This is a genomic window from Maribacter sp., from assembly GCF_039968975.1.
GTDB lineage: Bacteria > Bacteroidota > Bacteroidia > Flavobacteriales > Flavobacteriaceae > Maribacter.
The window spans coordinates 1-47746 of sequence record NZ_JBDVOT010000263.1; the positions used below are offsets into that span (position 1 = coordinate 1).

The 47746-nt window shown below is 34.4% G+C and carries 29 protein-coding genes; 13 read left to right on the plus strand and 16 right to left on the minus strand.

What is annotated here, in order from left to right; all coding sequences use genetic code 11:
* The 6 genes from ABJI11_RS17920 to ABJI11_RS17945 all read left to right on the plus strand — a co-directional run.
* The coding region (locus ABJI11_RS17920; protein ID WP_348355431.1) for a LamG domain-containing protein at window positions 1-1540 on the plus strand (1540 nt) is incomplete at its 5' end.
* Between the two features lie 45 nt (window positions 1541-1585).
* Entirely contained in the window at window positions 1586-2944 is a 1359-nt protein-coding gene (locus ABJI11_RS17925) for a glucoamylase family protein (protein WP_348355434.1), read from the plus strand.
* 83 nt (window positions 2945-3027) lie between these two features.
* On the plus strand, window positions 3028-4377 hold the full coding sequence (locus tag ABJI11_RS17930) for a glucoamylase family protein (protein WP_348355437.1): 1350 nt from the start codon (window positions 3028-3030) through the stop codon (window positions 4375-4377).
* On the plus strand, window positions 4367-5161 hold the full coding sequence (locus ABJI11_RS17935) for a prolyl oligopeptidase family serine peptidase (protein WP_348355440.1): 795 nt from the start codon (window positions 4367-4369) through the stop codon (window positions 5159-5161). Before ABJI11_RS17930 ends, ABJI11_RS17935 begins: the two co-directional genes overlap by 11 nt.
* Before the next feature lie 21 nt (window positions 5162-5182).
* Complete coding sequence (bglX, locus tag ABJI11_RS17940) at window positions 5183-7453, plus strand: beta-glucosidase BglX (protein WP_348355443.1); 2271 nt, start codon at window positions 5183-5185, stop codon at window positions 7451-7453.
* A gap of 43 nt (window positions 7454-7496) precedes the next feature.
* Window positions 7497-9134, plus strand: coding sequence for a sulfatase (locus ABJI11_RS17945; protein WP_348355446.1), 1638 nt, complete (start codon window positions 7497-7499; stop codon window positions 9132-9134).
* Window positions 9135-9388: 254 nt separating this feature from the next.
* Here the strand turns inward: ABJI11_RS17945 and ABJI11_RS17950 are convergent, their stop codons facing one another.
* The 13 genes from ABJI11_RS17950 to ABJI11_RS18010 all read right to left on the minus strand — a co-directional run bounded on the left by ABJI11_RS17950 (window position 9389) and on the right by ABJI11_RS18010 (window position 27690).
* Window positions 9389-10183, minus strand: coding sequence for an aspartate dehydrogenase domain-containing protein (locus ABJI11_RS17950; RefSeq protein WP_348355449.1), 795 nt, complete (start codon window positions 10181-10183; stop codon window positions 9389-9391).
* A gap of 60 nt (window positions 10184-10243) precedes the next feature.
* Complete coding sequence (locus ABJI11_RS17955; RefSeq protein WP_348355452.1) at window positions 10244-11698, minus strand: SLC13 family permease; 1455 nt, start codon at window positions 11696-11698, stop codon at window positions 10244-10246.
* A gap of 1 nt (window position 11699) precedes the next feature.
* Window positions 11700-12407 carry an amino acid racemase gene (locus tag ABJI11_RS17960; protein ID WP_348355454.1) on the minus strand — a complete coding sequence of 236 codons (708 nt, stop codon included), beginning with the start codon at window positions 12405-12407 and terminating at the stop codon, window positions 11700-11702.
* Window positions 12408-12547: 140 nt separating this feature from the next.
* A complete protein-coding gene (locus ABJI11_RS17965) occupies window positions 12548-13438 on the minus strand; it encodes a hypothetical protein (protein ID WP_348355457.1) in 891 nt (296 codons plus the stop codon).
* Between the two features lie 22 nt (window positions 13439-13460).
* Window positions 13461-14321, minus strand: coding sequence for a creatininase family protein (locus ABJI11_RS17970; protein ID WP_348355460.1), 861 nt, complete (start codon window positions 14319-14321; stop codon window positions 13461-13463).
* 138 nt (window positions 14322-14459) lie between these two features.
* Entirely contained in the window at window positions 14460-16493 is a 2034-nt protein-coding gene (locus ABJI11_RS17975) for an amidohydrolase family protein (RefSeq protein ID WP_348355463.1), read from the minus strand.
* Between the two features lie 45 nt (window positions 16494-16538).
* On the minus strand, window positions 16539-17660 hold the full coding sequence (locus ABJI11_RS17980) for a VCBS repeat-containing protein (RefSeq protein WP_348355466.1): 1122 nt from the start codon (window positions 17658-17660) through the stop codon (window positions 16539-16541).
* A gap of 6 nt (window positions 17661-17666) precedes the next feature.
* Window positions 17667-19664, minus strand: a complete 1998-nt coding sequence (locus ABJI11_RS17985) for an amidohydrolase family protein (protein ID WP_348355469.1) — start codon at window positions 19662-19664, stop codon at window positions 17667-17669.
* A gap of 46 nt (window positions 19665-19710) precedes the next feature.
* Window positions 19711-20865, minus strand: coding sequence for a membrane dipeptidase (locus tag ABJI11_RS17990; RefSeq protein WP_348355472.1), 1155 nt, complete (start codon window positions 20863-20865; stop codon window positions 19711-19713).
* Between the two features lie 120 nt (window positions 20866-20985).
* Window positions 20986-22389 carry a RagB/SusD family nutrient uptake outer membrane protein gene (locus tag ABJI11_RS17995; RefSeq protein ID WP_348355475.1) on the minus strand — a complete coding sequence of 468 codons (1404 nt, stop codon included), beginning with the start codon at window positions 22387-22389 and terminating at the stop codon, window positions 20986-20988.
* Window positions 22390-22401: 12 nt separating this feature from the next.
* Window positions 22402-25740, minus strand: coding sequence for a TonB-dependent receptor (locus ABJI11_RS18000; RefSeq protein ID WP_348355478.1), 3339 nt, complete (start codon window positions 25738-25740; stop codon window positions 22402-22404).
* A 139-nt stretch (window positions 25741-25879) separates the two neighbouring features.
* Window positions 25880-26944 carry a FecR family protein gene (locus ABJI11_RS18005; RefSeq protein WP_348355481.1) on the minus strand — a complete coding sequence of 355 codons (1065 nt, stop codon included), beginning with the start codon at window positions 26942-26944 and terminating at the stop codon, window positions 25880-25882.
* Between the two features lie 104 nt (window positions 26945-27048).
* Window positions 27049-27690 carry a sigma-70 family RNA polymerase sigma factor gene (locus ABJI11_RS18010; RefSeq protein ID WP_348355484.1) on the minus strand — a complete coding sequence of 214 codons (642 nt, stop codon included), beginning with the start codon at window positions 27688-27690 and terminating at the stop codon, window positions 27049-27051.
* Window positions 27691-28335: 645 nt separating this feature from the next.
* Here ABJI11_RS18010 and ABJI11_RS18015 point away from each other — a divergent pair.
* The 5 genes from ABJI11_RS18015 (at window position 28336) to ABJI11_RS18035 (ending at window position 40705) form a co-directional block, all read left to right on the plus strand.
* Entirely contained in the window at window positions 28336-29373 is a 1038-nt protein-coding gene (locus tag ABJI11_RS18015) for a substrate-binding domain-containing protein (RefSeq protein ID WP_348355486.1), read from the plus strand.
* A 175-nt stretch (window positions 29374-29548) separates the two neighbouring features.
* Window positions 29549-32602: a SusC/RagA family TonB-linked outer membrane protein gene (locus tag ABJI11_RS18020; protein ID WP_348355489.1), complete on the plus strand. Its 3054-nt coding sequence runs from the start codon at window positions 29549-29551 to the stop codon at window positions 32600-32602.
* Between the two features lie 28 nt (window positions 32603-32630).
* Window positions 32631-34190, plus strand: coding sequence for a SusD/RagB family nutrient-binding outer membrane lipoprotein (locus ABJI11_RS18025; RefSeq protein WP_348355492.1), 1560 nt, complete (start codon window positions 32631-32633; stop codon window positions 34188-34190).
* A 105-nt stretch (window positions 34191-34295) separates the two neighbouring features.
* Entirely contained in the window at window positions 34296-37589 is a 3294-nt protein-coding gene (locus ABJI11_RS18030) for a VCBS repeat-containing protein (protein ID WP_348355495.1), read from the plus strand.
* Complete coding sequence (locus ABJI11_RS18035) at window positions 37589-40705, plus strand: DUF5107 domain-containing protein (protein WP_348355498.1); 3117 nt, start codon at window positions 37589-37591, stop codon at window positions 40703-40705. The genes ABJI11_RS18030 and ABJI11_RS18035 overlap by 1 nt, the downstream gene beginning before the upstream one ends.
* Before the next feature lie 407 nt (window positions 40706-41112).
* Here the strand turns inward: ABJI11_RS18035 and ABJI11_RS18040 are convergent, their stop codons facing one another.
* Together ABJI11_RS18040 and ABJI11_RS18045 are read right to left on the minus strand one after the other, a co-directional pair.
* A complete protein-coding gene (locus ABJI11_RS18040) occupies window positions 41113-41892 on the minus strand; it encodes a DUF481 domain-containing protein (RefSeq protein WP_348355501.1) in 780 nt (259 codons plus the stop codon).
* A gap of 140 nt (window positions 41893-42032) precedes the next feature.
* On the minus strand, window positions 42033-45626 hold the full coding sequence (locus ABJI11_RS18045; RefSeq protein WP_348355504.1) for a metallophosphatase: 3594 nt from the start codon (window positions 45624-45626) through the stop codon (window positions 42033-42035).
* Between the two features lie 163 nt (window positions 45627-45789).
* On the opposite strand from ABJI11_RS18045, the gene ABJI11_RS18050 reads away from it, so the two are divergent.
* Both ABJI11_RS18050 and ABJI11_RS18055 read left to right on the plus strand, forming a co-directional pair.
* Window positions 45790-46308, plus strand: a complete 519-nt coding sequence (locus ABJI11_RS18050) for an NUDIX hydrolase (protein WP_348355507.1) — start codon at window positions 45790-45792, stop codon at window positions 46306-46308.
* Between the two features lie 55 nt (window positions 46309-46363).
* Window positions 46364-46966, plus strand: coding sequence for a hypothetical protein (locus ABJI11_RS18055; protein ID WP_348355509.1), 603 nt, complete (start codon window positions 46364-46366; stop codon window positions 46964-46966).
* A gap of 71 nt (window positions 46967-47037) precedes the next feature.
* On the opposite strand, the gene ABJI11_RS18060 is transcribed toward ABJI11_RS18055, so the two are convergent.
* Window positions 47038-47746: TerB family tellurite resistance protein (locus tag ABJI11_RS18060; protein WP_348355511.1), on the minus strand; the 709-nt coding region annotated here is incomplete at its 5' end.

A 47746-nucleotide genomic window follows, 5' to 3' on the forward strand; every position in this document is an offset into this window, starting at 1 on the left:
CTATTCTGATTTTTTAGATTACAGAAGATTGGTTGTTGATGATTTGGTTTACGACCAACTTGCAGATGGTGAGCATGTACTTACCATTACCGCAACTGATCTAGATGGTAAAACAACGAACGGTATGGTCAACTTCACAAAAGAACCTGCCTATGTTTCTAAATATCCTGGTGAAATTTTATACATGCCTTTTGATGGTGCATATATTGATTTGATCAGTTTTGAAGAGGCGCAAGAATTTGGAAGTCCATCTATAAGTGAAGATAATATTGCAGGCGATGGTTCTTACCAAGGTGCTACCGATACGTATTTGACATTAGACTCTGAGCGTTTTAAAAATGCCGAATTCAGTGCTATTTTCTGGCTGAAAATAAACAAGACCCCCGATCGTGCCGGTGTATTGACTTTGAGTCCGCCATTAATTGACGGGATAGACAATGATCTTTCTAAAGGATTTAGATTTTTTCGCGAAAATGCCAATGGTATGCAGCGTTTTAAGTTGAATGCGGGTACTGGTGCTGATGGCACTTGGTTTGATGGTGGCGAGGCTGCAGATGTAGATCCAACTACTGACGAATGGGTAAACTTAGCATTTACTATTTCAGGTTCTGAAGCTGTAGTTTATATAGACGGCCAAATTGCAAATGAAGGCGCTTTCGCAGGTATTGATTGGACAGATGTTAATGTACTTTCCATCATGTCGGGAGCACCTAACTTTACGGCGTGGGATCACTTATCAGATGAAAGTTTAATGGACGAACTTCGTATTTTCAACAGAGCAATTTCACAAGAAGAAGTTCAACAGATAATGGCAGACGATTCTGGTGAATTCGTTTCTTCCTACCCTCCTACTTTTGATGGTGAAATGTTCTATATGCCTTTTGATGGTAGTTACAACGAACGTTTTAGAAACATTGACGCTACCGCAGTAGGTACACCAGGTTATGCCGGTGAAAGTGTAGAAGGTGATAATGCCTATGCCGGTGCTACAGATTCATATATCACATTTCCAACGAATGAATCAGGAGCACTTACTACAGAGGAATTTAGTGCCACTTTATGGTATAAATTAAATGCAGATCCTACAAGAGGCTCCATTTTAGTTATGGGACCTGAGGATGTTGATAATGCAGGATATCCTGATGTGCAGAACAAACGTACCAACGGATTCAGGTTTTTTAGAGAAGGTGATGCTACCAGACAAGTATTCAAATTGAATGTGGGTAATGGTGAAGGTGAATATTGGTTTGACGGTGGCGATGCAGCTGCGTTAGATACCACCGCTACAGAATGGGTACACCTTGCATTTACAATCTCTGGAACCGAATGTGTAGTTTATTTTGATGGTGAAGTTGTATCTCAAGGTGATTTCACAGGAGTAGATTGGACAGGGTGCGATATTTTATCCATTGGTTCAGGTGCACCAAGATTTACAGAGTGGGGCCACGGCTTTGACCTAAGCTTTATAGATGAGCTTAGATTATACAACAAAGCGTTGAGCCAACAAGAAATTCAAGATATAAGACAAGCAGGTCTTTAAGCAAGATAATAGTTTAGTTTAATTCAGTTAATGTAGTAGATTTTTATGAGGTTATTTTTAATTTCAATGACCATTGCAACTTTGTTAGTTGGTTGTAATGGTCAATCCTCTAAGTCCAAACTTAGAGACCAAAGCGAGAGTGTAGAAAGAATTAAAATTACGGATGAACAATTATTGGATTCCGTTCAAAAACAGACGTTCAATTATTTCTGGGAAGGTGCAGAACCTACTTCAGGATTGGCACGTGAAAGAATTCATTTAGATGATATTTACCCAACGCACCACAAGAATATTATTACCATTGGCGGATCAGGTTTTGGTGTTATGGCAATTTTAGTAGGTATTGAAAGAGAATTCATAACACGTGAAGCGGGGCTTGAACGACTTGAAAAAGCAGTAGATTTTCTTGACAAAGCCGATCGTTTTCATGGGGCTTGGCCACATTGGCTAACGCCTGATGGTAAAATGACGCCATTCAGCAAAAAAGATAATGGTGGTGATCTAGTCGAGACCGCATTTCTTATTGAAGGATTATTGACCGTCAAAGAATATTTCAAGGGCGGAAATGACCGAGAGCAAGCCCTAGCGCAACAAATACAAAAATTATGGGAAGAAGTAGAATGGGATTGGTACACCAAGGGCGAAAATGTACTGTATTGGCACTGGTCTCCAGAATATGAGTGGGATATGAACTTCCCAGTTGGTGGTTACAACGAAGCATTGATTATGTATATTCTGGCAGCGGCTTCTCCAACGCATCCTATTTCCAAAGAGGTTTATGATCAAGGTTGGGCCAGAGATGGAGCAATTACAAAAGACACTACTTTTTATGGGCTACCAACTGTTTTAGATCATTATGAAAGTGATGCATCACCTGTTGGTCCTATGTTTTGGGCACACTACTCATTTACCGGATTAAATCCTAAAGGATTAAAAGACCAATATGCAGACTATTGGGAGCTGAACCAAAACCATACTATGATTCAATACAAGTATGCTGTTGACAATCCTAAAAATTTCAAAGGATATGGTGAAGACCTTTGGGGGCTTACATCCAGTTATTCCATTAAAGGATATGATGGACACCGACCAGATAGGGACATTAGCGTTATTTCGCCTACGGCAGCACTTTCCTCTATGCCATATGCACCTAAAGAGAGTATGGCATTTTTGAGAAATCTGTATACAAATCACGATACACTTGTTGGTAAATATGGTCCATATGATGCTTTCAGCTTAGAAGAAAATTGGGTGTTACCAAGATATTTAGCTATTGACCAAGGTCCAATACCGGTAATGATTGAAAACCATAGAAGCGGACTATTCTGGATGCTTTTTATGACCAATAAAGATGTAGTTAAAGGATTGGATAAATTAGGGTTTACCGTAGCATCACCAAAATGAAGGGCAAAAACCGATATAAGCACAAAAAGCAAATACTCCAAAAGACGCTCCTTGTTTTCTTGGGAATCTTAACGGTATCCCTAATGTCATGTTCATCATCTGAACCAGATGCACCAACAGGCGAATCTGAACTTCCGGAAACTCCGACTGAACCAAAAACGGAACCTGAAGTACCAGAAATATCTGATGAAGAACTTTTAGACCTTACCCAACAAGAAACCTTTAAATACTTTTGGGATTATTCAGAAGCTAATTCGGGTGCAGCTCGTGAACGTTTTCATCCTAACGAACCATCAAACGACCCTAATACCGTAAGTATTGGCGGCACCGGTTTTGGTTTAATGGCATTACTAGTGGGCGTTGAAAGAGGTTTTATTAGCCGTACAGAATCCGTAGAACGTATTGATCAAATTTTAGGTTTTTTGGAATCTGCCGATCGATTTCATGGTGCGTGGCCTCATTGGTTAGATGGCACTAACGGTAACGTTAGGCCATTTAGCGAAAAAGACAATGGTGGCGACTTGGTAGAAACCGCTTTTTTGGCACAAGGCTTGATCTGCATCAAAGAATATTTTAAGAATGGTGACGACACAGAAAAATCTTTAGCCGATAAGGCAGATGCATTATGGAAAGGTGTTGAATGGAACTGGTATACGCAAAACCAAAATAGCCTGTACTGGCATTGGAGCCCGAACTATAGTTTCGACATCAACCTAGAATTAAAAGGCTATAATGAAGTGATGATTACATACGTAATGGCTGCCGCTTCACCAGATTTCCCTATTGAGAAAGAGGTTTACACCAATGGTTGGGCATCAAACGAATCTATAAAAGATGCTAACAGTGCATACAACATTCCATTGATTGTAAATCACGCAGGAAACTCCCCAAAGGGCGGACCATTATTTTTCTCACACTATTCTTTTTTAGGTCTTAATCCGAACAACTTAAATGACGGATTCGTCAATTATTGGGATGCTGCCTTGAACCATGCAAAAATCAATAATCTGTATTGTATTGATAACCCCAAAAACTATATCGATTACGGCGAAGGCTGTTGGGGGTTAACGGCAAGTTATTCTCGAAATAGTGATGGTACATTAGGCTACAATGCCCATAGTCCAAGCAATGACACGGGTATTATTTCACCAACTGCAGCGATAAGTTCAATACCCTACACACCTGAAGAATCACTAAAAGCATTACGCTATTTTTATCAATATAAAGATGATTTGTTAGGTCCTGCAGGGTTTTATGATGCGTTTAGTCCGCAAAACAATTTTTGGGTGGCAGAAGCGTATTTGGCTATTGACCAAGGTCCTGAAATTGTAATGATAGAAAATTATAGAAGTGGTCTACTTTGGAATCTTTTTATGCAAAACGAAGACGTACAAAATGGTCTTGATAAACTCGGTTTTACTTATGAAAAATAAACACTTTCTTTTTCTCGCTTTACTGGTCATTTGCAACTTTATAACTTCTGCGCAAGATGTCAATTTATTCGAAAAGAAAGAATTGATAGTTGCAGAAGATACATTGCGATACAGAATTCTATATCCAGAAAACTTTGATGCCGAAAAAACATATCCGTTAGTATTGTTCTTACACGGTGCAGGTGAACGAGGTAATGATAACGAAAAGCAACTAATACACGGCAGCGCTCTTTTTCTAGATCAGAATAACAGAACAAAATATCCTGCAATCGTAATTATGCCACAATGTACTACAGATGATTATTGGGCACAGGTAGAAGTTGATCGTAGTAATTACCCAGTACAGTTAGATTTTAAATTTGAAAAAGGCCCTACCAAAGCAATGGGCTTAGTGATACGTCTATTGGATGGTTTTCAAAAAGAAAGTTTCGTCAATAAAAATCAAATCTATGCTATGGGGCTCTCAATGGGCGGCATGGGTACCTATGAATTATTAGCAAGAAACCCAGACCGTTTTGCCGCTGCGATTGCAATTTGTGGTGCAGGTGATGCTAAATACGCATCTAACTACGCGAAAAAAATACCTGTTTGGGCATTTCACGGTGCAAAAGATAATGTTATAGACCCATCAAGTTCTATGGAAATGATTACAGCTCTACTGAATGAAGGAGCTTTCCCCCGGCTTACCCTATATGATTTTGCTAATCATAATAGTTGGGATCCTGCCTTTGCAGAACCAGGATTATTATCATGGTTATTTTCGAATACCTTAAGTACAGAGTAAAAGCAACTTAAACCGACATCTATGATCAAATTAAATAAAATACTCCCCCTACTTTTATTGACCTTTATTAGCTTTTCTTGTGCTGCACAAGAAAAAATTCCTGAGGTTGAAGCTCTATTGAGTAAAATGACCTTAGATGAGAAAATAGGACAGTTGAACTTATTGACTCCCGGTGGTGGTATTGCTACAGGATCTGTTGTTAGCGAAAATGTAGAGGCAAAAATTAAAGCGGGTCAAGTTGGTGGCTTATTTGGAGTTTCCGGACCTGAAAAAGTTAGGCAGGCACAAGAAATTGCCATTAAGAATTCTAGGTTAAAAATTCCGTTATTAATAGGTTCCGACATTATTCACGGGTATAAGACCACCTACCCTATTCCATTGGGTCTAGCTTCTAGTTGGAATATGGAATTGATTGAAAGCGCTGCAAAAATGGCTGCAAAAGAAGCTACCGCAGATGGTATCAACTGGAACTTCTCACCTATGGTAGATATTTCTCGCGATGCCAGATGGGGAAGAATCTCCGAAGGTTCGGGCGAAGATCCTTATTTAGGATCCGCTATTGCAACCGCAATGGTAAAAGGGTACCAAGGCGATGACCTAAGTATTTCGCATACCATGATGGCGACAGTAAAACACTTGGCACTCTACGGTGCCGTAGAAGCTGGTCGCGATTATAATTCTGTTGATATGAGCAAGGTGAAAATGTACAATCAGTACCTACCACCCTACCAAGCCGCAGTAGATGCAGGTGTTGGTAGTGTCATGACATCGTTCAATGATATTGATGGTATACCTGCCACAGGAAACAAATGGTTGATTACGGATTTACTGAGAAAAAAATGGGGTTTTAAAGGGTTTGTAGTTTCAGATTACACATCTGTAAATGAAATGATGGCTCACGGATTAGGAGATTTACAAGCCGTTTCCGCTCAATCGCTGAATGCGGGACTAGATATGGATATGGTAGGTGAAGGCTTTTTGACCACACTGAAAAAATCTGTACAAGAAGGAAAAGTAACCGAAGAAGCTATCACTATTGCTTGTAGAAGGATATTAACAGCTAAACATCAATTAGGACTATTTGATGACCCTTATAAATATTCGGATACTTCTAGACCAGAAAAAGACATACTTACTGCCGAAAATAGATTAGCATCAAGAAAAATTGCAACACAATCTTTTGTGTTGTTGAAGAACGAAAACAATGTACTACCGTTACAAAAGGATGCTAAAATTGCATTGGTAGGTCCATTGGCGAATGACAAAAATAATATGTTGGGTACATGGGCTCCTACAGGTGACCCTCAATTATCAATTCCGGTATTGGAAGGATTAAAAAATATAGCCCCAAAAGCTAAAATAAGTTATGCAAAAGGCGCAAATATCACCAATGACACCGAGCTTGCCAAGCGCGCAAATGTATTTGGATTACGTGTAGAAATTGATACAAGAACACCTGAAGCTATGTTATCAGAAGCTCTGAAAATTAGTAAAGACGCAGATGTAATCGTTGCTGTTGTAGGGGAAGCTTCGGAATTTGCCGGTGAAGCTGCAAGTAGAACAGATATATCAATACCACAAAGTCAGAAGAAATTAATTAATGCTCTAGTGGACACCGGTAAACCGGTAATATTGGTTTTATTTAGCGGTAGACCATTGACCATTTCCAATGAGTTTAATTTGCCAGTTAGTATTCTACAAGTATGGAATCCAGGTGTTGAAGCTGGTAACGCCATTGCCGATGTGCTTTTTGGAGATTACAATCCGTCAGGGAAACTTACAGCAAGTTGGCCTAGAAGTGTTGGTCAAATCCCCATTTACCATAGCATGAAAAATACTGGTAGACCCGCACCCACACATCAATTTGAAAAATTTAAATCTAATTATCTCGATAGTGAAATTTCGCCATTATTTCCGTTTGGTTATGGTTTAAGCTATACCTCTTTTGAATACAGTGAAATTGCTGTAGATAAGAACAGTCTAAAACAAGGAGAATCAATAAAAGTCTCCGTAACCGTAAAAAATACGGGAGACTATGATGGAGAAGAAGTGGTACAACTATACCTAAGAGATGAGATTCGTAGTATTACCCCACCCGTAAGACAACTAAAGGGATTTCAAAAAATATTTCTAAAAAAAGGATTATCAAAAACCGTGACCATTACTCTATCTGCAGATGATTTAAAATTCTACAACAGCGAATTAAAATTTGTAGCGGAGCCAGGAAAATTTAAGGTGTTCGTTGGTGGCAATTCAAATGCCGAAATGTCTGCCGAATTTGAATTGAAATAATCCCTTAACCAACCATTATTTAAAATTAGAAATTAAATTGACTATGCGCATAGTTCTACTCATGCTGGTTATTGGGCTGCTACAAATCAGCTGTAATACCAAAGCAAAAACTGCAGAAAAAACTGATCAGAAACCAAATATTGTTTTCATAATGGCCGATGATCATGCCATACAAGCCATTAGTGCCTATGGTCACCCAATTAGTAAATTAGCGAGTACCCCTAATATTGATAGACTAGCTAAAAATGGTGTGCTCTTCAACAATAGTTTCGTAACTAATTCAATCTGTGGACCCAGTAGAGCTGTTATTCTAACAGGAAAACATAGTCATATTAACGGATTTAGACAGAACGGGGACCATTTTGACGGCAGTCAGCCCACATTACCTAAAATGTTTCAACAATCAGGATATCAAACCGCAGTATTTGGTAAATGGCATTTACACGACTACCCTCAAGGTTTTGACCAATGGAAAATCATCGTTGACCAAGGAAACTACTATAACCCAGATTTTATTGAAAATGGTGACACTACCCAAATTGAAGGTTATGCCACCGACATTATTACAGAAGATGCACTACAATGGTTACAGCAAGACAGAACAGATTCTCTACCATTTTTTTTAATGGTGCAACACAAAGCACCACATAGAAATTGGATGCCAGCCTTACGCCATGCAAATTTGTATGATTCTGTACAATTTCCGCTACCGGATAGTTATTTTCCAGAATTCAATAAACAATGGGCTAACAAAGAACAGCTACAGACCATCTATAAAGACATGTACGAAGGCCATGATCTTAAAATGACAACCAAATTTGGGAGCACCCAACTTTCAAATAACCCTTGGACAACCGATTTTGATAGAATGACCCCAAGCCAACGCAATGCATGGGACACCGCATATTTAGCGAAAAACAATGCTTTTCATAAAGCCAATTTAACTGGAAAGGAATTAGCTATTTGGAAAGGACAACGCTACATTCAAGATTATATGGCAACCATTGCCGCAGTAGATGAAGGAGTAGGCAAAATTCTGGATTATTTGGAAGAGAGCGGACTTGATAGAAATACATTAGTTGTATATACTTCTGACCAAGGGTTTTGGATGGGAGAAAATGGATGGTTTGATAAGCGATTTATGTACGAAGAGTCTTTTAAAACTCCTCTATTGATGCAATTACCGGGTACCATAAAATCAGGAACTAAAATTGACGCTATGGTTCAAAACCTAGATTTTGCTCCAACGTTCTTAGACCTGACCGGTTTATCAGCATTAAACAAAGATATGCAAGGAGAATCTTTTTTAGGATTATTGAGCGGTACTTTGAACGAAGATGATTTTAGAGATGTGGTGTATTATCATTATTACGACTACCCCGCTTTTCATATGGTTAAAAAACATTACGGAATCAGAACAAAACGCTATAAACTCATTCACTTTTATGATGATATAGATGCATGGGAACTCTATGATTTGGAAAAAGATCCCAATGAAAAAGAGAATCAAATAATGAATATTGAATATGCAGCAACTTTAAAAATGATGCATAATAAGCTAGACAGTGTTCAAACGGTTTATAGAATAACCGAGGCAGAATTCAAAAAAGCACCAAAAGAGAAAGTTGACAAAGCATACAAGCAATTTAAAAGATTGAGAGGTGAACCTGCATTTCAATAATTATTCTATGATAAATACTATTAATGCTCAGAGATGATAAACAGATTCTCTGAGCATTTTTAATCAATCTATTATCTACTTATAAAAACATGGTTAAAATATTAATTTAAACATAAATACTTTCCTATTTTATAATGTAAGCTTTTAGAAAACATCAAAATAAAAACGAAAATTTAGATATGATAAGAATTTTAAAATTTTCTTTAATAGCTTATTATTGATTACCCTCTTTACTAAATACCATTAGTGCAGTCTTAATTAATTTTAATATTAGAATTCAAATTTCTAAGTACACTAACTACACTTTTAACAGCTAAAAAGCTAGTTTTTGGATTACTAGGACTAGGCTTATTCTCGGTACGTGTAAAAATTTTACCAAAACCACCTTCGCAAGTAATTTCATGCATATTGCTCGTAGCATTAGGATCGGCAACTATTTTAATAATTAAATCTTCAAATTTTGATGCAAAATAAATACTTGCGGCAACATTTATGTTTTTAGGAAATTGCTTTACTGCCTCGCTAACTTTCCCTTCCCAAATAGTTTGACTAGTTTTTATCAATGATAAATCAATCTTCGTATTCTTGAAAAAAGGAGCGCCCTCTAAACTTCTAGGGTGTTTTGTAGTCTTTAATTGTATTGAGGTAATTTCATCGTTCACTGCTTTAATAGCATCGAGTCCAGCTATGGCACCTACCGGTAAAATCACCTCACATTTTTGCAAGTCTTTTAAGGACATTTTATTCTCATAAAGACCTGCTGTACTAATAGCTATTAACTTTAAACCTGCACGGTCTATTTCCGGAAACTTCAATAACTGGGTTACCACATCTTTATTTGCGCATTCAATAATAATATCAACATCATTAATTAAATCTGCAGTAATCTCCTTTCTAAATTGAGTAGATGAAGTAACAAAACTACTATTCTCTTCTTCAATTTCTTTTCTTGCTACGATATAGCTTAATTCGTAAAAAGAATTACTGCTAATCCATTCCGCGAGGTATTTACCTATATTTCCATAACCTATTATAGCTGTCTTCATCATGCTAATCTATTTTTCCAAGTAAAGTTCTTAATGATTTTTAAGAGATTTTTTAAAACGACATTAATTGACAACTACGGTCAAATCCCAAACCATAGGCAATACGATATAGACGACTACCGTTAAAATTAATATCGATATAATATTTAACCAAAATCCTTTTTTCACCATGTCCTGCATTTCTAAATAACCAGAACCAAAAACTACGGCATTTGGTGGTGTAGCCACTGGCAGCATAAATGCGCAGGAAGCTGCTAGAGTTGCTGCTATCATTAAATAATATGGATGAACACCTAATACTGGTGCTAAAGACACTAATACAGGTAACAAAATAGCAGTAGTAGCTATATTAGAGGTTATCTCTGTTAGAAAGTTCACTATTGTAATTAGTATCAATAATAACAGAAAGAAGGGCAATACTTGTAGCGCAGATAACTTATTACCAATCCACAGCGCCAAACCACTACTATCAAACCCCAAGGCTAAGGTTAAGCCACCTCCAAATAACAGTAAAATTCCCCAAGGTAATTTGACAGCATCTTCCCATTCCATCAATTTCTTGCCTTTCTCACGAGTTGGTATCAAAAAAAGAACCACTACCGTACAAATGGCAATAATAGTATCATCCATTTTGGGAATAAACCGCTGAATAAAAAAAGATCTTGCAATCCATGCAAAAGCAGTTGATGCAAAAACAACCAGCACCAATTTTTCTTCGTACCCAAGTTTACCAAGTTCTTTAAGCCTTAAAGATATTTCACTACGCCCACCCGGAAATTCCTTTTGCTTAAAAGTAAATGCAAAACGGGTAAGGTAATACCAACATAAAAAAAGTAATATTATGGCAATAGGAAAACCAAGAATAAACCATTCAGAAAATGTAATCTCTTTTCCAAAGGTTGCTTGGACCACACCCGCCAAAACTAAATTAGTAGGCGTACCTATTAAGGTTGCTATACCACCAATTGATGCACTGTAAGCAATTGAGAGCATTAAAGCTTTACCAAAAATCTTGTTTTCGTTCTCTTCTGTTTCAGGGTTATCGTTTAACTGATACACTATAGCCATTGCAATTGGTAGAATAATAACTGCAGCGGCAGTATTAGAAATCCACATGCTTAAAAAAGCTGTTGCAAGCATAAAACCAAGTATGATGTTTATAACATTGGTACCGATTAAATTTATAATTGTTAGAGCAATTCGCTTATGCAAATTCCATTTTTCAATAGCAATAGCAAGTATAAAACCACCCATATACAAGAAGATATACTTATGCCCATAAGAAGTGGCAGTCTCCGTTAAACTTAAACCTCCTGTTAGGGGAAAAAGAATCAAAGGCAATAATGCCGTTACGTAAATAGGTATAGCCTCAGTAATCCACCAAATAGCGACCCAAGCAACCGAAGCTAAAACAGCATTCGCCGTATCGGATAAATCTTCTGGATGGAAAAAGAATAAAATATAAAAGAAAACTAAGGGTCCTAAAATGCGACCTATATTCTGTTTGGAAAACTGCATACTATTTATTTAAAATATAATTTACTCCTGCATCTGAATGGATTTTTGTAGTATTAAAAACCGCAATATCAAGGTCTTCAGGAAAAATCATTAATGGAAACTCCGTGCATCCTAAAATTACCCCTTCAGCACCCTGTTCCTTAGCTTTTTCTATGATGCTTATTACGTAATCTTTTGAAGATGGAATAACCTTTCCATAAGTGAGCTCTTCAATAATAATTCTATGCAATTCATCTATAACCATTTGGTCTTCGGGAACTAGTACTTCTATATCATTATCTTCTATTCTTTTCGTAATAAAAGTTTCTTCCATACTATATTTTGTACCCAAGAACAATACCTTTTTTAATCCTTTTTTATGAATTTCTTTAGCTGTTGCATCTGCTATATGGATAACAGGAAAATCTAATTTTTCTTGAACCAAATCGTACACTTTATGAGGTGTATTGGCACAGAAAAGTACAGCCATTGCTCCACCTCTATTAAGACTATGAGCAGCATTCACAAGCATATGTGCAATAGAATCCCATTTATTTTCTATTTGAAATCGATGTACCTCTGCCTGATTGAGGGTGTATACCAATAAAGGCGGATTGGTATTGTTGCCATAATGATCATTTACAGACTGATTTATTGCACTGTAATACTCTATGGTAGAATGCCAAGACGTACCGCCTATTAACCCCAAACTATTCATTTTATCATTCACTATTTCTTTGTTTTCGATTTTGTCTATTTTTTCTTTTTTAGATTGTATACAAGACCCTAATAACAACAGCAAAAAACAATAGCGATATATTCTCATAATAATGAATTCCAAATATTTATAATTAATTCAAAAACAAAGTACTAATTACCTTTTCCAAGTAAATCTAACCACTGTTCTGTATACCCTAAATTTCGTACACCATTAGAGTGTGCTCGTTTGCCTTCAGGAACTTCTAAATTAAAACCGTAAATGTGATCTTCTGGAATATTCATGGCTCTATAAGTTTCAATAATTATTTCTGCTGTAGGCTCTTTTTTATGATAAGTACCATACCAACGATCTAACGGAGTTGCACTAGGATTGTAATACCAATTCGCTATTTTATCTTTAGCGGAATAATCCCATCCACCTGAAAAATCTATAACTCTTGCCACTTCATGTGTTTTAGCAATAAAGGCTGACATTCCACCGCCTTGCGATTGTCCTGCTAATGCAATTTCTCTCCATTTTGGTGCTCCATCTTCTAAAAAACGACTCCAATTTCCTTGTTTATCATTTTCAGACAAATACATTAAAAGTTTAGTCAATCTATTCACAATTGCATCATAAGAAGCATCTGTGATTAGAGAAAATTCGGTATTTCCATAAACCCTTCTATTTCTAAAATCAGCTGCACAATTAGAATTCCCCTTTAGATTATCACCCTTACAAATTCGTGCAATGGCAGGAGTATTTATATAGGATAAATTAATTACCGCATACCCTTGTTGAATAGCCGTAGCAAACAAATTCTTAGGACCTTTCAATGCAATACCATTTGTTCCTGGGATAAAAAGCAACAGTTTACCCTGTTCTATAGATGGATTATAGGCTATAAAATGTGGGGTATCAGCATTTTTAATTCTACTATCTGTTTTTGATGGCTTAATCTTTAACACCACTTGAGGCTTAGGGAAAAGAATACTGTCTTGCGCACTTGCAAGCGTGAAGCTAAAGAATATTAAAATGTAAATAAGTGACTTATGCTTCATTACTATATTTTTTTTAAGGTTACTACTGTAAATACTCATTCCATTTATCAATAAACGCAGCACAAGCATCTATCATTCTTTTTACATTTTTCGTTCCTCTTTCTAAAGTAGCTTCTTTCGGATTTAATTCTCCCCAGACCCCAGTTTCTGTCATTTCTAAGGTCGATGTTTTTTTACCTGTTTCTTCTGCTTTTAATCCTTCTGCCAGGAATAACAATTTTGCCGTAGGTTCCTCTTTAATAACCTCTGGCAGCATTTTTTCTAAATGTTTTGGAAGTTTCATTCCAGGTTCTGTTGCCCTATCTATTTCTACCAAACTAGGCATTAAATACAGAGAGTCAGATGTTTCTCCTACTCCCGCGTGCCTATCTAAAGAAGTTGGTTTCTCTATTTCTTCCGGCTTAAGAAAAGGTGCTATCGCTACGCTATAATCTACAGCTACAGCCGCAGTTTTTTGATTTATTTGATCTACCAAAAAAGTTGTAATAGCTCTATTTCCTCCGTGAGAGTTCATAAATATAAAACGCTTAAATCCATTCTTGATAAGACTTTCAACCGTTTCCATATGTACTTTAACAATGGTCTCTGCACTTAAGGATATAGTTCCTGGAAATGCCATGTGATATGGAGATTGACCCGCCATTAAAACAGGTGCAACTAAAACATCTCGTTCTTGTGCAATTAGCTTGCAAAGCTCAACTCCGTTTATAAAATCGGTTCCAATAGGTAAATGAGTGGAGTGCTGCTCTAATGCACCAATAGGAATAATCACTAAATCTGACTTCGTTAAAAAGGTCTCCACCTCTGGCACCGTCATGTGCGGCAAATAGTTTTTAATTTTATCCTCTTTCCAAAGTGGATTTGTTTGTGCTTCTGCCATCATTTATTAGTTTAAAATATTCGTTGCTAATTGTTTTGTAAAAGCGTCGATTGTTTTTGTTGTTAACCACCTATTAGTCATACGTTTATCACCTTTTAATTTGAGAGTGTATTTTTTTAAACGAATTAATAACTATTGAAATTAATCTCTTGTTGGTTTAAAATCTGCTGCGATCCAAAGTGGTTCACTTTCATAATAGTTACCATTGGTCATTACAGAAGATACTGATCTAATATTATCAATATCGTCTAAAGGATTACGCTCTAAAATGGCAATATCCGCTTGCTTACCTATTTCTAAAGTTCCCGTAACGTCGTCATAACCCATTGCTTTTGCTGGAATTATGGTTGCCGTTTTGATAGCATCTAACGGAGTTAATTTCCCATATTTTACATAAGATTCCAATTCCAAGAAAAGTCCGAAACCTGGTGCAAAATTATCGGTACCTGCTACAACCGGTATACCGGCTTTATAAAACTTACCTATTACCTCGGCAGATTTAATAATATTTTGTTTTAACTTTTTAGATCTTTCTTCACGTGTACCTGCTCTAAATCTTTTACTTTCAAAAAGTTCATAAGCCATTCTACCTGCATCTGGCTCAATAGTTTCCATAGCATCACCTTTTGGTAATGTGCGCACTACTCCCAACCCAAGTGTTACATCTAAAACGGTACCATGTTTTAAATAAAACGCAATTGTATTGTTCACCATTTCATCTGTAACCTCATTGTCTACCATAAAAAATGGTCCCAGGTCAGATACTTTTTTATCGGTAAATAAAGCTCCTAAAATTCTGTTGTAATGGCTTAACATATCCATACCACTTTCTACGGCAATACGTGTATCATTTACTAAAGCGGGTACATGCCCAGTAACCGTCATGCCTACCTTATGCGCTTCTTCTGCCAAAACTTTTAAAATTTCAGGCTCAATAGAAGTATAAATCTTAATCTGTTCATATCCATTTTTATGGTAAAGGGCAACAACCTCTTTAGCTTCTTCTACCGATCTAGCCCTAATTATACCATTACCTTTAGGTCCAGGACCGTCTGTCATACCAGCTAAAAGAATATCAGGACCAACTGCTCCTTCTTTAGCAATGGCATCTCTAAAAGCTGTAGCAAATTCCAATTCATTACCATTATCCCTAATTGTCGTTACACCACCAGCTAAATACGCAGGCGCCCATTGTACTTGGTTAGAGTGAGCATGCATGTCCCACAGACCAGGTATTAAAGTTTTTCCGGTAACGTCTATTATTTTAGCTCCTTTAGGTACTTCAACAGCATCTTTTTTACCTATTTCTACAATTTTACCATCCTCAACAAGAAGCGTCATATCTACTTTAATGCCTTTACTAACACCATCGACTACGTTACCGCCAACCAATGCTGTAACTGGGTATTCCGGACCTTTAACACTCTCTGTATAACCTTTCAATTGAGCCATTTGCTCTTCCACATTACCTTTTATAAATAATGGCTTAGCCTCTTCATAGCCCTTTTTTATAAGTTCTCTAATTTGTGTATTAGCCTTAACCACGGCAACCAAATTCTTAGATTTATCTAGCCAAATGGTGCGTCCGCCCCAATTAATACCTTCTACTACATACCGGTCTAAGGCAACATCTTCACCATTAATTTTTATAACATCTTCACCTTTATGAGTTAAAGAAACTTCGCCTCTTGGTAAAGTTGAAAGTGACTGTATGTTACCTTGACTAAAATAATAGTGGTACAACATCATCTCAATACCAGCTGGAATATTACTATTTACACCAAAAAAAGCATCTTTTTTAGAAGTGGTCACTACATCAAAATGCTTCTCCCAAATAGAGACCTGGTCTCCATTTACCTCCATCTTAAAAATATTGGTGGTGTCATTGTTAGATATACGTCTACTGAAATAGGATAGCGGTTCAAGTTCCTTATTCATGTACAGTTTAGATTCTACCCCACTTATACGTCCTCTTTCATTTTCACCTTGTATAGAAGTGACAATAATAGAATCTTTGTTTGAGGTTATATTATAGGTCTCCTCTCCTATTTGAGATTGTCTTCTGAACACAAGAAAAGTACCTTCATCAGTAAAATTCTCCCATTTAGATGTTTCAGGGGAACAAGAGGCGAGCAGTACCAAAAAGGCACTTTTGATTACGTTTTTTAAATTCATTTTATAGTGTTAGTTGTATTATAAAATTTTATGAAAAATTACAGACTAAGGAAATTCTGGAGTAAATCTGTTAAAATAGTATCGATTTATTTCGTCCGAATTGCTTTCTATGATATCTAATTTATCGTCTCCGTTTAAATCAAAAACAGTAATATCGTAGGTATTAAATTTTTCATCTGCAAGGGTGATTTTTTCCCACTCAGTGCCTTTATTACTGTTTACAAAAACAGAATTTGAAGATCTTACATTGGCGATAATGATGTCCATATCACCATCTTTATCTAAGTCACCCAAGGCAATAGAATAAGACCTGTCCGTACTGTTATCGAATGTAACTTTACGAGTATAACTCTGTTTTTTATCTCCAAAATATATCACATTAGGTTCGCCAATATTTGCGGTAATAATATCTAAATAACCGTCTTTATCAATATCTGATATGGCAACGGAACGAGTAATATCTTTACCGGTTCCATAAGGTATTTTCTTTGTGAATTTTAGATTCCCCTCATTCAGATACACAAAATTTGGTTGATCGTCTCTATTGGCAAGAATTAAGTCTAAATTACCATCTCCGTTCATGTCCGCAACCTCCACATCAATAGTAGAATCTTCTTTGTTCCCAAAACCAATTGATTTAGAAAAGGTACCATCACCATTATTAAGACATATTTCATTTTCTTTTCCTCTGTTGGTAATAAGAATATCCATATCACCATCTTGATCAATATCCGCTACTACAATATTTCTTGTTGGCGCATATGCTTCACCAAAGCTAGATGCTTTGGTAAAATGTCCTTTTCCATCATTTAGAAATAGAAAGTTAGGTGCCATATCATTACCTACAGCAATATCTAAATCACCATCACCGTCAAAATCTGCCAATTCGGTAGAGTAACTGGTTTCGCTTTCAGCATCTACCGCTCTAGAAACTGTAAACACTCCTCTTCCATTATTCACAAATACCCTATTCTGACCTGGCCAATGACGACCGTTGGCTACTAGAATATCTGCATCTCCATCATTGTCAATATCACCAACTCCTATAGAAGCTGTTCGTTCTTTATGCGTTCCTAGTATTAATCTACCACTAGTAAAAAACTCCAATGATTGGGCATTTACAGTGCATAGTACCATAGAAAAAACTACTATTAATTTTATTTTCATTTTAAATTATTTGAAATGTTTAATACCCATTTTATTATAAAGATCTTCGGCTAAATAAAGATTACCGCCTTTAATCGTCCATTCTACTTTTCTTATATCGCTAATATTATCAACAGGGTTACCGTCTACGAGAATTAAATCTGCTTTTTTTCCTTCTTCTATAGAACCTAAAGAATCTGACACACCTGTAATATTTGCTGAATTTATAGTTGCCATTTTCAAAACTTCTGCTGCAGGTATACCGGCTTTTACATATAATTCTAATTCTCTATGGTATAAGAACCCTGGTAAGCCATCAGTACCTGGTACTATAGATACCCCCCTTTGGTACATGTCATACAAAGCATTGAGCATATTATCATAACTTTCTTTGAATATTTCTACCTTCTTTCCGGGTTTAGGTAATCCTCCACTATAAAATGCACGCTGTTCTATAAGTGGTAGCCTACTTATAATTTTATTGTACGTAGGGCTAGGTTGACCTTTCTGAGAAAGGAACATATTCTCAAAAATGGACATAGTGGCATCTACAAGAATATCTTTTGATTTTAAAAGTGAGACAAACTCTAAATACTCTTTTGATTTTAAATCAATGTCACGACCATAATTGGCAACCATTGTAAATCGCAAAGGTGTTCTAGTATCAATAGTATCTGACATGAAATTTAGAAACAACATATTCATATGTTGAATTTCATTGTAACCTTGGTTTATAGCTTGAGATGCGGTCATGTAAGCAGGTATATGACCACTTACGCGCATGTTTAATTCATGTGCTTTATCTGCAAGTGGCTTAACCCATTCTGGTCTTATTGAACTGTACAACTTAATTTGATCATAGTCCAAATCTTTGTATGATTGAATTTCAGCTAACCCTTCTTCAAGGTTATCAACTACATTTCTTTGATTTGCAAAAGGTCCAGAGCCATCTATTATACCACAAAAGGTTACTATATTTGGACCGATAATTTCATTTTTATCAAACTGTGCACTAAGCTCTTTTAATTGCTTATTATTAGCTAAATCTCTTACAGATGTAACTCCTCCTGCCAAGTGTAACAATCCTCTGAATTTGGTGTTGTGGGTATGCATGTCAAACATACCGGGCAGTAAGGTCTTTCCAGATCCGTCTATTACTTGAGCCGTACCGTTCAACACCTTGCCCATAGAGGGTTTGATCGATTTAATAATCGTACCATCAACAAGTACATCTTGGTTTTTTAGAATTGAACCATCCTTAGAAAAGACATTAACATTTTTAATGATTATTTTATCAATGTTATTGGAAACCTCTTTAGAAATATGAAAAAGATATTCATTTTCATAGTTACTCTGTAGGGACTGCAATTCTTTTCTAAAAGCTATGAAATCTTTTCTAACGATATGTAGGTTACCAGAAATACTAGCTATCATTTCATTATCCTTTAACCATATATACCTAGGGTTCATTTCTAAACCTTTTATCATTAAAAGATCTACAATAGTACCGTCTGATAGCGTTATGGAATACTCATTTATCAACTCTACTTCTCCTTTTGGATAAAGGTTAATTTTCTTGTTTTCAGATTTAACCAAAAGTTGCGCTAAAATCTCATATACTGCAGGTGAACCATCATGTCTGAAATAAAGTTTATCTCCCTCAAAATCAGCCTCATCTTTACTCATAGGGTTTGACCACCATGCAGAACCACTACTACCCTTAAAACTTTCGTTTATGGAATCTTTCAAATAATTGACACCAGTAATAGATTCTGAAATAATATAGTTTTGATCATTTAGGACGATATCCTCAGTAATTTCAGGTCCACGCCCCCTATCCGTGTAGTTGTAAGTATATTGTAAACTTCCATCCGATAAAATAGTTTTCTCGTATTTACCAGCTATATTTTCACGAAATACAACATCATATTTTATTTTCTCAGTACTTTTATTATCAGTCTTTTGAGACTCAGAACAACTGATAAAAACTATACATAATAGCGCAACAAACAGGTAGTTTTTCATACTTTAAGTTAGATTAGGTAATTCTGTTATTTTGAAATTTTCAAGACTATGCTTTTAAAGTCTCCTTATAAAATCTCAACCAATTTTGTCCTAATATCTTTTCGATATCTCCGGTGCTATATCCTCTTTTATCCAAAATTTTAGCAACCTGTAAATATCTATCTGGCTTATCCAATTCAGGAATCCATGGTGGCCATTGTACTTTGTATGAAGGCTTAAATCTTGTTAATCTAGGTACGTACCAATTTTCACGAGTTGCACCAGTCGCTTCCAAACCTTGTATAGCAAAATCAGATGCCAAACCTACGTGGTCAATGCCTCCAATTTTTACGGCATGATCAATATGGTCTACATAAGTTTCTAATGTAGTATCAGTTCCAAGATTAGGACCGATCATATACCCTAAACAAATAATACCAATAATTCCTCCTTTGTCAGCCATGGCCTTTATCTGTTCATCTGTTTTAGACCGTGGATGATTTTTATGCAATGCCTCGCACATAGAATGATTTATGGAAACCGGTGCTTCACTGAACGCTATACCATCATTGGTAGTCTGTTCTCCGCAATGAGATAAATCTACCATAATCCCTAACTCATTCATACGGCTTACGACCTCAATACCAAAATCGGACAAACCACAATTGGTACGCTCGGTACTACCATCTCCTAAGTAGTTTCGTTGGTTGTAGGTCAGCTGCATCCAACGCATTCCGGCATCATAAAGCTTATCTAAATTTTTAATGGACCTACCCACCATGGTAGAATTTTGAAAACCTAGCATTACTACAGTCTTTCCTTCTTTTTTTGCTATGTCATAATCATCAGCACTTGTGCCTAAAATCAATCGGTCTGAGTTTTCTTTAATTATGGTTTGCCAACCATCTAAATTTTTAAGTCCTTTTGCTAAATTTCCAGAATCAACAGAAGCATTAAACCCTGTATAACCAGATTCTGAAAGCGCTTTAAACGAATCTTCATTCCAATTACGTGAAATGATCAAACCATCGTTTATAATGGCATTTTTATATAATTTTTCTACCCCTTTTTCACCAAGCTTCTGAACTAATTGTTTACTTATTTCTAAGTTAGAATCGGCATCAATGGATTCTAAAATTGTATTCAAAGAATAAGCCGCTTGACCAGGAAAAAAAGCTCCTAACGAAAGTAATTTCGCAAGATTTCTACGTTGTGTGTTCATATATGCTGAATTTTTAAAGTATCAGTCTTATACTTTAATTAAATTATTAATAACACATTGAGAGAAACAATGAAGTCTCTCAATGTGTCTAAAAACTAACAAACAAATTAGTCTTGTAAATTAATACCCTGGGTTCTGCTCAATATTAGGGTTAACATCTGTCTCATCTTGTGGTATTGGCATAATCACCGTATCTGCTCCATAAGGAATTAAACATGCCTGTGCAGTGCAGTTGGTTCTTACAATATCCATTTGATTACGCATTAAATCCCATAATCTTTGACCTTCAAAAGCTAATTCTAATCTTCTTTCTAAAAATATGGCATCCTTAAGGTCATCTCCAGTATCTGAATTATCCGGTTCATCGGCAATAGCACGTTGGCGCACCATATCCAAATCATCTTGCGCACCAGCGATATCAGTGCCTATTTCTGCTCTAGCCTCTGCACGTATCAAGAACATTTCAGCAAGTCTTACAACTTTTACATTATCGAAGCCATTGATATCTGCATATTTAATCATTCTATTAGGTGCAAATTCACCCGTTAGCAATGGGTCAACTTCAAAAGTGCTTAATCTAGCATCATTCTCAGGATATAGATCAACTACATCATTAGAAGGAAGGTAATCTCCAAAACCTGCCTGTAAATAAAGTCCTGCAATACCATTACCACCAACATTATCAGTTTCGGTCATTGATATTTCAAAAATTGACTCAGAACTATTATCCGTAGTCCATAAATCATAATAGTTATCATTAGAAATTAAACCATAATCTCCTGAATCTATAACAGTACTAGCCATAGCTTCTGCATTGTTCCAATCTTCTTTAAACAGATATACTTTAGCTAACAAAGCCCTTGTTGCCATAGGAGAAAGGGTATTTGAATTACCGCTTCTAGAATTACCGTTCATCAAAGAAATACCAGTAGTCATATCAGAAATTATTTGGTCATACACTTCTGCTACAGTACTTCTAGAAGGTTCATTATCCAAATCAAAATTCAAAACAATAGGTACACCCAAATGACTGGCATCTGCCGTATAATTGTATTGCTGAGCAAACATGCGTACTAAATCAAAATACATTAAACCTCTTAAAGCATATGCTTCACCGATGATATGATTTTGTTCATCTAATACCGCATCTACTAAAATTGTTTCTGAATTAATGATAGCGTTGGCTGCGTTAATGCCTTCATAAGCACTACCCCACAATGATAAAGCATCACCGTCTGATACTCTTTGTATATGCTCTGCATAATCAACAATTCTATTGGCTTGACTGTTTTGCTTAACGTCATCTGCCAATACATCCGGTATCATGATCATGTAACGTCCATAATATTCTGAACCAGACAATTTATTATATATACCGGTTATAGATGATTCATAACCGTCAAGATCTAACAAGGCGTCAGTATCCGAAACAGATTGTTGCGGAGTAAGTTCTAAAAAAGAGTCTGAACAAGAGAATACAAGTCCAGCCATTATCGCTACTATAAATATTTTATATGTTTTCATGTGTCTCATCATTTAAAGTTGAATATCTAAACCAATGGATATAGTCTTCACTGCAGGCGTCTGCCCAGTGTAGGTACCATTAATTCCTTGTTCTGGATCAATGTAAAGGATATCCTCTTTTACAAAAGTTAGGATATTAGTTCCCCTTGCATACAATCGCATTGAATTCAAGCCTAATAGCGAAGTAATATTTTCGTTAAAATTATAGGCTACCGTTAAATCCCTTAAACGAATATAACTACCGTCATATAACCATCTTGTCTGGTTTGCTTCATTACTACCATTACGACCACCCCAAACAAATTGAGGAACTAAAGCATCAGTAGAACCTGGCTGCCATCTATTATCATAAATAAAGTTGGCGGTACTTCTAGGTGTAAGTCTACCATCACCTAACGTACCTCTGGCTCTATCATCGAAAATATAATTACCGTAAGAATAAATGAAGTTGGCACTTAAACTAAGATCCTTATAAGAAAACATAGTATTGAAACCACCAAAAAACTCAGGAGTAGCAGATTTATCATCTAAAAAGCGTTCTGCATCACTAATATCATTAGTTATCGTTGTTTTTGAAGCATCTGTATACCATTGTGGATCACCATTTTCTTGGTTCACACCTGCCCAGCTATATAAATAGAAAGATTGAAAATCTTCACCTTCTTGTCTTCTAAAGGCACCATCTGTAAAGTCATCTGTTAGCTCAGTAATTTCATTCTTTAAGAAGGTGGTATTAAACCCAACATTCCAATTAAAGTTATCATTACTAATGATGTCTGCATTCATAGAGATTTCAATACCTGAGTTTTTCATCTCACCAAAGTTCTGAGTCAATGAAGAAAAACCTGAGGTTAAAGTAATTGGTACGTTTAATATAAGATCAGATGAAGTACGTTCAAAGTATTCTACCGTACCACTAATTTTAGAAAATAGTCCAAAATCTAACCCAACATTAAAATTCTGTTGACTTTCCCAAGTAAGGTCAGGATTTGCAATTTGGCTTGGACTACCACCAGGGTTACCGTCATAATCTTGCCCATATACATAAAGCCCTTGTGAAGGAAAGTTACCAATGGCAGCATTACCTGTAACACCCCAAGAACTTCTTACTTTTAAAAGATTAAGAAAAGAAACATCTTCTAAAAAAGCTTCATTACTAGCTAACCAACTACCTCCAAAAGAATAAAAAGTACCCCATCTATTATCTGCACCAAATCTTGAAGAACCGTCTCTTCTTAAACTTGCAGAAAGAAAGTATTTTCCATCATAGTTATAATTTGCTCTAGAAAAAGCAGAAACGAAAGTATACTCAGATTTTGAACCGCTAATAGCAAATTCTGCAGAAGCACTATTTAAAGTTCTTAAACTCTGATTTGGAAATTGTGTTCCAGAGGCACTAAAAGACTCATTATTAGTTTCTTGGGCTTCAAAACCTCCTAAGACATTAAAGTTATGATTATCACCTAAAGTAAAATTGTAATCTGCTGTTTGCGTACCTACAAAGGTTCTAAGTGATGTATTTGCCTCATAACCAATTCCGCCAGAGTTTCTTCCTCCTCCATACCTTGGATTTTGATATTGAGACTCCGTCAATGTCAAAAGGTCAAAATTCAGTTGCGAACGTAATGTCAAATTCTTTATTGGTTTTACGGTAACCGCAAAATTGTCAATAACCCTAAACTGTTTATTCTCCCATAGGTCATCTCCACTTAAAGAACCAACTGGGTTAGCACCTCCTAAAGGAAAATAATCTGCATGCTCACCATTGAACCTGCCTTCTTCATCATAAATAGGAATTAATGGCGATAATTCTAATGAATTTTTAAACGGATTGTTGAAAGAACCACCGTCAAAAAAGGTATTGGTAGTACTATTAGAAACCGTTATGTTATTCGAAATAGTTAAATAATCTGTTGCCTTAAATTCAATATTACTACGGGCACTCAACCTTTCAAATCCAGATCCAATAATATAGTTTTCTTGATCATAATAAGCACCAGAGAAAAAATACTTTAAATTATCGGTACCACCACTAGCACTCAAATCATAACTTTGCGTTATTCCTGTTCTCGTTATTGCATCTAACCAATTTGTATCTGTAGGTTCTCCTGTAGAAGGGTCAATCAATTGCTGAAAAGTAGCATCAAATCTAGCTTGAGCTTCTGCAGGTGTATCACCAAGATTTACATAACCTTCAAGAAATAACTCTGTATACTCAGCCGCATTCAATGGTTTTAAAATATTGTTATAAGCCTGAGAATTAAAGCCAGTAAGTGTTTTCAATGTAATTTTAGCTTTACCAGAACTACCAGATTTTGTGGTAATCAATATAACACCATTAGCACCTCTTGATCCATAAATTGCCGTAGAAGCCGCATCTTTTAAAACAGAAATTGATGCAATATCATTAGGATTGATAGACGCCATAACATTGGTACTACTACCGCCATTATCTATAGTTCCAATACTACCGTTTTGTACAGGAATACCATCTATTACATATAAAGGCTCACTTGAAGCTGATATAGAACCAATACCTCTAATTCTCACCTGTGTATTACCACCTGGAGCACCATCCACAGCACTTGCCTGCAAACCTGCGGTACTACCTCTTAATGTTTGCTCAAAAGTAGAAACCGGTATCTGTTCCAACTCTTCACTTTTAACAACGCTCACAGAACCTGTTATAGATTCTTTAGTAGATGTACCATAAGCTACAACTACTACTTCATCTAAAGAAGCAACATCTTCTTGTAGAATGACATTGACTACAGATTCGTTTCCTATAGATACTTCTTTAGTAAGCATACCTATATAAGAGAAAGTTAGAGTGTCACCATTAGAAACATCAATAGTATAGTTACCATCGAAATCTGATTGTGTACCAGCAGTTGTACCCTTTACCAGAACGTTAACTCCTGGCAAAGGTTCACCTGCTACATCTGTAACCGTTCCGGTAATTGTATTTTGAACAACGGCAACTTCATTTAATATAGAATTGCTGGGGGAACTTATGGGCACTTTCTTGACAATTACCTGATTGCCAATAATTTTATAACTTAAATCTGTATCTGAGAAAGCTTTTTCCAAAACAGTTTTCATTTTGGCATCTTTCAGTTTAACAGAAATCTTTTTGTCTGTATTTATAACATTATCTTTATAAAAAAAGACATAATCACTTGTGTTCTGTATTCTTTCGAAAAATTCTTCAACAGAGATATTCGTTACATCTACCTGTATTTTATTTTGCGCAAATACAGAGTTAGCGTAAACTGATGAAAGTCCTATTCCGATAAATAGTAGAAATATTCTCATAATCGTTAGAATTCCGACTGGTATGATATTTTTCATATTTTTGTATTGGTTATTTAATGTTGCTGCAAAACAGCAATATTGAAATTAATTGCCGGAAGATGCGGGAACATCTTCTGGCTTTATTATTTATTGCTACTTCAAAAAAAAAATGTTTTCAGTTCATTGGCGACGGGTATTACTTGATTAATATTTGATTTTCAGTTTGTATATATTCCATATTTGTACTTTCCTTAATACTATTTATTACAGAAAGAATATCTTCATTTAAATCTAAATATCCTGAAAAAGTCTCAGTTGCAAGATTCTCATTTTCTATTGTGATTTCTATATTATAGTAGCGCGAGATACGCTTCATAATAAATTGAAGATCATTATTCTTAAAAATTAAAACTCCTTCTTTCCAAGAAAAATAATTATCAACATTTACTTTTTCAGATACTATACTTTTAGATTTTTTATTAAAACTTGCCTTAGTACCAGGCGTAATCTTCATTTTATCTGAGTGAGAAGAAGTATGATTTATATCTTTAAAATTAATTTGAACACTACCACTCTTTAATACAGTATTAGTTGTCTTTTCATCAGGATAATTAGTTACACCGAACACCGTCCCCAAAACTTCAACCACCTGATAGTCAGAAACCACGTAAAATGGCTTTTTCTTGTTATGTGTTACTTCAAAAATTGCTTCACCAACAATATAGACCTCTCTTTTATCATCAGCAAAAGCTATAGGGTACACCAATTTAGAGCCTGAGTTAAGCCATACTTTAGTACCATCTGACAGTGTAAGATCAGAACGTTTACCATATGGCACAGTTAAAGTATTAAAAACTGCTTTCTTATTTTTTGTTGTTTTTTGATTTACTACTTCATTAGAACCAATAGTAACATTTTCACCAGTATTAGAATAATTTACAGATGCTACGTCTTCTTTTATTTTTAAGCTATTGCCTTCACCTAAAGTAAGTACAACTTCTCCTGATTTTAAATCACTATCATTGGTATTGGAACTATTTACAAAATCTGTAATTGAACTTTCTACTTTAGCATTGTTATAATAATAAAACGATAAACCTATACAACCTATAAAACATGCCGCTGCTAAAGCTGTATACCAATAGTTTCTTTTACGAGTATTCTTTTGATGAATTGTATTGAAAATCCTTTTTTTCAAGACTGAAGTCTCTTCTTCAGTCATAGATGAAAAATTGATATTTTTAGGATTTATTTTTTCCATAGTTAAGTCATGATTTAATGATTTGGTTTATTAAATACCTAATCATAGTACTCTAAAATAATAAGTAAGAAAATGTATTTTTATAGACAGTTTTTACGAGATATTTATCTCAAAGCTTTCAATGCCCTATACACTATAGTCCTAGCAGTCTGTACAGAAACGTCCATTATTTCAGAGATTTCTTCGTAACTCTTATCTTGATTAAATCTTAAGAAAAGACCTTTTCTTTGTTTTTTAGTCAATGACTCTAGCGCGTTTGCTAATACCATACGCTTCTCGGTCATTCTTTCCTTTTTTATTATTTCTTCTTCACAAGAGGTAGTGTAATTTCTAGCTTGTTGATTTAGGGAATACTGATATTCTTCTGTAACCGAAATTGTTTTAGTAGTGTACTTTCGATTTATTTTTCTTTTTAAACTTCTAAATAAATAATATTTTACATTATCTGTCATTGATAAGTTTTCTCTGTACTTATATAAGTCAACGAACAAATCATGAATGCAATCCATCACATACGTTCTGTCTTTGGTACAATTGATCCCGTAGCTAAATAAGCAGTCTATATAAATATTGTATAAATCACCAAGAGCAGCCTCATCACCATCAATTAGCTTTTGCCAAATTACAGTCTCCGTATTTTTTACGACAAAAACTTTTTGAGTTCCTGATTTAGGAATTTCTTCAGATGCCGAATCTATTCCAAAATCGGAATTTACAGCCAAACTATGTTCGTTACGCTTTTGCATCTATTAATAGAGTTTAATGGAATTATCAACAATCCCTTTCTATTCTAAGCAATCAATTTAGGTTTTATAGACATTATTGAGAAAAATTTAATGATTTATAGCATATCATTAATAATATGGTATTCGTAATTTGTTATTCACGATCAAGATACCTTTAAATTTTCATTATGATAAATATTTCTTAACAATACAAAAAGTAAAAAACAATTTTACCGGAATAAGCTACTCACTTATCATCTACATTTATAATCTATAAATTGTTTAGTATTGTCTTACTTGAAAAAAAGATAAAATAGATAGTATATTTTTTTAATACAATTAAAAACAACAAAGAAAAGAATTATAGTATTCTTGTACCATGTGCTGCTCCACTTGTTATTATATTTTAGATTAACAAACATCACATAATCACTGTGTAGATTGTACATTAAGTAATTACAGCTAAAAAATTCGATCAATATTCTTGATTTTTTAATTTAAATAAATCTGAAAATCTTTTGTTTTTGGCAAGTAATAAAATTAATTAGTAAAATTAAATACTTGTTGATTTGGGTATTTATACTATATTGAAAATTAGTGTAGAAAATATCCTCACTAATAAATTTCAATACACTAAACCAATAATTACAGTTTCTACTTTATATAATGACGCAAAAAAAAATGACCATTAAAGATATTGCCAAACTAGCTGGTGTATCTAAAGGTACTGTAGATAGAGTATTACATAAAAGGGGAAAAGTTTCTAAAAAAGCATTAGAGAAAGTAGAGAAAGTTTTAAAAGAAATTGAATATCAACCAAATCCTATAGCTAGGAATCTTAAAGAAAATAAGGTTTATAGAATTTCTATTTTAATACCAGATTACGAAATAGATATTTTTTGGCAACCAGCTCATGAAGGCATCAAAGAAGCAGAGAAAGAATTTGGACCATTTGGCGTACTAGTAGAAAAATTTATATACAACCCGTTTCAAAAAGAAGATTTTCATCAAAAATCTATTGAAGCTATAAGTGTTTCTCCCAATTTACTTTTAATAATTCCCCTATTTGAAAAAGATTTTTTTTTAATAAGTAAAACGTGTAAAAAGAAAAATATAAAAGTTGCACTCTTCAACAATCATATAAAATCTAAAAATGCTGAAAGTTATGTTGGCCAAGATTTAATGCAGAGCGGAAGAATAGCAGCAGATTTAATTTATAAAACCTCAAAATTAAAATGTGATATAGGCATTGTACATATCAATTTAGAACCACACCTACTACTAAAAGAAAAAGGTTTTAAAAATTACTTTACAGAAAAAAATAGCAGTTTTCGTATTTTAGAATCGATAAACTTCGAAATGAACAACCCAACTAAATTCGTTAATGACATTACCACATATTTAAAAGAACATCCCAATTTAGGTGCTTTATTTATTACGAACTCCCATGTTCATGAAGTTGCTGAAATTGTTTCAAAAATTAATAAAGATTGTGCTATTATTGGTTATGATTTAATCCCTGAAAATGTCACCTACTTAAAAAAGGGGAAAATTAACTTTCTTATTCACCAAAGACCCAAAGAACAGGCATATCTAAGCATAAGCTACTATGCCGAATACTTCTTGTTTGGTAAAAAGGTTCCCCTTAGCAATCTACTTCCTATAGATATTATTACCAGCGAAAATGTAGATTATTATTTATAACTAATCAATTACTATAGAATATTCATCTTTTTAGCATAAAATAAACACAATCCTAAAATTACAGTGTGTTCGAGCACATTTTAACGTTAATCTACTCGGACATTAGATAATTAAGTTTACATTCACATAACTTTAAGAGAATATTTAGAACCAAAATCTTTTTAAATTTAACATTATGATGAAAAAAATTTTCATGTTCTTCGTACTAATTATCGGGGCATTCCCCGTTTTAGCACAAGACAAAATGGTGACTGGTGTAGTCACCGATGCTAACAACGGAGTGCCTCTACCAGGAGTAAATGTTTTGGTACAAGGAACTACGAATGGTACACAAACCGATTTTGATGGTATTTACACTATCAGCGCTTCTGAAGGTGATGTATTAGTGTTTTCATATATAGGCACAAAAACACAAAACATTACAATAGGTACTTCTAATACTATAGACATTGCCATGTCAGAAGACGCTAGTCAACTAGACGAAGTTGTTGTAACGGCATTAGGTATTAAAAGACAAAAAAAATCTTTAACCTATGCTACCCAAGGTGTTGATACTAAAAGTATTGATGAAGCAAGACCACAGCAAGATTTGGTAAATAGTTTACAAGGTAAAGTAGCTGGTTTATCTATACAAACATCAGGTAGTGGTGTTAGTGGGTCATCAAAAGTAGTATTAAGAGGTAACCGTTCTATTGCTGGTAGTAGCCAAGCTTTATATATTGTAGATGGTGTACCTTTAGGAGGAGACATCTCTAACTTAAGTCCAGATGATATTGCTTCTATAAATGTTTTAAAGGGAGCAAATGCAGCTGCACTTTATGGTGCAAGAGCTAACAATGGAGCCATTCTTATTACTACAAAAACAGGAACCAGCGATGTTACTACAATTGATTTTAGTACTACAGTTACTGCTAATACAGGTAATATTATGTATGACTACCAAAATGAATATGGTCAAGGTAGTGCCGGTGTGTTTAACCCAACGTCTACAGGTTCTTGGGGACCAAGTTTTGATGGGTCTTCTGTAGTAAACTGGTCTCCTAGTCCAGATATCACACAGAGCTTACCTTATACATCACAGTCAAACAATGTTAATGACTTTATGCAAACAGGAATTAATATTGCCAATAACGTTTCTATTAGAACAGGTAACGAGAAAGTAAGAACATTTTTTGGTTATACTAATGAAAATAGAGAAGGTATTATTGCTGGTAATGAATTAGCAAGACATAATGTTACCTTAAAAATAGATAACAAAATGTTCGATGATAAAATTGAACTAAGTGCCAAGGTAAATTACATTAGAACCGAAACAGACAACATCTTAGATACCGGCGAAGCCTTTACCAATCCATGGAGACATGCTTATAGGTTGCCAAGAAACATACGTACTGTTGATGCAAAAGTATTTGAATATACTGCAACAGATGGTAACGTATTACAAAACTACTGGAAACCAGGTGATAATGGTGGCGCCAATCCTTATTGGACTATAAACCGTAACCTTAATGAAAGTGTTAATGATAGAGTTATTGGTTATGCTTCGTTAAAATATAATTTTAATGACAACCTAAGTCTAATGGTACGTACTGCTGTAGATAACAGTACAACATTTAGAGAAGATAGAGATTACAATGATTCTTATATAGTAGCAGATAATGGTGATTATGAAACAACAAATACTATCTCTATTGAATGGAACTCAGATTTCTTATTAAGTTATAACAAAGAAATTAACGACGATTTCAATTTCAACATAAACTTAGGTGGTAATAGCCGTATGGCTGAAGACAAATATGTTTTCACAGATAACCAAGGTTTAAACGCCCCAAACATTTTTGCCATAAGTAATGCATTGACATTAACAGCAGAACAAGATTTTAACAAAGAAAAAGTAAATTCTCTTTATACTTTTGGGCAAGTTGGTTATAAAGATGCTTTATTTTTAGACTTAACATATAGAAGCGATTGGAGTTCTACTCTACCTTTTGAAAATAATAGATTTGATTATTACTCAGCTGGTTTAAGTGCTGTTATTTCTGATATGTTCACAATGCCAGAGCCTATTTCATACCTAAAATTTAGAGGTTCTTATGCAGAAGTTGGTAACGACACTAACCCTTACGCAATTTTCCGTACAGCAAATACCGTAGCTGGTGGTTTTGTTCAATTAGAAGCTTCTCAACCAAATACAGATTTAAAACCAGAGCGTACACAATCATTAGAATTTGGTGTTGATGCGCGTTTTTTCAATAATCGTTTAGGCTTAGACTTTACATACTATAAGAGTAATAGTATTGACCAATTATTTCCAGTAAGTGTTGACCCGGCATTTGGGTTTAGTACTAGGTTCGTAAATGGTGGAGATATTCAAAATAAAGGTATTGAAGCTATCTTAACAGGTACACCAGTACAGACTAATGATTTTAGTTGGAATGTTTCTGTAAACTTTAGTAAAAACGATAGTGAAGTACTACGCTTAGCTAATGATTTAGAATCTTTGGTACTAGAAGCAGGCAACCCTTTCTTTAGACAATTTGAATTAAATGTTGGTGACCCATGGGGTAATATGTATTCAAGAGGTTTTGTAAGAGATGACCAAGGTAGAGTTTTAGTAAATGATGATGGAACACCACAAGTAACAGATGGTAAAGATGTATTAATTGGCAACTACAATCCAGATTGGTTAGGTGGTATTAGCAACTCTTTCCGTTACAAAAACCTTAGTTTAAGTTTCTTAATTGATATTCGCCAAGGGGGTGTTGTAGGATCACTTACCAATGCAATTTTAGCTTCAGACGGTGCTTTACAAGCTACAACAATAGGACGTGATGGTACTTTGGTTTTCGGTGATAATGTATTTAGTGGATTAGAAGTAGTGAAGTCTGATGGTTCTACCAATGATATACAATTAGATGCTGAAACATTTTGGTCTGCTATTGGTGGTAGAAATGCACCAGTGGGTGAAGCATTCGTTGAAGATGCATCTAACATTAGAATGAGAGAAATTACCTTAGGTTATAGCTTACCTTCCTCTCTAATAGATAAAACTCCTTTTAGAAATATAAAACTAACCTTAGTAGGTAGAAACCTTTTCTTTATTTATAACAATGCGAGTATAGATCCAGAGGTTATTACAGATCCTTCTCTATCCAGCTCTGATGGTTATGAATCTTTTTCACCACCTACTACAAGAAGTTTAGGTCTAAATCTAAAGTTCGGATTTTAAAAAATTGTACATCTAAAATATGAAAATCATGAAAAATATAAGTTTATTCCTTGGTCTGGTCTTGCTTCTAGCAGGCTGTACCGGTGATTTTGAGGAAACAAATACAGACCCGTTGTCTTTTGCTATACCAGCAATTGAAGAAAGTGAATTATTACAAGGTCAAGCTTTTGCACAAGCACAGTATACAACTATGTTTGGTGAAGATTGGAGATTTCAAATTGGCGAAAATCTTTTTGCTGATATCTGGTGTCAGTATTATGCAACCACAGCATCAGGTTTTGATTCGGACCGATACGTACAAGTAGGTGGCTGGGCCGATTTGGCTTGGACTTCTTTTTATGAAGAGTCTTTACCGCAAATAATTTTAGTAGAAGATGCTACTGAGGCTACAGGTAATGTAGTAGGTAATGCAATGATTAAAATATGGAAAGTAAATGCTTTTCATAGAATTACAGATTACTGGGGACCAATTCCATATTTAGAAGTTGGTAATACAGAATTAGAAGCCATACCTTATGATTCTCAAGAGGATATTTACAGAAGTTTCTTTGTAACTCTTGATGAAGCCGTTGATCAATTAAATGCCAATTTAGATCAAGTTGCTTTTACTAGTGGCGACCGTACTTATGGTGGTGACCCAGCAAAATGGCTAACCTTCGCAAATAGCCTTCGTCTACGTTTAGCTTTAAGAGTTAAATATGTGGATCCGGTATTAGCGAAGACTGAAGCTGAAAAAGCTGTAGCTGCAGGTGTATTTATGACAAATGACGAGAATGCATACGTATCTGTAGATGAGATAAACAGAAACCCATTGGAGACTATTACAGACTGGGGAGAATTTAGAATGAGTGCAACTATGGAAAGTATTTTAGAAGGATACGAAGATCCACGTTTACCACAATACTTTGCTCCTGCGATAGAAGGTGATAGCGATGGCGATGGTAGTTCTTATGAAGGGTTGTTGAACGGACAAACTAAAGTTTCATTAGAGACTAGCAAAAATGATAGTCATTCTGACCTTGCTACTAAATATATCGACGTTGCCTTGGGTGGTGAAAATCCTCCAATAGAAGTATTAACCGCTGCAGAAGTATACTTTTTACGTGCAGAAGGTGCCTTAGAAGGTTGGGCAATGGGCGGCAGCGCAGAAGAGCTTTACGGTTTAGGAATTACAACTTCTATGGAGCATAGAGAAGTTGGTGATGCTACATCTATTGCTGCATATATAGCTAGTACCAATACACCAATAGCTTTTGAAGCAGGTGCAGAACCGGTAGCTAATATACCTGTAGCATTTGGTACAGATCCAGAAATACAATTAGAGCAAATTATTACCCAAAAATGGTTAGCCTTATACCCTAATGGTTGGGAAGCTTGGGCAGAACTTAGAAGAACAGGTTACCCAAAACAATATGCTCGTGTACAATCAGAAAATGCTGATGTTGCTGCAGATGAAATTATGAGAAGAATGGTTTATGTTTCTTCGCAATTTGATACAAACTTTGAATCTGTATCAACAGCTATTAATGGTACAGAACTTAACGGAGCTGATAATAATAACACCAAACTTTGGTGGGATAAAAAATAATCTTCCTCGGATTTTTTTTCAAAAAGCACCAACTTAAACATTGGTGCTTTTTTTTACTATTTTTTTCACACTATCTTAGAAGAGATCACCAAATTTTTTATATCAATGTATAGGTTATTTTCTTTCCTTATTTTACTCATTCTAGTCTTTTCATGTTCCACACAAGAAGAAAAGCTTTTTACCAAATTAGAAGCTAATGTCACAGGTATAAAGTTCAAGAATATTCTAAAAGAAACAGAAGCATTCAATGTTTTAGAATATGGTTATTTATATAATGGCGGCGGCGTATCAGTTGGTGATTTAAACAATGATGGTTTACAAGATATTTACTTTACCGGTAATATGGTTGGCAGTAGATTGTATATAAATAAAGGGAATTTTGAATTTGATGAAGTAGCAGAAAAAGCAGGAGTCTTTGCAGAAGGCCTTTGGAATACAGGCACAACAATGGCAGATGTAAATGGTGACGGATTGCTGGACATTTATGTATGTAGGTCTGCGGCACCTAGTCCTAAAATGCGTCAAAATTTATTATTTATAAATAATGGCGATTTAACTTTTACAGAAAGTGCTTCAAAATACGGACTAGCCAATTCTGGTTATTCCACACAAGCTTCTTTCTTTGACTATGATAAGGATGGAGATTTAGATGCTTACATCCTTAATCACTCCACACAAGAATATGCTGGTTTTGGGCAAATTACAGCATCATTAAAGAGTAAAAACAACCCTGCCTTTTCAGATAAATTATACCGAAATGACAACGGAATATTTAAAGACGTAAGTACTGATGCCGGTCTTATCTCTAATGTATTGGGTTTCGGATTAGGTCTAGCAATTTCTGACATTAATAATGACGGCTGGTCAGATATTTATGTATCTAACGATTACAATGAACAAGATTACCTGTATATCAATAATAAAAACGGCACCTTTTCAGAAAGCCTTCAGAAATATATTGGGCATACCTCATTGTTTTCAATGGGTTCAGATATTGCTGATATTAATAATGATGGTTATATGGATATTATAACTTTAGATATGCTCCCTGAAGGTAATTACCGTCAAAAAATGGTTTCAGGACCAGATAATTATGACAAATACCAACTACTAGTCAACTCTGGTTTTTACAACCAAACCATGCGTAATATGCTTCAACTAAATAACAACGGAGAATCCTTTTCAGAAATAGGTCAATTTTCTGGCATATCAAATACCGATTGGAGTTGGGCTTCACTTTTTGCAGATTTAGATAATGACGGTTACAAAGATGTTTTTATCACAAATGGATACAAAAGAGATTACACCAATATGGACTTCATAAATTTTGCTGTCCAAGAAAAATTAAAAGAGAATAAAACAGGAAAGCAAACAGTAATCATGGAGTTACTGGAAAATTCTCCTGCTACAATTGAAGAAAATTACACGTATCATAACAATGGAGACCTAACTTTTTCAAAAGTAAATTCGGCATGGGGATTAGATAACAAATCACTTTCTAACGGAGCAGCATATGCAGATTTAGATAATGACGGTGATCTAGATTTAATCGTTAATAATATAGAAGAAGAAGCTTTTATTTATCGAAATAATAGTGAAACGTTAAAAGAGCATAATTACCTAAGAATACAATTAAAAGGTAAAGGTTTAAATACATTTGGTATTGGTTCAAAAATATCCATAACTACAAATGACCAAGTTTTGGTTCAAGAAACCATGCCTACAAGAGGTTATCAATCTTCAGTAGATAATACGGTTGTCTTTGGTTTAGGAAAAAATGACACTATACAGAAGCTAACAATTATTTGGCCAGATTTTAAAGTACAAACACTGCAGAACATACCTAGCAACCAAACCATTAAACTACAACAAATTGATGCACAAAAACCCATTGCAATTGGTGAAACAGATGCTATAAAATATTTTGTTGATACATCAATAGATAGTCTAATTCCTTTTAAACATCAAGAAAACAATTTTATAGATTTTAAAACAGAACAATTATTACCTCATAAACTTTCTACTCAAGGTCCTAAAATGGCAAAAGGAGATGTAAATGGTGATAATCTAGAAGATTTGTTTATTGCTGGTGCCAAAGGGCAAAGCGGACAAATATTAATACAACAAAATAATGGTGAATTTAGTATTGCCCTATCCGATTTAGTAGATGACGCAATATCAGAAGATACAAATGCGCTCTTTTTTGATGCTGATAATGATAAAGATTTAGATTTATACGTAGTTAGTGGTGGTAATGAATTTGAACAGAATGCCACGGAATTACAAGATAGACTGTACCTAAATAATGGTAAAGGTAAATTTACAAAATTGAGCAATGCATTACCAAACATGAAAACAAGCGGTGCTGTAGTCCGTGCTAACGATGTTGACAATGATGGAGATTTAGACTTGTTCGTTGGTGGAAGATTAGTACCTGGCAAATACCCAACAGCTCCAAAAAGTTATCTACTACAAAATGATGGTAAAGGTCATTTTACAGATGTTACAACGTCTATAAATGAAGAATTAAATCATTTAGGAATGATTACAGATGCCTTATGGAGCGATTTTAGTGGAGATGGTATTGAAGATTTAATCATAGTTGGTGAGTTTATGTCTATTCGTTTGTTCGAAAATAAAAGTGGCAAACTAACCGAAATCAAAAACTCAACACTAAATAATACAAAAGGATGGTGGAATACTATTAAGTCTGGTGATTTCGACAATGATGGTGACACAGATTATATCGTCGGTAATTTTGGTTTAAACTCCCAATTAAAAGCTTCTGAAGCAGAACCCGTTCAGCTGTATGTCAAAGATTTTGATAAAAACGGTTCACTAGACCCTATATTAACTTCATACATTCAAGGGGAAAGCTATCCTGTTTTCTCGAGGGATGATTTAATTGGTCAACTCAGCTATTTAAAAGGAAAATACATTAATTACTCAGATTATGCTGACCAAAAAATTGCAGATATTTTCACTGCAGAAGAATTAAAGAACACCAATATACTAGAAGCCAATTACTTTGCTAGTAGTTATATAGAAAATCTTGGTGAAAATAATTTTAAAATAACGCCCCTACCCGCTTCTACCCAATTTGCTCCTATCTACGGTATTCTTATAGATGACTTTAATGAAGATGGCAATTTAGATGTACTTATGGCTGGCAACTTTTTTGGCACTAGAGTAAAATATGGCAGGTATGATGCCAATAAAGGCAGCTTTCTTTTAGGCGATGGAAAAGGAGATTTTAAAGCTATTGACCAAAAGAAAAGTGGACTCAATATAGATGGTGAAGTAAGGGATATTAAAGCCATCATTAACGCGGACAAAGAACCAATTATCATATTTTCAAGAAACAATCAAATTCCTAAAACGTATAAACTTAATTTTTAATGCGAACACAAATTCAGATTATCTTAGTATTATTGATTAGTGGGCTTTATAGTTCTACCACGGCACAATCTATCTCAATTAAAGAAGAAATACTATCATTGGAAACCTATGGTTTTAGTGAACCTAACCCTGTACCCATATCGGCTGAAAACCCGAAAATAATTCCCTATTTTAAATTTGAAAGGTATGAGCATACATCTAAAAAGCAAGAGTGGAAAGTTGTAACCTTAGAAAATGATTATATAAAAGTACAAATACTTCCAGAAATTGGTGGTAAAATTTGGGGTGCTATTGAAAAGAGTACAGGAGAGGAATTTTTATATAAAAATGAAGTAATAAAATTTAGAAATATTGCCATGCGAGGTCCTTGGACTTCTGGTGGTATTGAGTTTAATTTTGGTATCATTGGTCACCACCCTTCAACAGCAACTCCAGTAGATTATATAACTAAAACTAATTTAGATGGTAGTGTCAGTTGTATTGTAAGCAATATAGATTTACCATCAAATACAAAATGGACCGTAGAGATTAAGTTAGAAAAAGATAAAGCGTATTTTGAAACCAATGCATCTTGGTACAATGCTTCTCCACTAACTACATCTTATTATAATTGGATGACCGGGGCAGCTAAAGCAAGTAATGACTTAGAATTTTTCATTCCTGGCAATAAGCATTTAGAACATAATGGAAATTCACATTCATGGCCAATAGATAAAGAAAAGCACAACCTAGCCATGTACAATGAAAATAAATTTGGCTCTTCTAAATCTTATCATATTGTAGGTGAGTTTGATGATTTTTTTGGCGGATATTATCATGATACAGAATTTGGTTTTGGACATTGGTCTTTATATGAAGAAATGCCAGGGCAAAAACTTTGGTTATGGGCATTATCTAGATCTGGCGGAATTTGGGAAGATTTATTAACTGATACCGATGGGCAATATATTGAATTTCAAGCAGGAAGACTTTTTGACCAATACCAACCTACTAATGCCGTTAACCCAATTAGTCAAGTAGGTTTCGACCCCTATATGATGGACAAATGGAGCGAAATTTGGTTTCCATTTAAGCAAATTGGCGGTATGGTTGATGCTTCACCAGAAGGTGTTTTAAATGTAGAAACAGTAGATGGAGAAACCTATATAAAAGTAAATGCTTTACAAAATTTAGACACTAAAATTCAAATTTTTAATGGTCAAGAAACCATTATAGAAACACTGAATTTAAAGCCCATGGAAATTTATTCTAAAAAAATAGTGACTACAACACAGGCAGATATCGAAGTATCTGTATTGGGTACTGAGTTAGAATATAAGCCTATAAACAAGCCGAAGGATATAAAAAGACCTTTTTTCTCTGACAAGGATTTAAATGTTTCTGAAACAGAAAAATTACTTTTTGCAGGTATCGAAGCTATAGAATACCGTGAATATAAAAAGGCAGAAGAACACCTTAAAAACTTACTTAACATTGACCCTTCGCATAGCGTTGCCTTAACCAAATTGGCGGAACTAGAATACCGAAAAAGTAATTATAATGATGCATTAACATATGCAAACACCGTTTTAAAAATGGACACCTATAATGCAAGTGCTAACTACATGGCAGGTATAGCATATAGAGCAAATAATGATACTGTTAATGCATTAGAATCTTTAGGGTGGGCAGCTCGCGATATTAAATTCAGGTCGGTATCTTATGCACAAATAGCCGAGTTATATTTAGCTAACAAACAACTAACACGTGCTGAAACCTACGCACAGAAAGCCTTAGATTTTAATACGTATAACGTGAACGCAAGAGAAGTATTATTACTTGCCGCAAACGCAAAAAATGACAGTAAAGCTCTTGGTAAGACAAAAGAGGACTTATTACATATAGACCCATTAAACTATCTTGTTGCTCTTGAAAACAAAAGTTCAAATACAATTGTTAATGATTTGAATATACAAAATGAATTTAAAGAAGAATCTTTTTTAACTATTGCACTACGTTACAAAGAGCTGGGTTTTGACCAAAAAGCAATTGAAGCTCTATCTATGAGTAAAGAAACCGTAAAAAATCAATTGTGGTTGGCTTTTTTAAAAAAAGTTACAAGTCCTCATGAAAGTGAAGTTTTGTTAAGTTCAGCGATTAATAAGCAAGTTGATTTTGTATTCCCTTATCGCAGAGAAACTATTCCTGTTCTTAAATGGGCTAGCGCCAAAAATGATAATTGGAAACTAAAATATTACTTAGCTCAAAACTATATTGCAGTAGGCTTAAAGAGCAAAGGTATTACTATCCTAGAAAAATTAAAAAATACACCCAACTCCTCTATTTTTTATCAATTTAGAGCTAAACTTCTGCAATCCAAGTTAGCTGAAAACTCAAAAAAAATAGCTATTACTGATTTACAAAGAGCGTTAGATTTACAACCAAATAATTGGAAGATTTGGGAAGAAAATATTCTGCTATATCAAAATATTGGAGATTTTGAAAAAGCCTATAATCTTTCTAAAAAAGCAACTAAGGAATTCCCTAAAAACTATAACATAGCTTTGGCACATGCCAAATCTTTATTAAGCTTAGAACAATACAGCGAAGTAGCAATAATACTCGAAAATATTAATGTACTTCCTTTTGAGCTAGCTAATGAAAGTAGAAAAATTTATGAAAAAACATACCAAGCACTAGCCTTAAGTGCTATTTTAAAAAAGAATTATATCGAAGCAAAAGCCATATTAGAAAAAGCTAAACAATGGCCTGAAAATATTGGTGTAGGCAAACCATACTCACCAGATGAAAGAATTACAGATTATTTACTTGCAATAACACTTAATAAGCTTAACGAAACAGTCAAAAGTAAAGCACTATTAAACTCAACTGTTACGTATACTAAAAGCCACTATACAAGAAATACTACAAACCATCTGGCAGGCTTATTAGCTGCTAAACAGCTTCACCTTAACAAGAAGGAACTTGAGAACTTAATAAATAAAACAGATGGCGTACTTAGTAAAATAGCTATTGCTATTTTCAACAATGATACGGATGCTGTAGACATACTTAGGGCTCAAAAAAACATATCAGAATTAGAGCTAGAGCAACTAAGGTTATTAAGTAAACTTTAAATAAGAAAACCTTCTATAGCCATTCTTAAAAATAAGCACTTTTTAAACAAATTATTAATGCTGTTCAATACTAACAACATCTATTTATGAAAAAAATAACTGAGCATAACAAGAATTATATAGAAGATGAAAGGAGTACATCAGGTCGTTAAATTAGTTTAGAGAGCAACAAAGTTTGTTTGCACCTATTTTAAATACTTGAATAGTGAAAGAAGAATGTATAAATAACTTTTACAGCACTAGTCCTTTAGATAAATAACGCACTAGTGTTGCTGCTTTTAAAGATGGTGACGATTATTTTTTAAAATAATCGTTGATTTAAACAAAGGAGCAAATTGAGGCCTAAATCTTCGCTATGCAATCTGCATAATTTTAACACATATTAAATAATCAATTCTTATACTGAACTACAAATCTAAAGTAAACCCAAAGCTCACATTAGAAGACCGGTTGTCTTCTAGATCAGAGTTAAAATTAATTACAGCATAGTTATAGAGCGCAGAAAAACTGATTCTTTTGGTGAGTGGCATTTGAGCCTTAAACTGACTTAGTATTCTATGATTGCTTATATTATCATATAACGGTTGAAAGTATAATGTACCCGTAATATCTAAATTAACTTTTTTGAAATTTTGATTTAGGGACAGATAACTGCTATTTCTATGATTATAAAATTTCTGATCGGTCGTTGCCACAGATTCAATTTCATAGATATATGAATTTCCTAAATAGGCAAGAGTACCAGATTTATCGAAAATTTTAAGACGTAAGCCCACCCCTAAAAGATTTCTATCTGAAATGGTTAAGTTCTCATTACTTTGATTTTGCACAAAAGCTTCAAAACGAACAACATCTGTTATTTTCTGATTAAAACGAGCATGTAAAAAATAAGAATTTTGAAAATCTTCATCCTTTGATCTTATTAAGCTCAAATTACCTATCAAAAAATATATACTCTTTAGATTCTTGGACTTAAATTGAGTAGCAACATTAGATTTTACCTGCAGAATATATTCCCCATTGTTATCGGTATAATTAAAAAGCAAGTCGCTATTCAAAACAAACCTCAACGAATCTGTATGCATTCGTTTAGATTCTATATTAACTAATTGAGCATTAGCAGAAATACTCATAAAACTTATAGAAACAATAAAAATGGATAAAATAAAACGTAAAATAAACTTCATAAAATATTTTAGAAATAGCCTTTCAAATACTCTTAATTCAGCTGTCACAAAATTATTGCAAAATCTTTTCTAAGAGAAGACTATTTCAAGTCTATTTTAACAAGATTTAAAAGTTTAGCTTACTTCTAGAATTGATGTAATTAGAAATTAAAACCTAAACTAAATACCAAACGATTTCCGTCATCACCATGATACAATCCTAAATTACCGGTAAGTGCACTAAATCCAGAAATCCACACAGACCCGCCATAATCGTTATGCCATTTTGAAGAATTATCATTATCTGACCAAACACGCCCGTAATCAAACCCGGCACTAACTCCCATTTGTATAGGAATAAAATTAGTTCTAAAACGGGTTATTCCTACCCTAAGGTCCGTACTTTGATAAAATGATGATTTACCATTAAATCGTTCGTTTCTATAAGCGCGTAAACTAGTGTTACCCCCTATTACCGATCCATGATAAAATTCATAATCATCACCAAAAATTGCTTTACCGGCCACTTTGGTTGCCAGCACCGCTATACCACTAGGGTGCAATGGGTATGTCAATGCCAAAGAAGGTGCTACATATGCAAATCTATTATCATAACCATTAACTGCAGTGGTATAACCAGCAGCTACATCTGCAGACATTGCTCTATTAGGAAAAGCGGGATCGTTTTCATTCTTATAACCGTAGCCTAATTCACCCGTTACATATAACTGTTGCTCATACACATCATTGTCAGCTGCAAATACTTGCCCAACCAACCTTTCATCATCATTTGAAACATCAAAAGACTCTAAAGATGATTTTAAGTAATAACTACTGCTCGCATTTCTTCGGATTAGATAAGGAGAGATATTCCATTGTCTAATACGCACCCTATTATAATCGCGATCCTGATCTCTATCATATTGAGAATCATTACCAGAACCAAAATAATTCATAGTAAAATTAGGACTAGCGTATCTAGCATCAAATCCTAAATTCCATTTATAAAATACATTAGCAAATTCTGCATTATACTCTAATGCAAAGCCATTGGTAGCAAAATAATATTCTGCACCTATGGTATGCTGAGACTTAAATGGGTTATTGGCAAGACCATATGTAGTAAAACGGTCTTTAAGTCCTATTCTAAAACCGGTGTCACCATCATAACCAACACTTGGAAAAACAATATTCTCATTATACTTTCTTTTTTGATAGTCATAAGTATTAATATCATAAGAATCCGTTAGCCATTTTTTCGAACTTTTATTTACAATAGTGTTCTTCTTACTCTTATAATCATACAATTTTACTTTCTTCGTATTCTCAAAATCATAAGTATCATTTTTCTTGCCTCCAATAATCCTCACATTAATAAAATCGGACCCTTCTCCCTCCACTTTAAAGGAATCTTGACCATTAAGCCCATATATCCAAATTTCCTTAGTTTGGTCTTTGTAATATGTGTTATTAAAAATTAGGGTGTCATGAGCAATGGTTATTTCTGTTTCCCCATTATTCTTTCTCGTTATTAAAAAATTATCATCGTCCTCAGTACCTAATATCACTTCAAAATTATTCAAGTATTCATAATACTCTTTCGCAATTTGCTCTAACTTATCTCTTCTTGATTTTAAATTCTCTTTTATGGTTACTATACTATTGTCTTGCGCAACTTTAGGTAAAGAACTAAAAGCGGCTTCTATCTCGTCGTCAGATAAATGCTCTTGAATAAATTTTACTTCATCTTTCCAATCTGCCCACTTCGCTGTCTTCATAAATGTCTTATCTAATGGATATCCAGAAAGATTGAACCACTTAACGTTCTTTACATCAGCATCATAAGATTCCATTTTTCGTAGCAGTGGAAATGTAAATTTCAGCAAACCGATAATAGTACCATCATACTTAGGAAAAGCCTGATCCCAATCTCGTGGTATTGGTTCGTATCTTTTTTTACCATCCTCTGTTTTAAATTGCGCCCAACGCCATTGATCTTGATGACGATCCCAGTTGCCCACCAACATATCAAACAAACGAGCACGAATAAAACTTGGTTCATCTACATAAGAATCTTTGGTCTCCATTAGCTCTAAACGAAGATCCGTAGTACTAATAATATCATCTGGGTTACCAAAGGTCTCAAAATCTTTATTTTCGTCACCGGCATGTTCTTCTAACATAAATAGGGCATTACCGTAATCTTCATTATAAATACCTAAACCTTTCTGTTTAGGTACATAATATATTTCAGGATTTGCATGCAATACATCTAGGCTTTCAGACAGATCGTTCATGGCAAATTGTGCGTAAGGATGTGCAGTAGTATAAAAATCCATTAAATAGCGTTGAGCTACAGTATTTTTAAGGTAATCCTCTACATAATGATTATCAATTGCATTAGTTTGTAGAAAACGTAGTGCACTCTTGCGCAGCGCCCTCAATGTATATTCATGTTCATTATCATCTATAAGTCTTAAAGATCTTGACTGGGTTCCCCCGCCCTCTGATATTGGTCTTACGTTATCTGGTAACTCATCTATTTGTAAAATAGGCGCCACAATTTCCTTACTGTATAAGTTTCTATAGTGATCGCCCCAAAACCATTTATAAAATCCGCTTTTATTCGTTTCTTCTTCGGTATAAATAGCAGCTTTTGCAGTTGTAGCTCCAGTTTTTTCAGGGTAAGAAACCTCATCAATAGATAAACGCTCTCTTTTAATCTCTTTAGTAAAGACCGTTTTAGATTCATTATTTATTTCCACAAGTTCTACTACAGAACTACCATCTTTATAAATACTTAATTTAGCATACCCATTTGACTCAGATTCAAAATGGTCATCTTTTGAAGCTCTTGCTCTTTCTGTTTTACCCACCGCTCCACTTATAATTTGCGGAATGCCGTCATCTTCTAAATATTGTAAATTTCTGTCTTTACCAGAAACGAAAATAACATCGTTAAATTGGCTAGCAATAGTTTCCATTCTACCACGTAAATTTCTATTCTCTTTATTTTGATAAGATTGAGGTGTAAAGCCGCCCATTTTATCTACTACAGAAATCTTAGAATTACTCATTACGGGTTGGTATACGGCAACAATGACAGTTTTCCCTTGACTATCCTTTAAATCATCTTTAAACTCTGCCAGAAATTGGTCTCTTGTCTTGTGTTCACATTTTTGATTTATATAAGGGTGATCATCCCAATCTTCAAGAAACCACTGAGAATCTACCATTTCAAGGACAACATCATCATTTATAGTTTCTCGTTCAATAGGGCAGCCATCGTTAGGCCAAAATTTTGCCTTGCTATTATCTTGCAAAAAAGATTCTAGATCATCAATACTTTGTGGTGCTCCCGTTTGCCATTCATTCTGTCCTGGAGTTATAATTACATTGCCATTAAAATTATCCCATATGCTCATCAAAGGTTTTAAATAGTTCTTTGCTATACCTTGCTCTTCATCCTTTTCTGAAAATCCTTTTTTATTTACAGTATTGCCCAGTAATAATAGAGTGGCATTTTCATCATTCTTAGATGCCAAATTAATCTCTTCCAATACGCTCTGTGCATTTTCAAAAGGAACATTACCAACATTTGAAGTCATGTAAAAAGTATGGGAAACCTCTTTAGAATGTGCAGATTTTGATTCTTCTGTAGTTTGAGAAAACAGAGAACCATTTACCAAAAAAAATATAAAAATTATGATATGAATACGCATGTAGAGTGTTTGTTTGGTTGATGTACTATCCATACAAAAATACGTTGACCATGCTATGGCTCTTAACTCAAAAAGAATTTTAAGTAGCCATAAAAAACCCAGTACCGACTCCTTTTCATTTGGGCAAAAGGTTTATTATTTTTGAAGGCTGAAATAAGAATTATAAACCTACAGACCTTTAGCTTTTAAAACCTTAATGCAGCATTTAAAAACTCACTACCATCCAGATATTACTTCTTTAGATAACAAAACGATTTTTACAAGACCGGCAACCAGATGCATTACTATGTCCGGAGATACTATCTTACTACTTTATACAGAACGATATGAAGATTATAGTTTACCGGGTGGTGGCTTAGATGAAGGTGAAGATAAAATTAAAGGTATGATGCGCGAACTGAGCGAAGAAACCGGAGCTTTAGATATAAGAAACATTAAACCTTTCGGTGTTTATGAAGAATATAGACCATGGCATCAATCAGATTTTGACATTCAACATATGATTTCTTATTGCTACACCTGTGATATCAATACAGCGTTAGGCGATTCTAAAATGGAACATTATGAAATTAAAAATGGTATGATCGCTAAGTGGGTAAATATATACGAAGCTATTGCTCACAACAAGAAAACCATGCTTGAAAGTTCTAAAAAAGGAATGTCTATTGAAAGAGAAACTTTTCTATTAGAACTATTGGTAAAGCAAATGCCTTAAAAACTATTTGGCACTTTAAAATGTCGTCTATAATTAATTGAACAATATCTAATAAATGAAACTCACCTTATTAAGCTTTTTAGTCTTAAGCATAGCTACCCAATCTTTATTTGGACAAACTGACCGCCAAAAAGAAGCGGCAGAAGCATTTTATAAAAATGAAAAATTGCAGAACATTAATTCTTGGTATTGGTTGTTTGGACCTTCTAATAGTCTTGAGACTAATGAAAAATATGATATTGTAAATTGGGAATTAGAAGATGGTGGCTGGTATATAGGTCAGGGTAGCAATCAAAATTATAATGGTTATGGTATTCAACATAAGCCAAAAGAAAATACCTACGTCTTCAGTAATTGGAAAGATACTAGCCCTAATGGAATGACCTTGTCACAAGAATTAGACTATAGCTTTATGGGTACTTATAAGAATGATGAAAAAAACGGATTCGGAATTACCAAATGGTCTAACTACAAACCATTTAGTAATGAAAACTATCAAAATGTTATAAAATATATTGGCGAATATAAAGATGGTATTTGGAGCGGATACGGAATCATCTATTTTAGAGACGGCAGTTACAAATCAGGTATTTTTATTGAAAGTATATTAAGTAAAGAATTACCAAAAATTGAAGTATTAGAAGCATTAGGGTTTTGATTTATAAATGCGCGTAAATAAAAAAAGGCAGCAATATTAAATTGCTGCCTTTTTCTTCATAAACAAAGAACCTACTCAATACCTTGAGCATCGCTAATGACACGGTCAATAAAATCTGTATTTATATACAAAAGTCTTGCAATGTTATACAACACGTTGACTTCGCTATCGTCTATATGTCCGTCAGCATAAGAGATTATAGATAGATCTCTTAGAATGTTCAGTTTTTGCATTACAGAAAGTACAATATGTAGATCATGAGTAAGTTCCTGCACTTCACTGATCATTTCATCTTCTGTAAGCCCCTTAATGGTCATCATACAATTGGCAAAAATTTTAGGAGCCACAATACTACTTAAAGCTTGTATTTCAGAATCATCTACCACACCATCTGCATTAGATATTAAATAACCCCCTAAAAACATTAAACGCTGAATCTTCTCTGAATGCTCACCTTCTTCCTCTAGGTTTTCTGGCTCCATTAACGACATTATTCGTTTAATTTCTACCTCCATTGCCTCTTCGGTAATTTCACCCGTAATACTATCATTGAAAGCGGCATAAGTTTCACTCTTGTTAAATAACTCTAATGCTTTAATTCGTAATGGACTAAATGGGTGACTACTATACCAGTCTGAAGGATCATGGTTGGCATCATTTAAAACCTCCTCTAAATCTACAAACTGCTCTATATAAGAATTCAATTGAAAATCTAAAGAGTCTGTAGTTACACCAGATGATAGTTTAAAAAATGTACGCCCAACAGCTTCAAAATCTTGA

Bases quoted from the DNA above. Each gene is read 5' to 3' on its own strand.
- ABJI11_RS17925 (WP_348355434.1), top strand. From the start codon at position 1,586: ATGAGGTTATTTTTAATTTCAATGACCATTGCAACTTTGTTAGTTGGT.
- ABJI11_RS17930 (WP_348355437.1), top strand. From the start codon at position 3,028: ATGTCATGTTCATCATCTGAACCAGATGCACCAACAGGCGAATCTGAA.
- ABJI11_RS17935 (WP_348355440.1), top strand. From the start codon at position 4,367: ATGAAAAATAAACACTTTCTTTTTCTCGCTTTACTGGTCATTTGCAAC.
- bglX (WP_348355443.1), top strand. From the start codon at position 5,183: ATGATCAAATTAAATAAAATACTCCCCCTACTTTTATTGACCTTTATT.
- ABJI11_RS17945 (WP_348355446.1), top strand. From the start codon at position 7,497: ATGCGCATAGTTCTACTCATGCTGGTTATTGGGCTGCTACAAATCAGC.
- ABJI11_RS17950 (WP_348355449.1), bottom strand. From the start codon at position 10,183: ATGATGAAGACAGCTATAATAGGTTATGGAAATATAGGTAAATACCTC.
- ABJI11_RS17955 (WP_348355452.1), bottom strand. From the start codon at position 11,698: ATGCAGTTTTCCAAACAGAATATAGGTCGCATTTTAGGACCCTTAGTT.
- ABJI11_RS17965 (WP_348355457.1), bottom strand. From the start codon at position 13,438: ATGAAGCATAAGTCACTTATTTACATTTTAATATTCTTTAGCTTCACG.
- ABJI11_RS17970 (WP_348355460.1), bottom strand. From the start codon at position 14,321: ATGATGGCAGAAGCACAAACAAATCCACTTTGGAAAGAGGATAAAATT.
- ABJI11_RS17975 (WP_348355463.1), bottom strand. From the start codon at position 16,493: ATGAATTTAAAAAACGTAATCAAAAGTGCCTTTTTGGTACTGCTCGCC.
- ABJI11_RS17980 (WP_348355466.1), bottom strand. From the start codon at position 17,660: ATGAAAATAAAATTAATAGTAGTTTTTTCTATGGTACTATGCACTGTA.
- ABJI11_RS17985 (WP_348355469.1), bottom strand. From the start codon at position 19,664: ATGAAAAACTACCTGTTTGTTGCGCTATTATGTATAGTTTTTATCAGT.
- ABJI11_RS17990 (WP_348355472.1), bottom strand. From the start codon at position 20,865: ATGAACACACAACGTAGAAATCTTGCGAAATTACTTTCGTTAGGAGCT.
- ABJI11_RS17995 (WP_348355475.1), bottom strand. From the start codon at position 22,389: ATGAAAACATATAAAATATTTATAGTAGCGATAATGGCTGGACTTGTA.
- ABJI11_RS18000 (WP_348355478.1), bottom strand. From the start codon at position 25,740: ATGAAAAATATCATACCAGTCGGAATTCTAACGATTATGAGAATATTT.
- ABJI11_RS18005 (WP_348355481.1), bottom strand. From the start codon at position 26,944: ATGGAAAAAATAAATCCTAAAAATATCAATTTTTCATCTATGACTGAA.
- ABJI11_RS18010 (WP_348355484.1), bottom strand. From the start codon at position 27,690: ATGCAAAAGCGTAACGAACATAGTTTGGCTGTAAATTCCGATTTTGGA.
- ABJI11_RS18015 (WP_348355486.1), top strand. From the start codon at position 28,336: ATGACGCAAAAAAAAATGACCATTAAAGATATTGCCAAACTAGCTGGT.
- ABJI11_RS18020 (WP_348355489.1), top strand. From the start codon at position 29,549: ATGATGAAAAAAATTTTCATGTTCTTCGTACTAATTATCGGGGCATTC.
- ABJI11_RS18025 (WP_348355492.1), top strand. From the start codon at position 32,631: ATGAAAAATATAAGTTTATTCCTTGGTCTGGTCTTGCTTCTAGCAGGC.
- ABJI11_RS18030 (WP_348355495.1), top strand. From the start codon at position 34,296: ATGTATAGGTTATTTTCTTTCCTTATTTTACTCATTCTAGTCTTTTCA.
- ABJI11_RS18035 (WP_348355498.1), top strand. From the start codon at position 37,589: ATGCGAACACAAATTCAGATTATCTTAGTATTATTGATTAGTGGGCTT.
- ABJI11_RS18040 (WP_348355501.1), bottom strand. From the start codon at position 41,892: ATGAAGTTTATTTTACGTTTTATTTTATCCATTTTTATTGTTTCTATA.
- ABJI11_RS18045 (WP_348355504.1), bottom strand. From the start codon at position 45,626: ATGGATAGTACATCAACCAAACAAACACTCTACATGCGTATTCATATC.
- ABJI11_RS18050 (WP_348355507.1), top strand. From the start codon at position 45,790: ATGCAGCATTTAAAAACTCACTACCATCCAGATATTACTTCTTTAGAT.
- ABJI11_RS18055 (WP_348355509.1), top strand. From the start codon at position 46,364: ATGAAACTCACCTTATTAAGCTTTTTAGTCTTAAGCATAGCTACCCAA.